Below are 55,853 nucleotides of genomic sequence, written 5' to 3' on the forward strand. Positions count from 1 at the left end.
CTGGCCGACCGGCCGCTCACGGACGACGTGACGGCCGCGACCGCACTGCTGGACCGGTTCACGGACATCTGGAGGGGCAGCGAGTCATGACCGCCGAGGGGAGTACGAGCGTGATCGACAGCCCGGCCGCACGGCTGCAGGCGCTTTTCGAGGGGCACCGGCTGACGCCGACCCAGCGGCGCATCGCGCACAGCATGGTGCGGCGGGCCGCCGAGGTGCCGTTCCTGTCCAGCGTGGAGCTGGCCGAGCTGGCCGGGGTCAGCCAGCCGTCGGTGACCCGCTTCGCGGTCGCCCTCGGCTTCGACGGCTACCCCGCGCTGCGCAAGCACCTGCGCGAGGTCGCGCCCGCCGAACAGACGGGGGCCTCGGCGTCGTACAACGAGTACCAGCAGGCCGTCGAGGCCGAGATCGAGAACCTGAAGCATCTCGCGGAGCTGCTGGCCGATCCGCGGCCGGTCGCGAGGGCAGGCAAGCTGCTGGCCGCGTCCCGGCCGCTGCCGGTGCTCGGGCTGCGGGCCGCGGCCTCCCAGGCGTACGGCTTCGCCTACTTCGCCGCCAAGGTCCATCCGGACGTCCGGCTGCTCAACGAGGGCGGCACGATGATCCACGACCGGATCGACGCGGCGGTCCGGGCCGGCGCGTCCGCCCTGCTGTGCTTCGCGCTGCCGAGGCATCCGCGCGAGGTCGTGGACACGCTGGGCTACGCGAAGGAGGCGGGGCTGACGGTGGTCACGGTCGCCGACTCCGCCTTCGCGCCGGTCGCCAAGGTGTCCGACCTGCTGCTGCCCGCCGCCGTCGGCACCGGGCTCGCCTTCGACACCGCCTGTGCGCCGATGCTGCTGGGCCGGGTGCTGCTGGAGGCGATGTGCGACGACCTGCCCGACGCCCAGGCCCGCCTGGAGGAGTTCGACGCGAAGGCGGCGGCGAAGGGGCTCTTCGTCGAGTGACGCGGTGAGTCGAGTGACGCGGTGAAGTGACGCGTCTCTCAGATTCGTCTCACGATGTGCCGCTAACCTCCCGCTCCAACGAGCACTGTGTGCGAACGCGACGAGGAGGCGGGAAGTGTCACGCGGAGGTCAGGGGCTGGCTCGGGTGGCCGTCGTCGTACGGGCCGGAGCGGCACCCATGTGGTGGCTGGGTGTGGTGGCGGCAGGCATCGGGATCCTGGTGCCGGGGCTGACGGGACGGCGGATCGGTGTGCTCGCCGGGGCCGCGCTGTTCATCGTGGGGACGGCCGTGGTGGCCTGGGGCCGGCGCAAGCGGTACGTCGCCCTCGCCCACTCGGCCGCCCGCGCCGGCAAGCACGACGTACTCCAGGACCGGCATGTGACGGTACGGAACTGGCGGCGCGGGCACCGGTGGTGGCTGCTGCTCGCCTTCCTCACCGCACTCGGCAGCGCGTTCGCCGTACCGGTCGCCGGCGGGCTGCTGCTGGCCGGGTGCGGGGTCGGGCTGTGGCTGAAGGCGGCGTGGCTCGGGCGGCGCGAGCGGGCGGGGGACGCGTTGTTGTGGGTGCGGGTGGATTGGCTGGGCGGCAATGGTGGGGGCCCGGTCGGCAAGACCGTGAAGGCCTACCGCAGCACGGGCATCGCTGCGGGCGACGCGGCCCCCGGAGGGGCGCGTCGCCGGGCTGCTGCGCTGGCCTGAACGGTCCTTCGGGGCGCTACACCTCCAGGTCCTGCTCGATCTTCCTCAGCTGGTGGCGGGCCATCGCCAGGTTGGAGCGTTTGGCGTCCAGGACCAGGTAGAGGAAGAGGCCGTTGCCGCTGCGGCCGGTGAGCAGGCGGATCAAGTGGTACTGGTCGGAGAGCGTGATCAGGATGTCCTCGAGCTGGCCCTTCAGCCCGAGGTGCTCCATCGTGCGCATCTTGGCGCGTACGACATCGGTGTTGCCGGCCGCGGCCACGCCGAGGTCGAAGTTCTTGCTGCCGCCCAGCGTGCCGAGCGCCATGCCGGACGTGTAGTCGACGAGCGCGACTCCGGTCGCGCCTTCGATGGACGTCAGGGCCTCTTTGAGTGCGGTCTCGGTGTTGGCCATGTCGGGGCTCCTCTCAACTTTCGGTGGTGGTGGGTGTGGTGCGGTTGGTGCGGGGAGTTCTGGTGCGGGTGGGCGGGGACTTGGGCACGGCGCCGGTCGCCGCCTTGGCCGGGGCCGCCCTCGTCTTGGGGCGGGCGTCGACGAGCTCTCCGACCCGGGTGGCCGCGCGGCGGCCCTCCAGGTGGAGGCGGCCGACGCTCACGTCGTCCCGGGCCAGCAGCGTCAGTACGGCGCTGCGGCCCGCCGCATACGTCGCCACGTAGCCCTGCACGCCGCGTACCAGCAGTTCGCGCAGCTCGCCCTGGCCGGTGACGTCCGTCATCCGTACGGCCACGCCCAGCGCGGCGGCGGTCAGGGCGGCGACGCTCTCGGGTTCGCAGCCGGGGGTGTCCGCGGCGATGACCAGGCCGTCGACACTGGCGGCGAGGGCGCCGGTGAGCTGGGGGACGCGGGTGCTGAGCCGGTGGAGTTCGTCGAGTATTGCCGGGTCGGCCGCCATCAGGGTTCTCCTCGGTCGGTCACAGGGCCTCCAGCGCGTCCCTGACTCTCCGCAGCAGGGCGATGTCGGGATCGGGCGGTGGCAGCGGTGGCGGCTCGGCGGGCGCGGAGGCCCGGGCGCCGTGTGCGGTGGCCGCCGTCACCAGCCCCGCCGCCGCCAACCGCCGTATGTCCACCAGCGTGTGGAACGCCGGGCGGCCCAGCTCCCGTGCGATGTCCGTCGCCGTCCGGACGCCGTCCACCCGGGTCAGGACCGCCCGCTGCCGGGGGGTGACGGATGGCGCGTCCGCGGGGTCGGCCCTGATGAGGGGGGCGGCGTCCGTGGTGGGGTCGGGCCAGATGGCGTGCAGGAGCTCGCGCCGGCGAAGCGTCTCGTGTTCCACGGCGGCCACCGGGACCGGGCGGCCGGGGCCGGGCGAGGGCGCGGCCTCGTAACGGAAGCGGCCCGGTGTGCTGCTGGGGGACAGGGCGAAGTACGCGGCGTCGTAGAGCGCGAGCAGATGGCAGATCTCCAGGGCGCCCTCGGCGATGTCGGCCTGGGTGAGCAGTGCGTCGAGGCCGGGGGACGACGGGCTCTCGGCGTGCACCACATGGCCCTCGGCGAGGTGGAGCGTGCCGCGTTCGCGCAGCAGGACGCCGGTGGCGCGCTCGTCGGCGAGACGGCTGAGCATCGGCGACACACCGCCCCACGCACGCCGGTCGGCCGCCGTCCGGTCCCGTACCGGCAGGCGGGGCGGCGGTGTGGCCGGGGAGGTCCGCACGGTCGTCATCCCAGCACCAGCCGTCCGGCCATCTCGCCGAGCCGGATCCGGGCCAGCGCGAGGTTGCCCTCCGCGCGGGCCAGCCACAGATGCAGGAACACGCTGCTGTCGAAGGACGTCCACACGAACCGCAGCACGTGATAGCTGTCCCGGTTGCTGATGATCAGGTCCTCGACCGGGAGATCCGCCTCATCGGCGTCGTCGCCCGGTGCGAACGCCCGGTGTTCGGCGGCCAGTCGGGCCAGCTCGGCCGTCTCCGCGGCGGTCGTGTCCGGGTCGCCGCCGGGAGACTCGCCGACCGTGCCAAGGGCCAGGCCGCTGGTCCAGTCGACCAGGGCGGCGCCCCGGGCACCGGGCAGTCGCATGGCTTCCTGTAAGCACTCGTCGATTCCGGGCACCGTGGCTCCCCTCCCGCCTGGTGTTCGGCTGAGTGACGCCGAAACTACGCTCCGTGTGAGCGGCGGGTGAGGGTTCTGGCATTTTCCAGTGGAACATGCGGCGAGTGGCTAACGTGGGTCAACTGACCCTGTTTCCCCGGCTGTTGAGCCGCTGCTGCGCCGGGGCGCGTCAAGGGCGCCCGGGTGCGCGAAGGGTAGTGAGAGCGGACGCGTGCGCCCCTCCCGATTCGGCCACGATCTCGTCGATGCTCTGCGGCTCCCGCACCGTCGCGAAGGCGACACCCCCGGAGCCGTCCGGCGCGAAGCCGTAAATTCCTGGCCGGGCGAGGGAGTTGTACGCGTAGTGGTGCGCGAAGTAGTACGCGCCCGTGTCCAGCGCCGCCGCATAGTCGCCCTGCTCCAGCAGGGGCAGCGCACGCCCCTCGGCGAGCAGATCACCCGCGAAGCACGCCGGACCGGCCACGTCCTGCACCACCTCGGGCCCCTCCTTGGGCCGCCCCTTCCCGTCGTACGCCGCGATCCTGAGCGGCCACGACCCCGGCACATACACCGTCCGCGCCGCCACCTGCACGCCCGCGTGCGTGACCGCCACCCGCCGCCCGCCCGCGCTCTTGGCGTACTCGACCCGCGCCACCACCGTCCCGTGCTTGGCCAGCAACGACCGCCCGAACTCGGTCACCAGCCCGTACCGCCCGTCGAACAGCCCCGGCACCTCCTCCCGCAGCACCCGCGCGTACTGCGCGTACGTCGGCGTCGTCGCGTCCGAGGCGAAGTTCACCGGCAGCCCGCCGCCGATGTCGATCGTGTCGATCTGCGGCCGCCCGATCCGCCGGTTGATCTCCTCGGCGAGCGCGAACGTCTCCGCGGTGCCCCGCGCCATCAGCGACAGCGGAATGCCCTGCGACCCGGTGTGCGCATGCAGCCGCGTCAGCCACGGGCGCACGGCATACGCCCGTACGACCCACTCCCGCGCGCCCTCGTCCCGCAGCGCCACCCCGAACTTCGAGGTCGCCGTGGCCGTGGAAGTCGCCTCGATGGAACCCCCGCCGACCTGCGGATTCACCCGGATCCCCAGGGGCGAGCGACTGATCGCGGACTTCATCAGCCCGTCGATACGGTCCAGCTCCTGCGGATTGTCCGCGTTGACGGCGATCCCCAGCGCCAGCGCCTCGCGCAGCTCGGCCGGGGTCTTCGCGGGCGAGTCCAGCACCGTCCGGTCCGGCGACAGCCCCGCCGCCCGCGCCAGGGCCAGCTCACCCGGGCTCGCGACTTCAGCGCCGATCCCCTCGTCCCGCAGCAGCCGCAGCACCGGCACCAGCGGGGTCGCCTTCACCGCGAAGGCGTGCAGCACCGGCGTCCCCGGCGCCACGACCGCGTCGAACGCCGCCCGCAGCTCGGCCGCCGACTCCCGGATGCCGGTGACGTCGAGAAGCCCGACGATGGGAGTGTCCGGGCCGAGCAGCCCCTGCTCCACGGCCGCGCGGACCGCCTCGTCGCGGCGGCCGGTCCGGTCGAGGCCGCTCTCGCGGTGGTCAGTGATGTTGTCCATGGCATCCCCCGTCATGTCGTTGCCCGCGTCCAGCCTGTGTATCCAGCCAAACACCGGTCACCTACCCATGCCGACGCGACAATGTATTGACTAGTTCTATTCATGAAGCCAGGATGTGAATAACGTCAGCAACAATCCGCTAGGAGGCAGACCATGTCAGGACCCCGCCCCGTACGAGCCCCGCGCGGTACGGAACTGAGTGCCCTGGGATGGCAGCAGGAAGCCGCCCTGCGGATGCTGCAGAACAACCTCGACCCCGAGGTCGCCGAGCACCCCGACAAGCTCGTCGTCTACGGCGGCACCGGCAAGGCCGCCCGCGACTGGCGCTCCTTCGACGCGATGGTGCGGACGCTCAAGACCCTCAAGCAGGACGAGACCATGCTCGTCCAGTCCGGCCGCCCCGTCGGCGTCATGCAGACCCACGAGTGGGCGCCGCGTGTCCTCATCGCCAACTCCAACCTCGTCGGCGACTGGGCCAACTGGGAGGAGTTCCGCCGCCTCGAGCAGCTCGGCCTGACCATGTACGGCCAGATGACCGCCGGCTCCTGGATCTACATCGGCACGCAGGGGATCCTCCAGGGCACCTACGAGACCTTCGCCGCGGTCGCCGCGAAGAAGTTCGGCGGGACCCTGGCGGGGACGATCACGCTCACCGCCGGACTCGGTGGCATGGGCGGCGCCCAGCCGCTCGCCGTGACCATGAACGACGGCGTCGCCATCTGCATCGACTGCGACCCGCGCGCCATCGAGCGGCGCATCGAGCACCGGTACCTCGATGTGCGCGCCGACTCCCTGGAGCACGCCCTCCAGCTCGCCGTCGAGGCCCGTGACGCCCGGCGTCCGCTCTCCATCGGCCTGCTCGGCAACGCGGCGGAGCTGTTGCCGCGCATGCTCGCCGAGAGCGCCCCCATCGACATCGTGACGGACCAGACGTCCGCTCACGACCCGCTGTCGTACCTGCCGCTCGGCGTCGACTTCGACGACATGGCGTCCTACGCCGCGAAGGACCCCGCCGGTTTCACGACCCGTGCGCGTGAGTCCATGGCCCGTCATGTCGAGGCCATGGTCGGTTTCATGGACGCCGGTGCGGAGGTCTTCGACTACGGCAACTCGATCCGTGGCGAGGCCCAACTCGCCGGGTACGACCGGTCGTTCGCCTTCCCCGGGTTCGTCCCCGCTTACATCCGCCCCCTCTTCTGCGAGGGCAAGGGACCCTTCCGCTGGGCCGCGCTGTCCGGTGAGGCGTCCGACATCGCCAAGACCGACAAGGCGATCCTCGACCTCTTCCCCGAGAACGAGTCCCTTCACCGCTGGATCAAGATGGCCGGTGAGCGCGTCCACTTCCAGGGGCTGCCCGCGCGTATCTGCTGGCTCGGGTACGGCGAGCGGGACAAGGCCGGTGAGCGGTTCAACGACATGGTGGCGAGCGGTGAGCTGGCCGCGCCGCTGGCGATCGGGCGGGATCACCTCGACAGCGGGTCCGTGGCGTCTCCGTACCGGGAGACCGAGGCCATGCTGGACGGCTCCGACGCGATTGCCGACTGGCCTCTGCTGAACGCGATGGTGAACGTGGCTTCCGGCGCGTCCTGGGTGTCCATTCACCATGGCGGTGGGGTCGGTATGGGGCGGTCGATTCACGCGGGTCAGGTCTCGGTCGCCGACGGTACGAAGCTTGCCGGCGAGAAGCTCCGGCGTGTGCTGACGAATGACCCCGGGATGGGTGTCATCCGGCATGTGGATGCCGGGTACGACATCGCGGAGTCGGCTGCGGATGAGCGGGGCGTGCGGGTGCCTATGCGCGAGGGTGACAACGCGTGACCCTGCCGGGAAGTGAGCGGGGCGGCAACCGTCCGGTGAGGGCTCAGCCTGGCGGGGCTGCCGTCTCCTTTCAGGAGATGTGGCGGGAGTTGCTCCCCATCGGTCGTCATCCCGAGTCCCGCGGGTACCGGCGTTTTGCCTGGACCGGTGCCGATGTCGAGTGCCGGGAGTGGTTCCGGGCGCAGGCTGAGGCACGTGGGCTGACGTATGAGCTCGACCGGAACGGTAACCAGTGGGCGTGGCTCGGGGACCCGGCCGAGGGGGACGCCGTCGTCACCGGGTCGCATCTTGATTCGGTGCCCGATGGTGGGGCCTTTGACGGGCCCCTCGGGGTCGTGTCCTCCTTCGCCGCGCTCGATGAACTGCGGCGGCGCGGCACCCGGTTCACCAAGCCCCTCGCCATCGTCAACTTCGGCGATGAGGAGGGCGCGCGGTTCGGGCTGGCCTGTGTCGGGTCACGGCTGGCCGCCGGGCAGCTCACCGTCGAGCAGGCGCATCGGCTGACCGATGGGGACGGGGTGACGCTGCCGCGGGCCATGGAGGCCGCCGGGTACGACCCGGAGGCCATCGGGCCGGACCCCGAACGGCTCGCTCGTATCGGCGCGTTCGTCGAGCTGCATGTCGAGCAGGGGCGGGCGCTGGACCTCAGCGGCGATCGGGTCGGCATCGCCAGTGCCATCTGGCCGCACGGGCGGTGGCGGTTCGACTTCCGGGGTGAGGCCAACCATGCCGGAACCACGCGGCTGGCGGACCGGCGTGACCCCATGCTGTCGTACGCCGAGACCGTGCTGGCCGCCCGCAGGGAGGCTCAACTCGCCGGTGCGGTCGCCACCTTCGGCAAGATCGTGGTCGAACCGAACGGGGTGAATGCGATTCCCTCGTTGGTGCGTGGCTGGCTCGACTCCCGTGCCGCCGACCAGGAGAGCCTGGACGCGGTGGTCGGCGGCGTCGAGAAGGCGGCCCGCGAGTACGCCGACGCGCACGGCATCGACCTCGACGTCGTACGGGAGTCCTTCACGCCCGTCGTCGAGTTCGACCACGCCCTGCGCGACGAACTCGGCCGCCTCCTCGGCAAGGACACCGACTTGAAGGTGCCCGTGCTGGGTACCGGGGCCGGACACGACGCCGGGATCCTCTCCGGGACCATCCCGACCGCCATGCTGTTCGTGCGCAACCCCACGGGCGTCTCGCACTCCCCGGCCGAGTTCGCGGCCGAGGACGACTGCGTGGCCGGGGTGACCGCACTCGCCGACGTACTGGAAGGGCTGGCCCGCAGGTGACACCGAAGACCTACTGGCTGGAGCACGCCTGGCTCGACACCCACGTCGAGCCGGGCGTCGCGATCGACATCAGCGAGGGTCGGATCACCGCCGTCCGCCAGGGCGTCGACACCCCGCCCCCCGGCGCCGACATCCTCCGCGGACTCACCCTCCCCGGGCTCGCCAACGCCCACAGTCACGCCTTCCACCGTGCCCTGCGCGGCACCGTCCAGGTCGGCTCCGGCACCTTCTGGACCTGGCGCGAGGTCATGTACTCGTTCGCCGACCGGCTGACCCCGGACAGTTACCACGCGCTGGCCCGTGCCGTGTACGCCGAGATGGCTCTCGCCGGCATCACGTCCGTCGGTGAGTTCCACTACGTGCACCACGCCCCCGGCGGCACCCCCTACGCCGACCCCAACGCCATGGGCGAAGCCCTCATCGCGGCAGCCGCCGACGCCGGTATCCGGATCACCCTCCTCGACACCGCCTACCTTTCCTCCGGCTTCGGACAGCCGCCCAACACCCACCAGCTCCGCTTCTCCGACGGCAGCGCGGACGCCTGGGCAGAACGCTGTTCAGTTCTCAAGGAACGGGATCACGCGCGGATCGGTGCGGCGATTCACTCCGTACGGGCCGTGCCCGCCGACCAGTTGGCGACCGTGGCGCGGTGGGCTCAGGAGCGGCGGGCCCCGCTCCATGTGCACCTGTCCGAGCAGACCGCCGAGAACGACGCCTGCCGTCAGGCCCACGGGTGCACGCCCACCCAGCTCCTCGCCGAGCACGGGGTCCTCGGGCCGCGCACCACCGGCGTGCACAACACCCACCTCACCGACGAGGACATCCGGCTCCTGGGCGCCGGCACCACCGGCACCTGTATGTGCCCGACCACCGAGCGGGACCTGGCCGACGGCATCGGGCCCGCCGTCGCCCTGCAGAAAGCCGGCTCCCCACTCTCCCTCGGCTCCGACAGCCATGCCGTCATCGACCTGCTCGAAGAGGCACGCGCGATGGAGCTGAACGAGCGGCTGCGCTCCCGCACCCGCGGTCACTGGACGGCCGCCGCCCTGCTGCGCGCCGCCTCCGCCGACGGCCACGCGGCCCTCGGCTGGGGCGACGCGGGCACCATCGAGACGGGCGCTCTCGCCGACCTCACGACGATCGCCCTCGACTCGGTCAGAACTGCGGGGCCGCTGCCCAGGCTCGGCGCCGAGACGGCCGTATTCGCCGCGACGGCAGCGGACGTACGGCACACGATCGTCGGCGGGCGGCATGTCGTACGAGACGGGGCGCACGTCCTCGTATCCGATGTGCCACAAGCTCTCGCGCGGGCAGTCGATGCCCTGCGCGCCTGACGGCCGCCGAACCCAGCACCCACGAGGACGCCATGAGCAGCAGCACCGCCATCACCAACATCGCCACGCTGGTCACCAACAACCCCTCCCTCGGTGACAGATCTCCCCTCGGTCTGATCCAGGACGCGGCCGTCGTCATCGACGGCGACCGCATCGCGTGGACCGGTGAATCAAGCAAAGCACCCGCCACTGACAATCGAGTCGACGCCGGCGGCCGGGCCGTCCTCCCCGGCTTCGTCGACTCCCACTCCCACCTCGTCTTCGCGGGCGACCGGACCGCCGAGTTCAACGCCCGGATGTCCGGCCGGTCCTACAGCGCGGGCGGCATCCGTACGACCGTCGCCGCGACGCGCGCGGCGAGCGACGTGGAACTGGAGCGCAATCTCACCCGTTACCTCGCCGAGGCCCTCAGCCAGGGCACCACGACCTTCGAGACCAAGTCCGGCTACGGCCTCACCGTCGAGGACGAGTCCCGCGCCCTGCGCCTCGCGTCCCGGCACACGGACGAGGTCACGTACATGGGCGCGCACATCGTGTCCCCCGACTACGCCGACGACCCCGCCGCGTACGTAGCCCTGGTCACCGGCGAGATGCTCGACGCCTGTTCCCCGTACGCCCGTTGGATCGACGTCTTCTGCGAGAAGGGTGCCTTCGACGGCGACCAGGCCCGCACGATCCTCACGGCCGGCAAGGCGAAGGGCCTGCACCCGCGCGTCCACGCCAACCAACTCTCCTACGGCCCCGGCGTCCAACTCGCGGTAGAACTCGACGCCGCCAGCGCCGACCACTGCACCCACCTCACGGACGCGGACGTCGACGCCCTCGCGAACAGCGCCACCGTCGCCACGCTCCTCCCCGGCGCCGAGTTCTCCACCCGCGCCGAGTGGCCGAACGCCCGCCGCCTCCTGGACGCGGGCGTCACCGTCGCCCTCTCCACCGACTGCAACCCGGGCTCGTCCTTCACCTCATCCGTCCCCTTCTGCATCGCCCTCGCGGTACGGGACATGGGGATGACACCGGACGAGGCGGTCTGGTCGGCCACGGCAGGCGGCGCGGCAGCCCTCCGCCGCGACGACATCGGCCACCTGACCCCGGGCGCCCGGGCCGACCTCACCCTCCTCGACGCCCCGAGCCACGTCCACCTGGCCTACCGGCCGGGCGTACCGCTGGTCTCCGGCGTCTGGCGCCGGGGCGAGCGGCTGGTCTGAGAACCGTTCACCGCGCCCCCGCCCGCCACCGCTGCTCCGCACCCCCGCTCACCGCCACCAGCCCCACACCCCCGCCGCCAACCGGCGTCACCGCCGTCTCGACAGCGATCGCCGGACGGATCACCCCGTCACCGCCCACCGCGAACTTCAGGTTCTGCCCGTTGCTCCCGTCCACGGACGCGCACTCCCAGATGCCCACGCCCTTGTCGGTGGCACCCCGGCTGTCCAGGCAGTAGTCGGGGTCGGCGGACGACTGGACGACACCCCGTCCCGCGTCCACCCGCCACCGCTGCGTAGAGGACTCACCGCACGGTGCCGTGATGACATCCTTGCCCTGCTCCATCTCCCCGTCGCGGATGTCCAGGCACAGCCCCGACGCCGAGTTCACCACTTGGGCATACGTCCCACCCGGCGGCTCATACGTCGGTGAGGGCGAAGGCGACTTCGGCGGCTTCGAACTCGGCGAGGCGGAGGGCGATGGGGACCGGGACGGTGACTTGGAGGTCGCCGAAGGGGAAGGAGACGGGCTCACCGGGACCGTCGCCGTGACCGTCACCGGCGGCGCACCCGGCGGTGTGGTGACCGAGCCCGCCGCGCCCACGGACGACGACCCGTCCGGCGACAACAGGTAGACCAACAGCGGCACCAGGGCCACGCCCAGCACGGCCGAGGCAAGCGCGAAGCGGCGGGACTGCGGCCAAGTACCCGTAGCCGTACGGCTGTTGCTCCTCGGCTCGCTCGTGTCGCTGAGGACGTACGCCGTCCCCGCCCACGGCAGCAGCCCCTCCGCCAGCGCCGTGCGCGGGGAGTCACGCAGCGCCGACAGTTCCTCGAACGCGGCCGTGCAGTGCGGACAGTGGGCCATGTGGGCATGCAGGTCGGCGCTGTCGCGTGGGCTGTCCGGCCGTACCGCCTCCTCGATGAGGCGGCGGAAGTCCGCGCAGCGCGGGTCCTCCGAGGCGGCGAGGCGGCTGCGCAGACAGGCCTGGGCGAGCTGCTGGAGGGCGGGGGCCGTGCCGTAGGTCACGTCGGCGCGGGTCAGGCCGAGCAGCGCGGCGGTGCGCTCGTCGGGTTCGCGCTCCACCACCGCGTACCAGATCAGGCCCTGCGTGCGGGAGGGGAGCGTCTGGAACGCCGGGAGCATCGAGGGGACCGGTGCTGCCGTGTTCAGCACCAGCAGCAGGCCCGCCTCCACTCCCGCCGCCCGCTCGTCCCTGGCCCACGACGCGGCGACCTGTCCGGCCAGCAGCAGGAGCCGGTGCCGCCAGGGCACGCTCGGGTCGGTGCCGCGTGCCGTCTCGCGGGCGGCGAGGGTGAAGGCCTGGGCGGCGAGTTGCCGTGCCGTCGACTCGCTGGTCGTGCAGAGGCGGGCGTAGGCGAGGACGGCAGGGCGGTGGCGTTCGCGCAGTTCCTGCAGCGCCGGGTACGCGGTCGGGGTGTCGGCGCGCAGCAGCTCGGTCAGCCGCGCGTCGGACGCCCCGGAGTGCACGCCGTTCCCTGTGTCGCCCTGCGCCATCGCCGGCCCCTCCTCGCCTCCCGTCCTGACGTACCGGCCAGTTTGGGGTGCCCATAGTGATGGAGGGAGACCTTTGGGGAAAGACGTATCTCCGGGTAACCGAAATCAGCAACCGATCAGCAACCGAAATGAGAAGCGGCCCGGGCCAGTTGGGCCGGACCGCGCTCTCACCTCTACGACTCGGTCACTCCTCGACCGTCAGCCCCTTCCGCAGCCGCACCAGCGTCCGCGACAGCAGCCGTGACACATGCATCTGCGAGATCCCCAGCTCTTCGCCGATCTCCGACTGGGTCATGCCCGCGACGAAGCGCAGCGACAGGATCTTCCGGTCCCGGGACGGCAGTTCGGCGATCAGCGGCTTCAACGACTCGACGTACTCGATGCCTTCGAGCCCGTGGTCCTCGTAGCCGATCCGGTCGGCGAGCGCGCCCTCGGCGTCGTCCTCCTCCGGCTGGGCGTCGAGCGAGCTGGCGGTGTAGGCGTTGGACGCCGCCATGCCCTCGACGACCTCGTCCTTCGACAGACCGAGCCGCTCCGCGAGTTCCCCGACCGTGGGGGCGCGGTCGAACTTCTGGGCCAGCTCGTCACCGGCCTTGGCCAGGTCGAGCCGGAGTTCCTGCAGTCGGCGCGGTACGCGCACGGACCAGGAGGTGTCGCGGAAGAAGCGCTTGATCTCGCCGACGATGGTCGGCATCGCGAAGGTGGGGAACTCCACACCGCGGCTCAGCTCGAAGCGGTCGATCGCCTTGATCAGGCCGATGGTGCCGACCTGGATGATGTCCTCCATCGGCTCGCTGCGGGAGCGAAAGCGGGAGGCGGCGAACTTGACCAGCGCGAGGTTGAGTTCGACGAGCGTGTTACGGACGTACGAGTATTCGTGCGTGCCTTCCTCCAGCGACTCCAGCCGCTCGAAGAGGGTCTTGGACAGGGCCCGCGCGTCCACCGGCCCCACCTCGTCGTACGGGGGGATGTCCGGAAGACCGGCGAGCAGGTCGTCCTGCTCTGGGGGTACGTCCGCGTCCGCGATGGGATCCAGATGTTCCGGGGGGGATGTCGACGTCGCTGTATGGGTATGCGATGCGTCGAGCCGGGGTGACATGATGTCCTCCATCGTTCTCGGCATATGGCTGCCGAAGCCTGTGCGTGCACTGCGGTGTGCGGCGCCTCCAAAGCCGGCCGTGTTTGATTTCGTGTCCCTACTAGCCCTACCCGGTTTACCGAGCCTCCCGCAAGTGCGTTCTGTGGGGAAATGTCCGATTCTGGGCGGATGTTCGGGTGTCGGAGGTCGTAGGGAAGGCGTAGTGTTCGAGGGCGTCAGTCAGCAGTCACGACGTCGGGAGAGAGAGACGGCATGGACCGCGGCACGGTCGGCAGCGCACAGTCTGGCCGGCTTTTGGTGGAGGTCAGGGAAGAGGGCCCCAGTGCCGTCGTGACCCCGGCGGGTGAGCTGGATCACCACACCGCCGATTTGTTGCGTGAGCCACTCGAAGAGTGTCTGGCCAAAGGATTCAGCAGGCTGGTCGTCGACTGCTCGCGTCTGGAGTTCTGCGACTCGACCGGGCTCAATGTGCTCCTCGGCGCTCGGCTCAAGGCGGAGGCCGCCGGAGGCGGCGTACATCTCGCCGGGATGCTGCCCGTGGTGGCGCGTGTGTTCGAAATCACGGGGGCCGAAGCGGTCTTCACCGTGCATGACTCGCTCGAGGCGGCTCTGGCCGACCCGACCGGCTGAATCGGCCGGTATGAGCGCCCCGCCCGCCCCTTCGGGACCGGCGGTTTCCGGGCGTCGCACCCTCCGTACCGCCGCTGTGGCTGAAGACGGGGGTGTTCCCCCGGTCCGGCAGGGCAGGAGAACCGCGTACTGCCCGTACAGCCGTACTGACCGTGTAGTGACTTTTGAATCGTGAACTGGTGAATCGGTGAGGTGAAGCGCTGATGAGCACCACCCGGCCCCACGCCTCCGGCGATTCCGGGGGGCCCGAGGACGGTGCGTCCGTGCCGTCTGCCGGGCGCCAGGTCCGTCGGCTGAGCTTCGGCGGGGAGAGTGGGGTTGTTCCGCTGGCGCGTGACTTCACTCGGCAGGCGTTGTATGCGTGGGGCTGGATGCCGGCCGCGACTGCCGACCAGCGGGCCGCCGCGGAGGACGTTCTGCTGGTCGTTTCCGAGTTGGTCACCAATGCGTGTCTGCACGCCGAAGGGCCGGACGAGTTGTGGATCGCCTGTGACAACAAGGTGATCCGGGTCGAGGTGTCGGATCGGGGGGCGGGGCAGCCGTCGCCTCGGACGCCGCATCGGGCCGGGCGGCCGGGTGGGCATGGGATGTTCATCGTGCAGCGGCTTTGTCTGGACTGGGGGGTCGTACGGACTCCGGGCGTCGCGGGTAAGACCGTCTGGGCCGAGTTGGGGGCGCCCGCCTAAGCGCCGTAGGGCTTCGGTTGTCTTGTGGCTGCGGGTTGTTCGTGGCTTGTCGCGCAGTTCCCCGCGCCCCTTCGGGGGCGCTCTTGCTTCGGCACATTTCCAACACCTCCTTTGTCTTCCCTCCTTTCATGGGCGGGCGTACCTTGACGGCTCGATCTGATGTGCCGTCAGGAACTTGAGAGGGAGCGGAATCGTGTCGTACCGGAAACGAACCGCCGCGCTCGCGTCCGTCGCGGCCCTGGCCGGCTCGGCGGTGCTGATGGCCGCCCCCGCAGCCCGGGCCGAGGTCGTGGACGTGAACTACCAGTGCAAGACGCCGATCGGGGACAAGAGTGCCGTCTCGCCGATCGACATCAAGGGCGTCGAGAGCGGCAGCGGCTACAAGATCACGATGTCGTGGCAGAAGGGTGTCTCGTCCAGCCCGGTCGAACTGGGCAAGGGCGCGATGAACCCGAGCGCCACCATCAAGCTGGGCGGTGCCGACAGCGGCACGATGAATGTCACCGGGCCCGCCAACCAGGAAGCCATCCCCGCCGACACCCCGATCAAAATCAGTGACTTGACGGGCACCTACACCCCGAAGAAGACCGGCAAGGTCACCTTCACGGCAGGCATCCTCACCATCAAGGCGCTCGGTACGACGACGACCTGCACGCCGTCCAACAGCCCCGGCCCCTCCCTGACCCTCGACGTCACGGCCGCCGCGGGCGCCTCCGGCTCCACCCAGTCCGGCTCCGGCTCGGACACGGGCTCCGAACTCCCGCAGACCGGCCCCGAGGACTCGGCCATCGCCCTCGGCACCCTCGGCGGCACAGTGCTGCTGGCCGGGGCGGCCGGTGTCCTGTGGCTGACACGGAGGAATCAGACGGCACGCTGAACCGCCGCCGTCTGTGTCGTACGACTGCTGGAGCCGCCGATGTCGTCCGCCTTCCGTGTCCTGATGCTGGCCCTGCTGGTGCTGTCGGGTGCCGCGCCCGCCGCGTCCGCTGCCTCCTCCGCCGATGACTGGTCCCTCGCGCCCTCCGGCGGTGGGCGGCCGTCCTTCTACGCCGAGGGCGCGCCCGGGGCGGTTCTGCAGGACACGGTGTCCGTGATCAACCGGAGCGGGGAGCCGGTCACCGTGCGGCTGCGGGGGACCGGGGTCGCGGTCGCTTTCGCCGAAGGGTCGGTGCGGGTGCCCGCTCGTACCCGCGCCGACGTTCCCTTCACGGTGAGCGTTCCCACGGGGGCCGCGCCCGGCGATCTCGCGGGCTCGATCGTCGCGCGGGACGGCGACGGGGGGTCCAGGACGGTGGCGCTGCGGCTGCGGGCCGTCGGGCCCAAGCTCTCCGCGCTGACCGTCGAGCACGTGGCGGTGGGCGCCGACGGCATCTCGTACGAGCTGGTCAATCGCGGTACGACCGTCCTCGTGCCGACGCTCGCCGTCCGCGCCGACGGCCTCTTCGGCCGCCGCGTCCTCGACCGCGCCCCGCGCACCCTCCCCGTCGAACTGGCCCCCGGCCGCCGCATCGAACTCACCGAGCCCTGGCCCGACCGCCCCGCCCTCGACTCGGTGGACGTGCGGCTGACGGTGACGGCGGCGGGCGGGGCGCGGGACGAGGCGGGGGCGTCGGTGTGGTGCGTGCCGTGGGGCGCGGTGGCAGGGGGATCGGCTGCTGGAGTGGCAGGCGCCGCGCTGGCAGTCGTACGACGTCGGCGGCGCCGTACGGCCGAAGACGGTGACGTGTCCGAATCGCCGCGTACGGAAGTCGAGTTGACGGGAGCGGTGACGTGAGGGGCAAGGTGCGGTTTCCGGTGCTGGTCGCGGTGCTGGTCGCGGTGCTCGCGCTGTTGCTGGCGCCCTTGGTGTCACCCGCGGCAGCGGCGGAGAAGCCCGCAGTCAAGCTGTCCAAGTCGCAGGCGGGGACCGGGGGTTCGATCACCGTCACCGGGAGCGGCTGGCGGGAGCGGGCGCTGCTGATGATTCTGATCTGCGGGCAGTCCGTGCCGTCCCGGGGCGTCGTCGGCGGGACCAACTCCTGTGCCAACGCGGACGGGAGGGCGGTGACGACGGACGGTGAGGGGCGGTTCGAGCGGAAGCTGCCGGTCGCGGAGCCGCCCGTGCCGTGCCCGTGCGTGGTGCATGTCGCCACCGTGACCGGGGCGAAGGCGGAGGCCGACGCCATCTTCCAGGTCGCCGGGCATGCGGTGGAGCCGTTGCCCGCGGAGGCGGCCGGAGGGCGGTTGTCGGTGCTGACGGATACGCGGCTCGACGGGTCCAGCGGGCTGCTCACCTGGTTCGGGGCGGCGCCCACGCGCACGCTCGTCTTCACCGTCGGCAACGTCGGCACGTCCACCATCAAGAACCCGGTCTTCCAAGTCGGCACCGCACACGGCGTGTTCGCGCCCGAGTGGCAGGACCAGCAGTGGCGCGGCACCGTCGAGCCCGGCCGGAAGGCCCGTATCGAGCTGCCGGTCGAGCTGTCCGGCGGCGCGCACGGCGACTACACCGTGTCGCTGAAGTACGGCGGGAAGGTCCTTGCCGAGCAGCCCTGGGGCGTGGGCCGCCCCTGGGGCGTGACCCTGTTCTGGGTCCTGGTCTGCCTGGTCGTACCGGCGGCGGTGTTCCGCGTCGGGATGGCGGTGGTGGACCGGGTACGGCCGCGTCGCAGCACCGGCCGCGCGAGGCTCCGTATGCCCGAACTGACCCTCCGCCTCCCGAAGTTGAACCCTTCGGAAGACGTACCCTCCCCTGCCACCTCGACCACCACCCTGCCGTGGTTCACCCCGGACTCCGATCCGGGCACGGCCGGTCCGCTCTCCGCACCGCACGACGACAGCCCGACGAGTCCTACGACTCCCACCAGGAAGGGACAGACGTGAGCAAGCCGAGGAGAGTCACACCGGCCCGTGGCCGCAGAACGGGTGCGGCGGGCGTCGCCATGATGCTGTGCGGCGCGGGCATCCTGATCGGCGTCGCCGCGACGCCCGCGCAGGCCGCCGAGGTGTCCTACGCGACCGAGTGCATCCCGCCGGCCATCTCGGGGCTGCCGCCGGTCCAGGGCACCACCAAGGTGGAGATCACCGCGCCCGCCGAGGCCAAGGTGGGTGACGAGGTCGAGATCACCTGGAAGTTCGTCCAGGCCGCCTCCAAGAACCCCGACATCCTCGACCTGGAGAAGGACACCGTCCAGCCGACCGGGACCCTCAAGGCGGCCGGCGCCCAGACCGGGGACATCGCGATGCAGGGTACGCGGACCAATCCGCCGATCCCCAAGAACAGCGACATGAAGCTGTCCGACATGAAGGGCAAGCTGAAGCTCACGGCGGCGGGTGACGTGACGCTGACGCCGGACGCGTACAACATCAACGTCAACAAGCCGATCTCCACGGACACCAAGTGCTCGCCCAAGGAGGCGGTGGAGAAGGCCGCGACCATCAAGGTGACGGACGGGGGCGGGAGTTCGGGCGGTACGACGGGTGGGTTGCCGACGGGGCTGCCGACGCTGCCGACCGGTCTGCCGACGGGAACCCCGTCGCCGAGTGAGAGTGAGACGGGCGGTGACGCCGGGGGTGGTTCGGCCGGCGGTTCCGACACCGGCGGCTCCAGCACGGGCGGAGGCGACAGCGGGGGAGGCGGCGGCCAGACCGAGTTCACCGGCAAGGAGGTCCAGGTCCCGTACCAGTGCAAGACGCCGATCGGGGACAAGGAAGCCACCTCGCCGGTCCAGATCAACGCCAAGAAGAACGGCGGCAGTTTCGACCTCACCGTGCAGTTCAAGAAGTCGGTGATGGACAGTCCCGCCGATATCCCGGCGGACTCGGTCAAGCCGTCGATGGAGGTGGCCCTGGGCGGCGCCGACAGTGGCACGGTCCACGTCGAGGGCCCCACCAACTCCGAGCCCATCAAGTCCGGCGACCCGATCGAGATCCCGGACCTCACCGGCACGTACAAGCCGGGCGCGAGCGGTGAGACGACGCTGTCACCGGGCGTCCTGACGGTCGAGGCCCTGGGCACGACGACGACCTGCACACCGACCAAGTCGGAGGTCTCCCTCACCCTGGACACGACCGAGCAGGCGAGCGGTGCCTCGGGCGGCGGCTCCGGCTCCGCCGGCGGTTCGGCCTCCGGCGGCGGTTCGTCGTCGACGGATGGTGGCCTGGCGGCCACCGGTTCCGACGACCACAGCACCCTCAAGGCGCTGGGCTTGGTGGCGGGGACGGCTGTACTGCTGGGCGGTGCGGTGTTCACGTTCATGCCGCGGAGGCGTCTGCGGTAAGGGACCACTCCGCTCCGCGAGGTGCCGGCAGGTCTCGCAGCCGGCCACGGGCAGAGGCGGGCGACTGATGTCGTACGACGGCCTGATCGCCGTGTGCGCGTCCGTCCGCCTCTCCCGGGCTTTCTGGCATATGCCGGTGGGCGCCGACGGTGGCCGCGCTCCTCGCACCTTCCGAGGGTGGACAGATTGGTACAATTGAGAACCTCGTCCGGCAGTTGACGCTGAGCGCCGGGGCCGTGTGCCCGGCTCGGCCGGCGTCGGAAAACTCTTCTCCGGGACCTCGTCTGTCCCGTCGGGTCGGAAGCTACGACCCGATTTCACGACCCTGCAACTGGCGTACGGAAGGAGCCGCCATGCGCAAGCAGACAACAGCCGCCGTCGTTTGGGAGCCGGGGGCCGACTTCGAGGTCGCGGATGTGCTGATCGACGACCCGCGCGCGGGCGAGGTGCTGGTGCGCGTCGAGGCGGTTGGCATCTGTCACGCCGACATCGCTGCTCGCGATGGTGACACCCCGTTCCCTCCTCCCGGTGTCCTGGGGCATGAGGGCGTCGGCGTGGTGGAGGCGGTCGGAGCGGGCGTCACCTCGCTCCACCACGGCGACCGGGTGGTCCTCACCTTCGCCTCATGCGGCGCCTGCGCTCGCTGCCGTATGGGTCTGCCCAGTCAGTGTGTCCATTTCCTGCCGCTCAACTTCGCTACCGGTGCCCGTCCGGACGGCAGCCCCACTCTGTGGCACCGGGATACGCCGCGGCATGGGCACTTCTTCGGTCAGTCGTCCTTCGCGACCCATGCCCTTGTCACAGAGCGCAACGCGATCAAGGTGCCCGATGACGTGCCGCTGGCTACGCTCGCCCCGCTCGGGTGCGGTATCCAAACCGGGGCCGGGGCGGTGCTGAATGTCCTGCGGCCGACACCGGGGGGTTCGGTCGTCGTCTTCGGCACTGGGGCGGTCGGCCTCGCTGCCGTCATGGCCGCGAGTCTCACTCAGGCCGAGCGGGTGATCGCCGTCGATGTGAACCCCGGCCGACTGGCGCTGGCCACCGAACTGGGTGCCACGGACACGATCGACGCCGGCGCCACCGACGATCCGGTGGCGGCCATCCGGGAACTCACCGGAGGCGGAGCGGGCTATGTGCTGGAGAGCAGCGGCAATGTGCTGGCCTTCCGCCAGGCCATCGACGCCGCCGCCATCGGCGCCGTCATCGCCGTAGTGGGTGCACCCTTCGGGCAGGAGGCGTCGGTCGATGTCGTCGACATCGTCAACAGCAGCAAGCGGATTGTCGGGATCGTCGAAGGAGCGTCCGTTCCCCACGTCTTGATCCCTGATCTCATCGGCCTCCACGCGGCCGGCCGCCTTCCGGTGGAGCGCCTGGTCACCGCGTTCCCCTTCAGCCGGATCAACGACGCCGCCGCAGTCGCCGCCTCAGGCGAGGCCGTCAAGCCGGTCCTCCATCTCTGACCGGCGCCTGAACTCCGCGGTTCATTCGCCCGCGGTGTCCTCGGCCTCCCAGCGAAGCAGGTCGCCCGGCTGGCACTTGAGCACCTCGCAGAGCGCGGCGAGCGTCGCGAAGCGCACCGCCTTGGCGCGGCCGTTCTTGAGTACCGCCAGGTTGGCGGGCGTGATCCCTACGCGGTCCGCGAGTTCGCCCACGGACATCTTCCGCCTGGCCAGCATCACGTCGATGTCGACGGCGATCGGCATCAGATCACCTCGTCCAACTCGGCCTGCATCTGCGCCGCTTCGACATCGCGCGCGACGGCCTGGGCGAGCAGCATCCGCAGCACGAGCACGATGAGCGCGACTCCCAGGACGGCCACGCCCACTCCGCCCATGATGACGGTGACGCCCGGATCCTCCCGCTGGCCCGGCGCATTGATGGCCGTGACCGCGAACCACACGAGAGCGGCCGCCACGATCGCGCCGATGATGATGTCCACGTACCGGAAGGCGGCGTGGGAGAACACGGTTCCGCGTCGCACCATCGTCACCAGTCGCCATACGCAGACCAGGGCGACCTGGGCCGTCCCGATGCCCAGGATCGTGATCACGCGCAGCGGGGTCAGCGGGAGCGACCCGTCCTCCGGGTCACTCCCGCTGACCAGCGCCCACACCATCAGTGCCTGTACGAACACGGTGCCGGTGAGCACCACCACGAGCACGGCGCGCAGCGCGCGCACGGTCAGCGTTCCCACGACCCCTCCTCCCATCGATCTACGATGGGAATCTATCGAATCTCGATAGGTGAAGCAAGGGGCCCTCGCCGTATGTATGGGGCCTGCGTCAGTGCACGTCGCCCATCAGGGTCTTGACCCTCCGGCGGTACATCCACACCGCGAATCCGGCGAGGACCGCGAGGGCTGCCTCGCCGAAGACGGCGCCCTTGCCGCTCAGGTCGACGCTGGCGATGGCCGGGTTGGAGAGGAGGCTGGTGATGGAGTCGCCCGCGGTGACCGCGAGGAACCAGACGCCCATCATCTGGCTGGCGTACTTGGCCGGGGCCATCTTCGTCGTCACCGACAGGCCGACCGGCGACAGGCACAGCTCACCGACGGTCTGGATGAAGTAGATGCCCACGAGCCACATCGGGCTGACCGCGGTGCCGTTCGCCGCCATGCCGAGCGGGATGAGGAAGAAGAAGAACGAGACGCCGATCAGGACCAGGCCCATCGCGAACTTCACGATGGTGCTGGGCTCCTTGCCGTTGCGGTTCAGCCACACCCAGACGAAGGCGAAGACCGGGGCCAGCGCCATGATGAACAGCGGGTTCAGCGACTGGTACCAGGAGGACGGGAAGTCGAAGCCCAGCATCGAGCCGGACGCCTTGCCCTCACCGAACGCCTGGACGGTGGACGCGCCCTGGTCGTAGATCATCCAGAACACGGCGGCGGCGACGAAGAACCAGATGTAGGCGGTCATCTTCGACTGCTCGTTCGTCGAGAGGTCCTTGTCCCGCTTGATGCGCAGCAGCACGCCCGCCGGGACGATGAGACCGATGATCGTGAGCGGGATCATCGCCCAGTTCAGGGTGAAGTGACCGGTGAAGCCGACCACGCCGTAGAACACGGCCGCGACGATCACCCAGATCAGACCCTTGCGCAGCCAGGCCGCGCGCTCCTCGGCCGCCAGCGGCTTCGGGACGACGCTGCTCTGCGGGCTCAGATTGCGCGTGCCGAGCAGGAACGCGGCCAGACCGATCGCCATGCCGACCGCGGCCATGCCGAAGCCGAGGTGCCAGTTGACCTCCTGGCCGACGGTGCCGATGGCCAGCGGGGCGAAGAAGGCACCGGCGTTGATGCCCATGTAGAAGATCGTGAAGCCGCCGTCGCGGCGCGGGTCCTCGGGGCCGTCGTACAGATGGCCCACCATCGTGGAGATGTTGGCCTTGAGCAGACCGGAACCGGCTGCCACCAGCGCGAGGCCCGCGAAGAACGGCGCCTGGCCGCCGGGCAGCGCCAGCACGAGGTGGCCGGACATGATGGTGACGGCCGCGATGGCCACGGTCTTGCGCGGACCCCAGACGCGGTCACCGAGCCAGCCGCCGGGCATGGCGAGGAGGTAGACCATCGCCGAGTAGACAGAGACGATCACCGTCGTGGTGGCCACGTCCATGGCGAGGCCGCCGCCCATGCTGTCCTTGCCGGCGTCGGGGCCGCCGGACAGCAGGTAGACGGTGAGCAGTGCCTTCATGCCGTAGTAGGAGAACCGCTCCCACATCTCGGTCATGAAGAGAGTGGCCAGTCCGCGGGGGTGGCCGAAGAAGGTCTTCTCGGAACCGGGGGTGCCCGGGGTGGCCGAGTCCTTCGTCAGGCTGGACGCCATGGTCGATCCTTGCTGGTCGGGACGCGCCTGGAGTGGGTGGGGGCACACACAAAAGAGACCTTCAGCGTCAAATGCTTGCCAAAGGTCCCTGCGGTGTTACAGGCGTTCACTCACCATAAGGCAGGACACCGGCGGATATGGAAGGACTTGAGACGCGGTTCACAGGCGCCGGTGGAACCGCGAGCATACTTTCGAAGGTCATTACGTGAATCGCACCCTACGGCCAGAGGTTCGTAGCGATGTGGCGGCGAGGTAAGAATCGCTCCATGGGGCGGTAAGAATCCGGGCTTCCGATCACACCCCGGCTCTTGTCATCCGCGGACTACCATCACCTCATGACCCGTGTACTGCTCGCCGAGGACGACGCGTCCATCTCGGAGCCGCTGGCCCGCGCCCTGCGCCGGGAAGGTTACGAGGTCGAGGTGCGCGAGGACGGCCCCACCGCGCTCGATGCCGGCATCCAGGGCGGCATCGACCTGTGCGTCCTGGACCTGGGCCTGCCCGGCATGGACGGCCTGGAGGTGGCCCGCCGGCTGCGTGCCGAAGGCCACACCGTCCCGATCCTCATCCTGACCGCGCGCGCCGACGAGGTGGACACCGTCGTCGGTCTCGACGCGGGCGCCGACGACTACGTCACCAAGCCGTTCCGGCTCGCCGAACTGCTCGCCCGGGTCCGGGCTCTGCTCCGGCGCGGCGCCGCCGAGCCGCAGCAGCCGCCCGCCACGCACGGCGTGCGCATCGACGTCGAGTCGCACCGCGCGTGGATGGGCGAGGAGGAACTCCAGCTCACCGCCAAGGAGTTCGACCTGCTGAGGGTCCTTGTGCGGGACGCCGGGCGGGTCGTCACCCGCGACCAGCTGATGCGCGAGGTCTGGGACACCACCTGGTGGTCGTCGACCAAGACCCTCGACATGCACATCTCCTGGCTGCGCAAGAAGCTCGGCGACGACGCGGCGAACCCGCGGTACATCGCCACCGTGCGCGGAGTGGGCTTCCGCTTCGAGAAGAGCTGAGTCCGGGAAGTGCTGAGCAATGATCAGCGAGAAGTGCTGAGCAATGACTAGTACGGGTCCATGCGCCGTCGACTGATCCAGTCCACGCTCGCCGTGGTGCTCGTCGTGATCGCCGTCTTCGGCCTCTCCCTCGTGATCGTCGAGACCCGGACGATCAGCAGCACCGCGCAGGAGCGGGTGGACTCCGAGGCAATCCGGCTGGCCAGCATCGTGGACAGCCGGTTGATCGCCACGGGGGCCGTCACGGCTGACGTGCTGCGCGAACAGGTGCCGGCGGAGCGCTACGCGCAGGTCCGGATCCCGGGTGAGAAGCCCATCGAGATCGGCACCAAGCCGTCCGGTGACACCATCAGCGCCACGCGCAAGGGCGAGCAGGGGGAGACGGTCACCGTCCAGGAGCCCCGTTCCGTGGTGACCCGTGAGGTCTGGCGGACGCTGCTGATCATCGCGGCCGTGGCGTTGCTGGCGGTGATCGCCGCGGTGCTGCTCGCCGTACGGCAGGCCAATCGGCTCGCCTCACCGCTGACCGACCTCGCCGAGACCGCCGAACGGCTCGGATCCGGGGATCCGCGGCCCCGGCACAAGCGGTACGGCGTCCCGGAGCTGGACCGGGTCGCCGACGTGCTGGACGGATCCGCCGAGCGGATCGCCCGCATGCTGACCGCGGAACGGCGACTGGCCGCCGACGCCTCGCATCAGCTCCGTACGCCGCTGACCGCGCTGTCCATGCGGCTGGAGGAGATCACCCTTACCGATGATCCGGACACGGTGAAGGAGGAGGCGACGATCGCGATCGCGCAGGTGGAGCGGCTTACGGATGTCGTCGAGCGGCTGCTGACGAACGCCCGTGACCCGCGTACCGGCTCCGCCGTCACCTTCGATCTGGACGAGGTCATTCAGCAGCAGCTCGCGGAGTGGCGGCCCGCGTACCGGAGTGCGGGGCGGGCGATCGTCAGCTCGGGCAAGCGGCATCTGCATGCGGTGGGTACGCCGGGGGCGGTGGCGCAGGTGCTGGCCGCGTTGATCGAGAACTCGCTGATGCATGGGGGCGGTACGGTCGCGCTGCGGACGCGGGTCACCGGGAATCAGGCGGTCGTCGAGGTGACGGACGAAGGGCCGGGGGTGCCTGCCGATCTTGGGGCGCGGATCTTTGAGCGGGCGATCAGTGGGCGGAACTCGACCGGGATCGGGTTGGCCGTGGCGCGGGATCTGGCGGAGGCGGATGGGGGGCGGCTGGAGATGCTGCAGGCTTTGCCGCCGGTGTTCGGGTTGTTTCTGTCTCGTACGGCTACGGAGAAGCGGGTGGGGGATTCGGAGCCGACGGTTCGGTAGCCGGGGGGTGGTCGGGCGCGGTGCCCTGGGTTTGCTGGGTGCCCGGAGTTTGTGCCGGCCGGGGGTGGGTCGCGCAGCCCGGCGCTGACGGGGTGCCGCCTGCGCCCACCCGTGCCGCCCCAGGCGGCACGCATGCCCGCAGCTTGGCAGCTGGTCTACGTGGTGTGGCGGCCTGCTCCCGCCGGTGCTGGGTGTTCCTCCGTCGGCGGACCCGTGCGCTGTTCTGCCAGGAACGATTCCGCGTCGGAGACGGCCTCACGGGCCGGGAGGGTCTTGAAGACCCAGGTGCGGTAGGACCAGAAGCGGAAGAGGGTGGCTATGCCGATGCCGAGGAACTTGAAGATGTTGGACTGGAGGGGGCTGTCCCAGTCGAAGCCGTACGTGGCGGCGTAGAGGACGCCGTTCTCGATGACCAGGCCGACCGCGCTGAACAGCAGGAACAGGGTCAGTTCCTTGGTGCGGCCGCTCTTGTCGCGGTCGCGGTACGTGAAGTAGCGGAACCCGACGTAGTTGAAGGCGATGGCCACCACCGTCGCGATGACGCTCGCCCGGACCACCTGGAGGTCGGTGACATGCCGTACCAGGTTGAACACGAGGAGGTTGACCAGGAGCCCCGCGCCGCCCACCGCACCGAACTTGGCGATCTCACGTACCAGCAGGTCGATGCGCTGCCGTAGCGCTTGGGGGGCCGAATGAAGCCCCGAGGAACCATGTCCCATGGTCGTGCAGGCCCCCATCAGTCGAATGCGTCAACTCAGCCATGCTAACCAGCCGCCTGCCCAAACGCCTGTGCGGCCGCATACATGCATGGGAAAGGCAGAGGAAAGCTCTGGGAAAGGCGCGGAAACCGGCCGCGGTGGCGTGACCGATACCCTGGGGTCGTGACGTTCCCGGTAGTCGGCATGGTCGGCGGGGGCCAGCTCGCTCGTATGACACACGAGGCAGGCATCCCGCTCGGCATCAGGTTCAAGCTCCTCAGTGACACCCCTCAGGATTCCGCGGCGCAGGTCGTCAGCGATGTCGTCATCGGCGACTATCGCGACCTGGACACGCTGCGCGCCTTCGCACGCGGCTGTGACGTGATCACCTTCGATCACGAGCACGTCCCGACGGAGCATCTGCGGGCCCTCGAAGCGGACGGCATCCCCGTCCGCCCGGGCCCCGACGCGCTCCAGCACGCCCAGGACAAGGGCGTGATGCGTGCGCACTTGGATGCGATCGGCGTGCCCTGTCCGCGGCACCGCATCGTCGGCGATCCGCAGGACGTGGCCGCGTTCGCGGCGGAGGGGGACGGCTTTCCCGTCGTCCTCAAGACCGTCCGCGGCGGCTACGACGGCAAGGGCGTGTGGGTCGTACGGACCGTCGAGGAGGCCGCGGAACCGTTCCGCGCCGGCGTTCCCGTGCTCGCCGAGGAGAAGGTCGACTTCGTACGGGAGCTGGCCGCCAACGTCGTACGGTCGCCGCACGGCCAGGCCGTCGCGTACCCCGTCGTGGAGTCCCGTCAGGTCGACGGCGTCTGCGACACGGTCATCGCGCCCGCCCCCGACCTCGACCCGGCGCTCGCCCTGCGCGCCGAGGAGATGGCCCTGCGCATCGCCAAGGAACTGGACGTCGTCGGCCACCTGGCCGTCGAGCTGTTCCAGACCCGCGACGGCCGCATACTCGTCAACGAACTCGCGATGCGCCCGCACAACTCCGGTCACTGGACCCAGGACGGCGCGATCACCTCGCAGTTCGCCAATCACGTACGCGCCGTTCTCGACCTCCCGCTCGGCGACCCGCGTCCGCGCGCCAAGTGGACGGTCATGGTCAACGTGCTCGGCGGCGACTACCCCGACATGTACCCCGCGTACCTGCACTGCATGGCCCGCGACCCCCAGCTCAAGATCCATATGTATGGCAAGGACGTGAAGCCCGGCCGCAAGGTGGGCCACGTCAACACTTACGGCGACGACCTGGACGACGTGCTGGAGCGCGCGCGTCACGCTGCCGGCTATCTGAGAGGCACGATCACAGAATGAGCCCCGTAGTTGGCATCGTCATGGGGTCGGACTCCGACTGGCCCGTCATGGAGGCCGCCGCGCAGGCCCTCGACGAGTTCGAGATCGAGTTCGAGGTCGACGTCGTCTCGGCGCACCGGATGCCGCGCGAGATGGTCACGTACGGGGAGCAGGCCGCCGAGCGCGGGTTGAAGGTGATCATCGCGGGGGCGGGTGGCGCCGCCCACCTCCCCGGCATGCTCGCCTCCGTCACGCCCCTCCCGGTCATCGGCGTCCCGGTGCCGCTGAAGTACCTGGACGGGATGGACAGCCTGCTCTCCATCGTGCAGATGCCCGCCGGTGTCCCCGTCGCGACCGTCTCCGTCGCCGGTGCGCGCAACGCCGGTCTCCTCGCGGCTCGTATCCTCGCCGCCCACGACGAGGAACTCCTCGGCAAGATGCGGGCGTTCCAGCAGGAGCTGAACGACCAGGCCACCGAGAAGGGCAGGCGCCTGCGCGGCAAGGTCGAGGGCACGAACGGCTTCGGTTTCGGGACGTGACGGCCGTGAGCTCTCTGGAAGCAGCCCGGGATCTCCTGCGCGAGTTCCCCGTCGTCGACGGGCACAACGACCTGCCCTGGGCGCTGCGCGAACAGGTCCGCTACGACCTCGACGCCCGCGACATCGCCACCCACCAGAACGCCCATCTGCACACCGACATCCCGCGCCTGCGCGAGGGCGGCGTCGGTGCGCAGTACTGGTCGGTGTACGTCCGCGCGGACCAGCCCGAACCGGTCGCGGCGACGCTGGAACAGATCGACTGCGTACGGCAGTTGCTGGCCCGTTACCCGAAGGACCTGCGGCCCGCGACGACGGCCGCCGACATGGAGGCGGCGCGCGCGGAGGGCCGTATCGCATCCCTGATGGGCGCCGAAGGCGGCCACTCCATCGCCAACTCCCTTGCCACGCTAAGGGCGTTGTCCGCGCTCGGCGTGCGCTACATGACCCTCACCCACAACGACAACGTGGACTGGGCGGACTCGGCGACGGACGAGCCCGGCGTCGGCGGACTGTCCGCCTTCGGCCGTGCGGTGGTGCGGGAGATGAACCGCGAGGGCATGCTCGTCGACCTCTCGCACGTGGCGGCGACGACCATGCGGGACGCGATGGACGCGACCCTGGCGCCGGTCATCTTCTCCCACTCGTCCGCGCGTGCCGTCTGCGACCACCCGCGCAACATCCCGGACGACGTCCTGGGGCGTCTGTCGGGCAACGGCGGCATGGCGATGGTGACCTTCGTGCCGAAGTTCGTGCTCCAGGCGGCCGTGGACTGGACGGCCGCCGCCGACGAGAACATGCGCGCGCACGGCTTCCACCACCTCGCCACCACGCCCGAGGCGATGAAGGTCCACCGTGCCTTCGAGGAACGGCACCCGCGCCCGGTCGCCACCGCGTCCACGGTCGCCGACCACCTCGACCACATGCGCGAGGTCGCCGGCATCGACCACCTCGGCATCGGCGGCGACTACGACGGCACGGCCTTCACCCCCGACGGCCTGAACGACGTCTCCGGCTACCCGAACCTGATCGCGGAACTACTCGACCGCGGCTGGTCCCGCCCCGACCTCGCCAAGCTGACCTGGCAGAACGCGGTACGAGTCCTCAGCGCCGCGGAGGACGTGTCCCGCGACCTTCAGGCGACACGGGGGCCGTCCAACGCGACCATCGGGGAACTGGACGGCTGATCGGTGCCCGGCTTCGGAGCGGGGCTCGCCCGTAACGTTGAACCATGAGGATCCGGAGGCCGCTGTCGACCGGGTCATCCGGATCCAGGAACTGTTCGCGGCCGGGCTGCACGGCAGCAGGATCGCGCAGCTGCTGCCGTGCATGCGGGACGCCGACGGAGGGCCGTCGGCCATCGCCACGCCCGAGCTGGTCGCCGTACCCCCGAACGCCCCGTCCACCAGGAAGTGCCCTGGACCCCGTGCGACGGTGACCGTACCCCCCGGGACGATCACGACGTACGGAGCCCGCCATGGCAGACCTCCAGGACGAAGTGCACACGACGGCCGACGTCGACGGGCTGGACGAGCCGTTCGCGGGCGAGGGCGGGGATTCGGTGGGGTCCGGCTCCGAGGAGTCCTTTCCGGCTGTCTCCGGGCCGGGCACCGACCCCCTGGAGCGCGCCCACGCCATTCTCGCCGCACATCCTGTTGCCGACGGGTACAGCGGGCTGCCGTGGGCGCTGCGGCATCTGTCCTCCTACGACCTGGAGACCGGCGAGGCCGCTGTCGACACGGACGTGCCCCGGCTGCGGGAGGGGCATGTGGGGGCGTTGTTCTGGTCGCTGCATCTGCCGGAGGGGCTGGACGGTGACCGGGCTGTGGGCGCGACGCTGGAGCAGCTGGATCTGGTGCGGACGGTGGTCCGTACGCATCCCGAGGGGCTGCGGCTGGCCTGTACCGCCGGGCAGGCCACGGATGTGCTCCGATGCGGTCGGGTCGCTGTGCTGCTCGGCCCGGCCGGAGCCGCCGCGATCGGCGACTCGCTGGGCATCCTGCGTTCCCTGTGCGCCCTCGGCCTGCGTGTCCTCACGCTGTCCGGGGTGTCCTGGGCGAGCGAGGCCGGGCTGACCCGGTTCGGCGAGGAGGTCCTGCGGGAGATGAACCGGCTCGGCGTCCTCGCCGACCTCTCCGGCGCGTCCGAGGAGACCGTCCGCCGTGCCATCGTGATCTCCAAGTCCCCCGTCCTGTGCACCCGTTCGGCCGCCGGCGCTCTGCGCCCGCACCCGGCCAACCTCCCCGACGACCTGCTCGCCGGGCTGGGCGAGGCCAAGGGCCTGTGCATGGTGCCGCTGACCGCCAAGCAGACCGGCCCGACCGTCCGCGACGTCGCCGACCACCTCGATCATGTGCGCGCGCTCGCGGGCCCCGACTGCGTCGGACTCTCCGGCACCTACGACGTCGGCACCGCCCACCCACGCGAACTGGCCGACGCCTCCTGCTACCCCCGCCTCATCGCCGAGCTTCTCCACCGAGGCTGGACCGAGGCCGATATCACCCTGCTGACCTGGGGAAACGTCCAGCGAGTGCTCCGCGGCGCCGACTTCACGGCCCGCGCCGCACAGCTGCGCCGCGAGCCCTCGGCAGCGAAGATCGCCGAACTGGACGGGTGATCACCCCTCCGGGATCATGCACAGGCAGAACGGATGCCCCGCCGGGTCGGCGAACACCCGGAAGTCCTTCTTGCCGCCCTGGTCGTCCAGGTCGAGCGGCCGCGCCCCCAGCGCCAGCACCTTCTCCTGCGCCGCGTCGACGTCCGCCCAGCTGGAGCCCGCGTCGAAGTCCAGATGGAACTGCTGCCCGTTCCGGTCCGCCTGCGGCCACTCCGGCGGCGTGTAGCCGGGCGACGGCTGGAAGGCCAGCCGGGGACCGCCGGGCACCTGGAGTACGACCCACTCCGGGTCCTCCTCCTGCGGGGTGCCGCCCGCGATCGCGGCGTAGAAACGGGCCAGTGCCACGGGATCGGGGCAGTCGAGGACGACGTTACGGATGCGGGCCACGGGTGCCATGACGAACTCCTCCTCGGTCAGCAGGCGCACAGACAGAACGGGTGCCCCGCCGGATCCGCGTACACACGCCAGCCCCGCGAGCGATCCTCGGCGTCCAGCGGCTGCGCGCCGAGCGCCAGCACGCCCTGCTCGGCGGCGTCCAGATCGTCGACGGTCAGGTCCAGGTGGAACTGCTGCGAGTGATCGGCCGCCGGCCACTTCGGCGGTTCGTATCCGGGGGCGGCCTGGAAGGAGAGCGACTGGCCGCCGGGCACGGCCAGGTCCACCCAGTCGCCCTCGCCCTCCACGGTGCCGCCCAGCACCTCGGCGTAGAAACCGGCCAGTGCGCGCGGGTCGGGACAGTCCAGGACGACGACGCCCAGTTTGGCGAGAGCCATGACTTCCTCCTGTCGGGAGTTACCTGTATATGCCGCTCGACTGGTAACGCGGTTACTCCATGCTCCCCCATAGGGGGTAACGTCGCAACCATGAATGACAGAACGGCCGCACCCGGCGGGCTCGCCCTCGTGGAGGCGCTGGTCAACACCCTCGACCTGGAATCGGGCATCGACGGGCTGGAGACCGTCGAGGTACGGGACCGGTTCGGCATCACGGAACGGGACCTGACGGACGTACGAGAGCTCCGCGAGTCCCTGCGCGCCGCCTGTCTCGCGCACGCCGGGCACCCGCCGCACCGCGAGGTGACACCGCTGGGCGAGCTGCTGTCACGTGCGCCGCTGTACGTCGCCGTCGACGAGCGCGACGGCTCCGCGACCCTCGCGCCCGCCGACGACGGCCCGCTGCTCTCCCGGGTCACGGCGGCCGTGGCCCAGGGGCTGACGGAGGGCACCTGGCTGCGCCTCAAGGCCTGTGAACTGCCCGAATGCCACTGGGCGTACTACGACCGCAGCCCGGGCGGGCGCCGCCGCTGGTGCTCGATGCAGGTGTGCGGGGCGCGCGTGAAGATGCGGCGGTACCGGGCGAAGTAGCCGTGGTGCGCGTCGTCACTGAGGCCTGCCGGCGGTCCGCCTTGGTGCGGTGTCGAGGGACTTCGGCGCCCGGGACGGCTAGGTCTCGTCCCTCCCGCGCGGAGCGGCCGCCCGGGAGCCCACCAACAGGAGGCACAGTACGGCGACCCCGGCGACGATCCCGGTCAGGAGGAGCAGCGGGTCCAGTGGTCGGGCCGAGGCGGCGGGCTGCGTCTGGGGAGCGGCCGCGGCCACCGAGGGCGAGGCGGCCGGCACGGCTGCCGCGGTGGTCGTGGGCATGGCCGTGGACGGGGTTGAGGAGGGCGATTGCGGCGCCTTGCTGCTCGCTGTCGGCCTGACCGTGGCCGTCTCGGCATGCTCGGAGTGGTCCTCCTGCTGCCCGCCCGTGCTCGTCTCCTGGTGAGTGTGGGTCCGCGTGGGCGCCGCGGAGGTGGCGGGTGCCGCCGCCCGGACCGTGATCCCGGCCGTCATGTCCGGGTGCACGGTGCAGTAGTAGCCGTACGAACCCGCCGTGCCGAACGTGAAGCTCCAGCTCTCGCCCTTGTCCAGCATGGGGGAGTGGATCGAGACCGGGCCCGAGGTGGTCTTCACGTCGTGCGGTGCCGTGTCCTGGTTGGTCCAGGTCACCGTGGATCCGGCGGGGACGGCCAGGTGCGCTGGCACGAAGGCGTACCTCTTCATCGTCACCCGGTATGTGGCCGCCGACGCCTCGCCGGGGACAGCCACCAGGAGGGCGACGAGGGCGAGTACGGCGGACAGGGCCGTCCACCGTGCCGTTTTCATGCGAACTCCGCGGCGACCAGCAGCCGCAGCCGCGTGGCCGGGCGCAGCAGGCCCAGGCGGAACCCGGTCGCCCGGCGCAGCAGCCGGTACGGCAGCCGGGCGGTGCCCACGACGAGCAGCCGGTCGTCGGCGCGTTCCACGACGCGCAGACGCAGCAGGGCGGGGAAGAGGATCCCGCGCAGCTCCAGGTCGGCGGTCAGCTGCAGCCGTCGTCCGCCGTCGAGGGGTTCGATGTCCTCGGAGGTGAGCGCGACCAGGGCGTCGGCCCGGTCGATGCCCTCGAACTCGAAGCGCAGGGCGGGGCGTTCGGAATCGTCGGGCACGGTCAACGCGGCCGAGGCGAGGGTGATGCGCCGACGCCGGGTGGGCAACGGGCCGTACCAGGCGGTGAGTTCGACGAGCGAGCGGCCGGGGGCCACGGTGTACCGGCCGGGCAGCGGCAGGATGGACGCGGTGTCACGCGACTCCGGCGGGGGCGGGACGGTGGGCAGGGTGACGGTCGTCATCCCGGATCTCCTTGAAAGCGGTTCCCGAGGTATGGCGGAGTTGTGGAGAATGGGGCGGGCGCCGGTCCGGCCGACTGAGCCTCGGCCGGACCGGCGTCCGTCTTCGGGGGAGGGTCAGCAGTTGGCGGTGAGGAAGTCCGTCGTGGGCGTGAGCATGTGCTCGGCCCAGACGGTGTGCATCTTCACGTAGCTGTCGACGTCGAGCAGATCGGTGACCTGCTGGCCGAGCGACTCCTCCAGGTGGGCGGAGTTGACGTGTGCGAGGAGCACACTGAGCGTGCTGTCGAGCACTGTGCCGCCGCCCTCGATGGCCGGCTTGAGGATGCTCTCGACCCAGACCGTGTGCATCTTGATGTACGAGTCGAGCGCCAGCGCGTCCTGGACCTGCTGGCCCGGGGACCGCTCCAGGTGCGCCGAGTAGAGGTGCTGGAGGATCGGCAGCAGCACGTTCTGGACGCTGGCGCACTGCTCGTCGCCGCCGTCACCGGTGCCGCCCGTGGCCGTCGGGGTGGCCGTCGGCCCGGTGGTCGGGGTGGCGGTCGGCGTCGCCGTGGGGGTGGCGGTGGGGGTCGATGTCGGCGTGGCCGTGGGCGTGGGCGTAGAGCCGCCGCCGTCGGAGGCCGCGACCACCTTCACCGACGCCACCATGTCCGGGTGCACGGCGCAGTAGTACTCGTAGGTCCCCACCTTGGTGAAGGTGTACGACCACGACTCGCCCTGCTCCAGCGTCCCCGAGTCGAAGGAAACCGGGGCCTTCGTCGTGGTGACCGTGTGCGGCGCGCTGTCGTGGTTGGTCCACTGGACGGTCTGGCCGACCTCGACGACGAGTTGCTTCCCGTCGCCGTACTTGTAACTCATGATGTCGACCTGGTGGTCGGCAGCGGCAGCGGCGGGCTGGGCCTCGGCGGCGGCAACGGGCGCCTGAGCCGCGCCCGCTGCCTCCTGGGAGGCTGCCGTCGTGGAACCCGAGGCCGCGCTCAGCAGCCCGAGGCTGAGGACGGCGGCCACGGCCGCACCGAGTCCCGCGACGAGCAGGGACCGGTTCCCGAGCGGCGACCTGCGCCGCCGGTCACCGGTCTCATCATTACTTTTCACTTCAACTCCTATGGTTTCCAGGGAAGTTCAGCGGCCGGGATCGGCCGTGACCAGCAGACTCGTCACGGCGAGTACGACGAGGACGAGCCCCGTCTCCGCCGCGACCGAGACACCGAAGGGCCGCACGGTGGCGGCGTCGCCGCGCAGCAGCACGGCGAGATCGAGGCGGGTGCGCACCCACTGGCGGCTGCACTGGGCGGCCGCCAGGACGGCGCCGAGCACGGCTGTCTTGACCAGCAGCAACTGTCCGTACGAGGTGTGCAGCAGGGCGTCGTACGACCCCACGACCTGCCAGGCGAGCACCAGCCCGGCGGCGGCGATCGCGGCGACGGAGACAGCCGCGAGCCGTGAGTAGCCGGGCACCACCGCCGCGAGTTCGCCGGGCTCGCGGCGCGGCAGTACGGCCAGCGTGAGCATCGCCAGGCCGCCGATCCACAGGGCGGCGCCGAGGAGGTGGACGAGACCGGCGATCGCGCCCCAAGTCGGCTCGCTGCCCTCGGAGTTGTGGCCCCGCATCCCGGTCGTGCGGAGCAGGCCCAGGGTCACGGCGAGAGCGCCCACGCGCCAGCCCGGTGAGCGGGACGTGTCCGCACCGCCCTGGAGCAGCGCGCTCAGCACCACAGCCGCGAGCACCCACAGCAGTCCGCGCGCGGCGAGTGCGATGCCGGGCTCGGTGGTGAGGACGTCCGCGTACGTCGCCGGGCGCAGTACGTCTCCCAGGCCGCCGAAAGCGGCGTACGCGCCCTGGAGTCCGATCGCCGCGACCGTCGACAGCAGCCCGCCCGCCCAGGCCAGCGTGAGCAGCGCCCGCGCCCGGGGTTCGTCCGCGCCGCGCGGCCACAGCAGCGCGACGAAGGCGAGCCCTCCGATGAACAGGGCCAGCGAGAGATAGCCGGCCCAGCGAGCGGCGACGAGGCTCTTCCGCACCGGGGACGAGGGGGAAGGTGCGGTGGCCTCGTCGCCGCGGTCCTGGGCGGTCGCCGCCGTCCCCGCCGGCCCTGCGGTGCTCTCCGCGCTCTCCGCGCCGACGGTGAAGGTGAGCCGACCGGAGGAGGCGTGGCCGTCCTCCTCGTCGACGACGGACCAGACGACGGCGAGTTCGCCGTCCGCGTGACGGCCGAGGGACACCCGCACGGTGTCGTTGCCGCCCTGCGCCGCACGGGCCACGGGGAGCCGGTCGCCGTCGAGCGTCATGGCGCGGACGTCGGCGAGGTCGACGGGTTCGTCGAAGACGAGGGTGAGGTGGTCGGGGGCCCTGGTGAGTTCCGCGCCGTCCTTGGGGGTCGAGCGGACCAGCTCGGTGTGGGCGGCGGCGGGAGCGGAGCCGAACAGGCCGTAGAGGAGCGGCGTGAGGAGGAGCAGGAGGAGGGCGCGTCGACGGGTCGTGCGGGTCATGGGGTGGCCTCCGGCAGCGGGGAGGCGCTGGTGATGCCGAACAGTCCGGTGGAGGTGCCCGAGGTGCCGAGCAGTCCGGTGGGGGCGACGAGTCCGACACAGGGGGACGTGGAGGGCTCGGGGGTCTGGTCGTCCGTCTCGTTGCCCGTGCCTTCGTCCGTGCCGTTGAGGAGGCCGAACAGCGGCTCGGTGAGGCCGGTGAGGAGGGGTGTCACGAGGCGCACCTCGCCGTCCTGGCAGGTGTCGTCACCCTGCGGCGGCTCCGTGGACGCGGAGCCCGACGGGGACGGGGAGGGGGAGGGCGTGGTGCCGGGGTCGGGCGAAGTGGTGTGGTCGTGTCCGGAGCCGTCGCCGGTGTGCCCCGCGCCGCTGTCGTGCCCGGTGTGCGCGCTGCTTCCGCCGGTCACCGGCACCACCCCGCCGCCCACCGGAACCCCGGCGCCCGGAACCCCGGGCACGGGGTCTCCGGGAGCCGGCGCCGTGCCGCCCGGCGGAGCCGTGGCCGCGGGCGGCGACGATGGGGGAGCGGCGGCCTCGACAGCGCCGGGGGCGGAGGAGGAGCCAATGCCCGACGCATACCCGAGCACGATCACCACCGCCCCGACGAGGGCCCCCGCGACGAATTCGTCCCGGTGGTCTCTCGGCCACTGCGCCTTGCGGAACAAGGGCATGATCACCCACTCCTGGCATGGTCCGGTCATTCCCGTCAGCGAATGGGGACCATTGGGGGGTGGCGTGGATTCCGCATGACTACGCGGCAGTTAAGCGCTTGTTGCCTGCCTCTCTTTCAGGTGGGGGTGCGCTGTGAGATGGGGCGACACCGATGTCAATACGCGCAATTCGGCCGTGAAGAATTCGGGTTGAAGGTATGGCAATACCCTCACATTGCTCGAATTGAATTCGAACCCCGTTTGAGGGTTTCAGGGAGGGCGAAATCCGCCCCGGAAGCCGACATGAATTCCTTGGTCAGGCGGTCGGACGCCCCATCGCGCGGTACGACCATCCCGCCCGGCGCCACAGCTCCGGGTCGAGGGCGTTGCGCCCGTCGAGCAGGACACGGGCCTTGGCGACCTCGCCGAGCACGGCCGGGTCCAGCTCGCGGAACTCGCGCCACTCGGTGAGATGGAGTACGACATCGGCGCCCTGGACGGCCTCGACGGCGGTGTCGGCGTAGCCGAGCGTCGGGAAGAGCCTGCGGGCGTTCGCCATGCCCTTCGGGTCGTACACCGTGACCTGGCCGCCCTGGAGGTGGATCTGCCCGGCGACGTTCAGCGCGGGCGAGTCACGGACGTCGTCCGAGTCGGGCTTGAAGCTGGCGCCGAGCACGGCGACCCGCTTGCCGAGGAAGGAGCCGCCGCCGAGTGCCTCCCGCGTCATCTCGACCATCTGGCCGCGGCGCCGCATGTTGATGGAGTCGATCTCACGCAGGAAGGTCAGCGCCTGGTCGGCGCCCAGCTCACCGGCGCGCGCCATGAACGCCCGGATGTCCTTGGGCAGACAGCCGCCGCCGAACCCGATCCCGGCCCGCAGGAACTTCTTGCCGATCCGGTCGTCGTACCCGATCGCCTCGGCGAGCTTGGCGACATCGCCGCCCGCGGCCTCACACACCTCGGCCATGGCGTTGATGAACGAGATCTTGGTCGCCAGGAAGGAGTTCGCGGAGGTCTTCACCAGCTCGGCGGTCGGGAAGTCGGTGACGACGAAGGGCGTGCCCTCGGCGACCGGGGTGGCGTACACCTCGCGCAGCAGCTTCTCCGCCCGCTCGCTGCGTACGCCGACGACGAGCCGGTCGGGGTGCAGGGTGTCCTGGACGGCGAAGCCCTCGCGCAGGAACTCCGGGTTCCAGGCCAGCTCGGCGTCCGCGCCGGCCGGCGCGTGCGTGGCGAGGTAGGCGGCGAGGCGCTCGGCGGAGCCGACGGGGACGGTGGACTTGCCGACGACGAGGGCGGGGCCGGTGAGATGCGGGGCGAGCAGCTCGAAGGCGCTGTCGACGTAGCTCATGTCGGCCGCGTAATCGCCATGGCGCTGCGGGGTGTTCACACACACGAAGTGGACGTCGCCGAACGCGGCCACCTCGGCCCAGTCCATCGTGAAGCGCAGCCGGCCGGAGGACCCCTCTATGCCCGCTACATGCTTGCGCAGCAGCTCTTCGAGGCCCGGCTCGAACATCGGGACCTGGCCCCGCTGGAGCATCTCGATCTTCTCGGGCACCACGTCGAGGCCCAGCACCTCGAACCCGAGCTCCGCCATGGCCGCGGCATGCGTGGCGCCGAGATAGCCGGTGCCGATCACGGTGATCTTGAGGGCCATGGGGTGCTCCAGGAGTCTTCGTCGGCAGTGCGGGGCCGAGCATAGTCGGAGGGTCCGACGGGCAGTTTTCCCGCTGTCGCCAAGCTCACGTACCCCTCCCGTGGGCCTGCCCCTAAAATTTGAGTTACTTAACGGTAATTAGCGCCAGCATCACAGCTTTGGAGCGTGAGACACCTTGGCCGGATCGGCTGACTTCGACCTGTACCGCCCGTCCGAGGAGCACGACATGCTCCGTGACGCCATCCGCTCGCTGGCCGAGGCGAAGATCGCGCCGTACGCCGCAGCGGTGGACGAGGAGGCCCGTTTCCCGCAGGAGGCGCTGGAGGCGCTCGTCGCCAATGACCTGCACGCCGTTCACGTACCGGAGTCGTACGGCGGCGCGGGCGCCGACGCCCTGGCCACGGTGATCGTGATCGAGGAGGTGGCGCGTGTCTGTGCGTCCTCCTCCCTCATCCCCGCCGTGAACAAGCTGGGCTCGCTTCCCGTGATCCTCTCCGGCTCCGAGGACCTGAAGAAGAAGTACATGACGCCGCTCGCCAAGGGCGACGGAATGTTCTCGTACTGCCTCTCCGAGCCCGACGCGGGCTCGGACGCGGCCGGCATGAAGACCAAGGCGGTCCGCGACGGCGACCACTACGTGCTGAACGGCGTGAAGCGCTGGATCACCAACGCGGGCGTGTCCGAGTACTACACGGTCATGGCGGTGACCGACCCGACGAAGCGCTCCAAGGGCATCTCGGCCTTCGTCGTCGAGAAGTCCGACGAGGGCGTCTCCTTCGGTGCCCCCGAGAAGAAGCTCGGCATCAAGGGTTCCCCGACCCGCGAGGTCTACCTCGACAACGTCCGCATCCCCGCGGACCGCATGATCGGCGAGGAGGGCACCGGCTTCGCCACGGCGATGAAGACCCTCGACCACACCCGCATCACCATCGCCGCCCAGGCCCTCGGCATCGCCCAGGGCGCCCTCGACTACGCCAAGGGCTACGTCCAGGAGCGCAAGCAGTTCGGCAAGGCGATCGCCGAGTTTCAGGGCATCCAGTTCATGCTGGCCGACATGGCCATGAAGCTGGAGGCGGCCCGCCAGCTGACGTACTCGGCGGCAGCCAAGTCGGAACGGGGCGACGGCGACTTGACGTTCTTCGGGGCCGCCGCCAAGTGCTTCGCCTCGGATGTGGCGATGGAGGTCACTACGGACGCGGTCCAGCTCCTGGGTGGTTACGGCTACACGCGCGACTACCCCGTCGAGCGCATGATGCGTGACGCCAAGATCACGCAGGTGTACGAGGGGACGAATCAGATCCAGCGGATCGTCATGGCCCGCAATCTGCCGTAAGGAGTCGTGTTCAGGGGTGGAGCCCGTCGGGGCGCCACCCCTGTTTCATGTAGGGAACCACCCGGCACCTGGTGGCTGCTGAGTGTCGCGCTACGTTCGACGCGTGACTGATGAACGTGGAGATGTCGAACTGCCCGAGGGATGGCGGGTGGATGGGGAGCGACTCATCCATGAGGCCGAGTTGCACGGCTGGAGGCTGACTGTGGTGAGCGTTCTGGGCGCACCATGGGACGGCCCGTCCAGTCTTCGTATCGACCCCCCGCCGATCTCGATGAGGTGGCCGGGACGGACGGCATCACAGCGGAACTCATGCGGTCCATCTCCATGGCGGAGATCCGCAGGACGACGAAGGAGCTTCGCGCGCGACTCGGCTATGCGATCGACGGGGCTCAGACAGGCGCCGTGCTCGACAGAGCTGAGACGGACCTTGACTACGCGATGATGTCCCTCGCGTACGTCCGTCTGGTGGAGCAGGGATACCGGAGCCCGGTCACGCGGCTGTCAACAGCGTGGGGGATGAGCCGGAACACCATCAGCGGCCGTATTCGGCGAGCGCGTGCGATGGGTTTCCTCGACGGGCCACCAGGCAAGCCCGCTGACCGCCTGACCCGTAAGGCCAGGCGGTGCCTGGAGGGGGAAGAACATGAGCCCGACCAAGACCGTCCCGACCGGGAGTGAGCCACTCATCGTGGTTTTCGAACGGTGGGCGACCACGCGTGGACTGGAGAACAGCAGTGTCAAGCAGTACCGGACGATGCTGAGCCGAAGCGTGGCTCCCTTCTTCGGGACACGAGCCATCAGGACAGTCGGTCCGTCGGATGTCGAGGATTGGGTCGCATGGATGACCCATGAGTGCAGGTACAAATCATCCACGACGAGGTTCCGTTTCAACATCCTCATGTCGGTGTTCGCGTGGGCGATGGAACAGGGGGATGACGGTCGACCGGCAGGTCGCCTGCGATGGGGATACGGGGTCGGGGAAGTACGGCCGCATGCGTCTGCGGCACATCAAGTGGCGTGAGGAAGGAGACCGAGGGAGGCAGGTCCCACTTCCCGAGGTGGTCGCCCTGGCCGTGCGCAGGCACCTCAAGGAGTACGAGACGTGAGGGCCTGAGGAGTTGCTGTTCAGCAACGTGACTGGCACCGGCCTGCTGTACCCGTACTACTGGTATTCCAGGATCTGGAAGCCCGCCTTGGCCGGAGCGGGCGTCGACTACTTCAAGTCGCACAGTTTCCGGCACTTCTACCAGGCTTGCCATCGACGGTGCCCTCGGGCTTGTGCGCCCAGCGGACAGCGGGACCCCGATGGCAAGGCTCTTTGGTGTGGCTTGACGACAGTGTGGGCCGTGAACCGGCCTCGGCTTCCCCATGCATGTGACCCGGGGTTCACCTGGTGATGTCGAACGGCCCGTACAGCGCCACCGCCTCCCCGCTCGCCAAAGCCCAGTACCGGTCCCCGAAGGACCAATGCCACCACTCCGTGGGGTAGTTCACCAGCCCCGCAGCCGTGAGTACGGAACCCAGCGTCTCCCGGTTGGCCCTGGCCTCCTCGCTGATGTTGGTGGCGTCGGTGTAACAGGCGCCCTCGCTGTCCTCGGGGCTCGCGTTCAGTCGCGTGCCCAAGTCCAGCTCGCGGCCGGAGAGTTCGGCCAGGGTGACGTCGACGGCGGCGCCGGCACTGTGGGGGGCGATCTCGGGTGGGGAGACGTAGCGGCTTGCCGCCGAGTGGATCCGGTCGGCGGGCCAGTCGGGGTGGGCGGCGCGGAGTTCGGCGGCGTACTCCTCGAAGTACGTCCGCTGGAGGGAGGGCGGGCGGTAGCCCTCGACGAAGAGCAGACGCAGGCCGTGCGGGAGCAGCGACTGGGCCTTGAGGAGCCGTTGCAGGACGCCTTCCCGCAGGTGGGCGAAGGCGGCGGACGGGTCCTGTTTGCGGGTGTCCACCAGCAGCGAGCCTTCGCGGCGGGCGTCGACGAGGGGTTCGCCGCACTCCGTGACGGGTATGGCGGCGACCTTCGGGTCCGACATCAGGACGATCTCGTTCATGACCCGATCATCTCCAATCGCACCAAACCTCGGGAGGCGCCCCCATGGGTGCGTTTTCGGCCTTAACTTGGTCGCATGATTGGCTCCTCTCGATTCCGCACCGATGTGTCGCACTCGGCGCGGATCTGGAACTACTGGCTCGGCGGCATGGGCCACTACCCGGTGGACGCCGAGGTCGGCGACCGGATCCTTTCGCTCGTGCCGGCGCTGCCCCGGTCGGCCGTCGCGGACCGGCGGTTTCTGACGCGTGCGGTGCGGTATCTCGCCGAGGAGGCGGGAATCCGGCAGTTCCTGGACATCGGGACCGGGCTGCCCACCACCGACAACACCCATGAGATCGCCCAGCGGGTGGATCCGTCGTGCCGGATCGTCTGTGTGGACAACGACCCGCTCGTCTTCGCCCACGCCCACGCACTGCTCAACAGCACGCCGGAGGGTGCCGCCGTCTTCATCGAGGGCGATGTTCACGACCCCGAGGCCATCCTGCGGGACGCGGCCGAGACGCTGGACTTCAGCCGCCCCGTCGCGATCACCATGCTCGGCATCCTGAACTTCGTGATGCGCACCGACGAGGCCGTCTCCGTCGTGCGCCGGCTGCTGGACGCCGTACCGTCCGGCAGCTACCTGGCCGTCTCCCACCCCACCACCGAGGTCGACGGCGAGGCGATGACCAAGGCGGTGGACTACTGGAACGGGGAGGGGACGGCACCGATGACGCTGCGCAGCCGCGCCGAACTCGTCCGGTTCTTCGAGGGCCTCGAGATCCTGGAGCCCGGCATCGTCACCTGCTCCCGCTGGCGCCCGGACGCCGCGGACGGCGAGAGCGCCGACGTCACCCACTTCGGCGGCGTGGGCAGGAAACCGTAAGCGGCATGGGCGGGATGCCCGCAATCGGCACGCATGGCGGAATACTCGCGTCCGTCCCGTGGCGGACTGGCGGGTAGGGGCGTACCACGGAAGGGCGAGGGGGCCACCCCAGCGGGGTCCACGCGGACCCCGCCACCCCGAGGAGGAACCATGCAGCAGCAGTCCACCACCATGACCGCGATGAGCAAGCAGATGCAGGACTGCGTCGAGGCGTGCATGACGTGCCACAGCGTGTGCGAGGAGACCATGAGCTCCTGCATGCAGATGGGCGGCCAGGCTCAGATGCAGATCATGCGCGCGCTCATGGACTGCGCCGAGACGACCCGTATGTGCGCGGACATGATGATGCGCCGCTCGCCCATGTCGGCCGAGATGTGCGCGATGTGCGCCAAGGCCTGCGACATGTGCGCCGAGGCGTGTATGTCCATGCCGGACGACCCGCAGATGATGCGCTGCGCGGAGGCGTGTCGCCGCTGCGCCGAGACCTGCCGCACGATGGCCGGCGCCACGATGTGACGCCCGCCTGAACGCGCTCAAGGGCACCCCGAGGGGTGCCCTTGATGCTGCTTGCCGTGCCCGTCAGTTGCTTGAGACGGTGACCTTCTCGTCGTTCTTCAGCTGGCTGACCAGCGTCTTGACCTTGGCCTCGTCCCAGACGAGGTTGCCGCCGGAGGAGCCGGAGATCGGCATGTTCATGGACTTGCCTTCGCCGCCGCCGGTGACGCCCTTCATCGCCCAGAACATGTCGGCCAGGTCGAACAGGCTCATGTCCTTGTCGACGACGAGGGTGTCGAGGCCCGCGCCCATCGTCGGGTAGAGCTTGAAGGGGTTGAGGATGGTGCTCGGCGTCGCGGTCTGGTTGGCCAGGGCCGCGAGGAACTTCTGCTGGTTCTTCGTACGGTCCAGGTCGCTGCCCGCGAGCGCGTACCGGGTGCGGACGAAGGCCAGGGCCTGCTCGCCGTTCAGGGTCTGCTTGCCCGCCTCGAAGTTCGCGCCGGACTTGGTGTCCTTCATCCCGCCCTTGGGGATCTCGATCTCCACGCCGCCCACCGAGTCCACGATGTTGGCGAAGCCCGCGAAGCCGATCTCGACGTAGTGGTCGATGTGCAGGCCCGTGTTGAACTCCACGGTCCGTACGAGCAGTTCGGGACCGTCCTCGGCGTAGGCCGCGTTCAGCTTCACATGCCGGCCCGTGCCCTGGAACGTCTTGCCGGACTCGGAGCCGACGAAGGTCGGGATCTCCACGTCCGAGTCACGCGGCAGGGAGATCAGCGTCGGGCCGTTGTCGCCGGTGTGCAGGATCATCATCGAGTCCGTGCGCTTGCCCTCGGCGGACCCGGTGCGCAGCTTCTTCTTCTCCTCGTCGGACAGGCCCTCACGGCTGTCGGAGCCGACGATCAGATAGTTCGTGCCCGCGCCCGCCTCCGGCCGGTCGATCACCTTCGACAGGTCGACGTCGCGGTTGAGCTTGGAGTCGGCCCAGAAGTACGTGCCGATCGACACCACGATCAGCAGCGTCACCAGCGTGAGTGCCGTCCACTTGATGCGGCGGCGCCAGTTCGGCCGGGGCCGCGGGTCGTACGGGTCGTCAGGGCCGCCCGGCCCTCCGCCGCCGGGGGAGCCGTAGACCTGGCCTGTGTTGTAGCCGCTGTCGTAGGCGTCGTCGTAGCCGCCATTGACGTACGACTGCTGCTGCGGGACCCCGCCGCCGTACGCGCTCTGCCCGGGCGGTGGCGCCGCCGGGCCGCGGCGGACCTGCCGCATCACGCGCGCGCCCTCGGGCTGTGCGTTCGCGCTGCCGCGTCCGTACCGGCCGCCGCGGTTGTCGTCGGACCATGCCTCGGGCCAATCGTTCATGGGCCCCAGTGTGCAGGGTTGTGCTATGTCCCTTACAAGGTTCGTCGGAAAATCAGGGCGCTGCTGTTGCGAATCTGACACAAAGTCCGCGCATGTCGACTCGGCATAAGGTGGGGGTCATGACAGACCAGGCCAGCGCCACGGAATCCGACACCGCGGCCATACCGGGCGCGGCCGAGGGCTTCGAGGACTGACCCCGGCTCTCACCCGCACTTCACCTCGTCCCCCCGTACCACCCCGGACTCCGTCTGCTCCGGATCGTCGGCCCGCACCTTGCGCACGTCCCGGAAGTCCGGCCCGACGATCACCTTCAGCATCGGCCCCTGCCCCTTGACCGCGCGCAGCTCGCTCCCCGGCAGCGCGGCGGCCAGCGTCTTCGCGGAGCGGTCCCAGCGGGGGTCGAAGATGACGACCGTCCGCTTCACGGCTTCCCGCGCCGTCACCGGTTGCCGGGTGGTCAGGAACCCGGTCGCCGCCAGCTGCTTGTCCGCGCGCTTGCCGAGCCCTGCGGTGGGCGACCCGTTCTCCACCTGGACGCGGATCTGCTGCGGAGCCACCTCCACGCTGACGGCCGTGCTCTTCGGGCGTTGCAGGGCCAGCGGCTTGTCCTTGCGCAGGGCCTGGAAGATCCGGTCCGCCTTCACGGGGTCCCATTTCAGCGTGGAACCGACGTCCTTGACGGCGTATCCCATCTCGCCGATCGGCACGGTCGTGAACTCGGACGAGGAGGGGGAGAAGTTCCGCATCGCCCGCCCGAGGTCCAGCAGCTCGTCCGTGCCGAAGCCCTTGTCGGCCCGCACGGACCCGAGCACCGCCCGCGTCACGTCCCGGAACTTGATCGGGTTCAGCAGCACCCCGGACGACGTGGCCTGGTCGATCAGTGCGGCCATGAACCGCTGCTGCCGCTCCATCCGGCCGAGGTCGGAGGCCCCGTCGACATGCCGGGAGCGGACGAACTGCAGCGCCTCACCGCCCCTCAGCTGATGCGTGCCGGCCGGCAGGTCGAGCCCGGTGTACATGTCCTTCATGGGCTCGGCGAGGCAGATCTTCACGCCGCCGACGACGTCCACGGTCTTCATGAAGCTGGTGAAGTCGACCTCCAGATAGTGGTCGATCTTCACATGCGTCATGTGCTCGACGGTCCGCACGGTCAGCTGGGGCCCGCCCTCCGCGTAGGCCGCGTTGATCTTGAGGGGATGGCCGTGGTGCCGCTTGCCGGTGGTCTGGTCGACATGCGGGGGCGTCTCGGCGTACGAGTCGCGCGGCAGGCTCACCACGCTCGCCCGCTCCCGGTCCTCCGAGATGTGCACGATCATGATCGTGTCGGTGCAGTGGCAGGGCTCGCCGCCCAGCCGGTACTTGCGCCGCTCCGCCTCGCCGATCTTGTCGCGGCTGTCGGTGCCGACCAGCAGCACGTTCATGCCGTCGCCGGCCTGCGGACGGTTCTTCATGTCCTTGAAGGGGTCGACCCGGGCGATGTCGGAGTCGAGGCTGGTGATCACCGAGTGCCCGATGCCGGCGGAGGCGAGGATCACCACGGACAGCGTGGTCACCACCCGCATGGCCCAGCGCGGCTTGTTCCGCCGTACGGGCGGCCGCGGCGCACGGGACGTCGGCTGCTGGGGGCGGCGCGGCGTCTGGGCTCTGGACCGAGGCGGCGTGGGCGGCGTGGGCAAGGAAGGACACCTCCGCGAGGGCCGTACGGTGGGCTGCGTGTGGGATTTGTGAGCACCGTAGGCCCATACGATCTGTGGCCCGGGGCACCGCCACCGGCGGGGCGCATCGCTGTCCCCCATTCGCGGTAACGTGAGCCTCCTATGAACGCCAAGCCCGACGTGCAGCTCCCCGCCGTGTCCGTGATCATGCCCGTCCTCAACGAGGAGCGGCATCTGCGCGGAGCCGTCCAAGCGATCCTCGCGCAGGAGTACGCCGGCGAGATGGAGGTCGTGATCGCCCTCGGTCCGTCCACGGACCGCACGGACGAGATCGCCGCCGAACTGGTCGCCGAGGACGCTCGTGTCCACACCGTCCCCAACCCGACCGGCCGCACGCCCGCCGCGCTGAACGCCGCGATCAAGGCCTCCCGCCACCCGATCGTCGTCCGCGTCGACGGGCACGGCATGCTCTCGCCGAACTACATCGCGACCGCCGTACGGCTCCTGGAGGAGACCGGCGCGCAGAACGTCGGCGGCATCATGCACGCCGAGGGCGAGAACGACTGGGAGCACGCGGTCGCCGCCGCGATGACGTCGAAGATCGGCGTGGGCAACGCGGCCTTCCACACGGGCGGCGAGGCGCAGCAGGCCGAGACCGTGTACCTCGGGGTCTTCCGGCGTGAGGCGCTTGAGCAACAGGGCGGCTACAACGAGGAGTTCATCCGCGCCCAGGACTGGGAGCTCAACTTCCGGATCCGCGAGGCGGGCGGGCTGATCTGGTTCTCGCCCGAGCTGAAGGTGTCGTACCGGCCGCGCCCGAGCATGCGCGAACTCGCCAAGCAGTACCGGAACTACGGCCGTTGGCGCCACGTCGTCGCCCGCTACCACGAGGGCTCCATCAACCTGCGCTACCTCGCCCCGCCGACCGCCGTGTGCGCCATCGCGGCGGGCGTGGTCCTGGGCGCGCTGGTGACACCGTGGGGCTTCGTGGTCCCCGGCGGCTATCTCGCGGCGATCGTCCTCGGCTCCGTCCCCGCGGGCAAGGGGCTGCCGCTGAAGGCCCGGCTGCAGATCCCCGTCGCGCTCGCCACCATGCACATGTCGTGGGGCTGGGGCTTCCTGACCAGCCCCCGCTCGCTGGCCCGCAAGGTGATCGCGAGCCGGCGCCCCGCGGTGCGGGTGGACGCCGACGCGCGCTGATCGGCCGACGTCACCATGTGAACCCCGGATTCACATGCATACACGCCTCGTCGTCCGCCCCGTTGAGGGCCTCCGCCGAGTCCGGGGTGGTGTCGTCGGTCTTCGGCGCCTTGTAGGTCGTACCCTCGCGCCAGTCCGCGCCCACGACGAGCGTGACACCGGAGACGTCGGTCGACTGTTTGACCGAACTCGCCGGAATGCCGAGGGACTTGGCGACGGCGCGGGCGTCGCCCTCCAGGTCGGCGCTGGGGTAGCGGACGAGGGTCGTGGCTTCGCTTCCGGCGGCGGCCGGGTCGGCGAGCGCCTCGTCGAAGCCCTTGCCGACGAGCAGGTTGACCACGTCGCTCGCGCGTCCGTTCTGCGGGGCGAGGGTGTCGGACCCGGTGCTGTTCTGGACCAGGACCGCGATCTCGGCGTTGGGGGCCGCGGGGTCGTCGGCCGCCTTCTCAGCGGCTTTCCCCGGCCTCTTCTTCGCGTCCTTGCCGTCCAGCGCGATGTCCTCGCGCACCAGCCGGAAGAGCTGCTCGGCGTCCTCCGTGGGCTCGACGCGCGCGCCGACGTACCGGTTCGGCATCGTGGTCATGGTGATGCGCTTCGGCTCGACCTTCCGCAGCTCGTTGCTGAGGTCGTAGAGCGCCTTGACGGTGCCGAGGCCCGGGTCGACGGTGATGGCCGCGGTGGCGCGCTCGGCCAGGCGGCGCAGCTTGTTCGGGTTGCTCAGGGTGGCGTTCTCCCGCAGCACGCGGACCATCGAGTTCATGTACATGTGCTGGGCCTTGGCGCGGGCGAGGTCGCTGCCGTCCTCGAAGCCGTAGCGGGTGCGCAGCCACTGGAGGGCCTGCTCGCCCTGCACCGGGTGCGTGCCCTTCTCCAGCTTCAGTCCTGAGCCATGGCCCTGGCTGTCCTTCGAGTAGATGTTGGCGTCCACGCAGACCGGGACGCCGCCTATGGCGTCCGCCATCGACACCACGCCCGCGAAGTCGACCATCATGAAGTGGTCGATGTGGATGCCGGTGAGCTCCTGCCAGGTGGCCACCGTGCAGCCGGGACCGCCGTGGCCGAGGCTCTGGTTGGTCATCATCCGGCCGTCGCTCGCCTCGTACACCTCGCCGTCGTCGGGGTCGGTGCACTTGGGGATCTGGACGAGGGTGTCGCGCGGCATGCTGACGACCGACATGTTGGTGCGGTCGGCGGACAGGTGCACCAGCATCTGCACATCGGCCAGCGGGGTCGCGCCGAAGGTCTCCTTGGCGCCGCCGAGCTTCTGGTTCTCCTCGGTGTCCCGTGCGTCGGAACCGATGAGCAGGATGTTCAGCGGGGTCTGGCCCGCGGAGTTCGGCGTGGGCTCGGCGACCTTGTTGTCGCCCAGGTTGAGCTCGTCCTGCTTGATGTTGCCGTTCAGGTGGCGGTAGTAGAGGTAGCCGGCGCCGGAAACGCCGAGTATGAGGACCGCCAGAGTCATCGCCGACCAGCGAAGAACCCGCCGCCCCTGCCCAGGCCGGCGTGTGCCGTGCCGGCCGTGACCCATCGCGTCGTCCCGCTCGCCGGCCCCCTCGGCGACCGGCACGGCCTCCCGCACACCGTTCTGCGTCAACTCGCCCGTCCTCCCCACCCCTTGCGCCCACCGGCGTCACACAGAGGCCCGCCGTCTGTCCCTGGAGACAGACGGCGGGCCCCTGAGGTTGCCCCTAAGGCCTCAACTGGCGCACTGGACCTTGTCGGCGGTGGACTTCTCCACGTCCGGCGTCGCTGCCGAGGCGGAGTTGAGCTTGACGCCCGCGCCCTTGAAGTCCTTGCCGAGGATCAGTGTCATCGTCGGCAGACCCTGGGCGTTGTCCACGCTCTGGCCCGGCTTCATCGCCGAACCGGACAGGCCCATGATGTCGGCGAGCCGACGTGCCTGGTCCGCCTGGTCGGGAGCGTACTCCAGAGTGGTTTTCGCCTGCGTTGCCTCGGCGTTGCCCGCGTTTTCCGACTTGGTAACGCCCGCCTCGGTCTGCAGGTAGGCCAGCTCCGCCTGCGCGCTGCCGGCGGCGGCGCCACCGTTGAGGACCCGCACCCGCACCTCGGAGGCGTCGGCCTTGGTGCCCTTCAGCCGGGCGGCGACCGCGGCCTTCTCCTTCTTCTCCTGCGCCTTGACCTCGGTGAACGAGATGTCGTTCTGGATCATGTCGAAGACCTGGGGGCCCTTCGCCTCGTCGACGACGACCGTCGCCTTGACCAGCTCGGCGGGGTTGTCCTTCACCGGGATCGTGGTGAAGGTGATGTTCTTCGTCGGCACCTTCTTCAGCTCCAGGGCGATGTCCTTGAGCGTGTTGACGTTGCCGATCGGCTCGTCCACGGTCAGCGCCTTGGTGGCGGCCTCGGCCAGTTTCAGCAGCTTGGCGGGGTTGGTGAGGGTGTTGCCGGAGGACATCTTGCGCATCAGCGAGCCCAGGAACTGCTGCTGCACCTTGATGCGGTCCAGGTCGCCGCTGTTGCCGAAGCTCTTGCGGGTGCGGAGGAAGGCGAGGGCCTGCTCGCCCTCGACCTTCGACTCGCCGGCGGGCAGCACCAGCTTCGACTGTTTGTCGTTGACGGCGTCCTCCACACAGACCTCGACGCCGTCCACGGCCGTGGTCAGCGTCTTCACCGCGTTGAAGTCGGCCATCATGAAGTGGTCCGGCTGGATGCCGGTGGCCGCCTTCACGGTGCGCATGGTGCAGCCCGGGTCCCGGCCGTTCTCGCCGAGACTCCGGTTGAAGCGGGCGCCCTCAAGGCCCGCGACGACCGTCTCGGTGCCGTCCTCCTTCTTCGTCGGACAGTCCGGGATGTCGACGATCAGGTCACGGGGGATGCTGAGCGCGGTCGCGTTCGAGCGGTCCTTGGCGACGTGCAGCAGGATCGTGGTGTCGGCGTGTCCGACGCTGCCGGCGTCGCCGTAGCTCTCGTTGCCCTCACCGGTCCGCTTGTCGGTGCCGATGATGAGGATGTTGAAGGCCTCGTCCTTGCTGAAGTTGCTCGCGCCCGCGTCGCCGACGTCCGTCGTCGCGACGTTGCCTTCCAGGTGCTTGAGATAGAGGTATCCGCCACCGGCCAGGGCGACCAGCACGAACGCCATGGTGCCGCCGGTCCACAGCACCGCCTTCTTCGCCTTCGACTGCTGCTTCGCCGGCCGGCGTCCACGCCGCCCGGGCAGCGGCTCCTCGGGCGGGACCCCGCGGCGCTTGCGCTGCGGCGGGATGTCGCGGCCGGGGGCCTTGGGGGACGTACGGCTTCGGGGAGCGCCCGTGCCCGTTTCGGCCGCTGGTCTGCGGGGCCGGGGAACCGCCGACTGCGGAGCGGAAGGGCTCAGTCGCAGTTCGTATTCACCGGTGTTCGGATTGAGTACCCACTGGTCTGCGGGATCGATGTCGTCCCCCCGCCCACGGCCTTGCGCGTCCACGGTTGTCCGAAACCTCCGTCAGGGCCACGCGGCGCTCTCCCCCCGGAAAGCGCACGGGTGTTGGTCAACACAGTGCTCGACCCCAGGACAGACTTCGTGGCCGGGGATCACTGAATCGCTCACACTATCCGCCCAGTTGGGCATCGAGCGCCGCAGTGACAAACTCCACGACCCTACAACCGGTCATTCCACCCCATTTCCCTGAAAGCGAGTTCCCTGTCCTGGTGTGCGAGTCCCCCCTGAGCCTTCAGTACGTACGTGGGGCGCGCCGCGTTCGAATCACCAGCGGTAGGGCGCGTACACGTCCATGCACTGCTTGGTGTCCGAGCCGTTGATCTCGTCGGAGTTGCCCGGCAGGTCCCCCGCCTTGGGCGCCGACTGCTTCGGATACGCCGTGCCCGTGCGCCAGTCGCCGCCCACGACGACCGTGACACCGGAGACATCGGTCGACTTCTTCACCGAACTCATGGGAATCCCCAGGGACTTGGCGACAGCCTGGGCATCCCCCTCCAACTCGGCGCTCGGGTAGCGCACGACCGTCCGGTCCTCGGAGAGTGTCGCCGAGGTGTCCGCCGTGGCCTTGGTGAAGCCCTTGGACGCCAAGGCCTGGGCGACCGCGCCCGCGCGACCGGAGACCGGGGCGGCGGTGGCGGACTGCGTGGCGTTCTGCACCAGGACGCCGACCGCGGCCTTGTCCACGGCGGTGGCGGTCTGCTCCTTGCTCGCCGGCTTCTTCTCCTGTGCCTTCGGGCCCTTGTCGTCGAAGGGCACGTCGTCGCGGAGCATCGACCAGATCTTCTCGGCGGCGGCGCCGTCCGGTACCAGGTGGTCGCTGTTCTGGGCGTCCGGGACCGTGGGCAGGGTCGTCATGGTGATGCGGTCGGTGGGCACCGTCTTGAGCTGCGTGCCCAGGTCGTAGAGCTGCTTGACGGTGCCGATCTCCTGGGAGACCTTCAGGGACTTCGTGGCCGCCTCGGCCAGGTTCATCAGCCGGCCGGTGTCGCTGAAGACGTTCTGCTGCTTGAGGGTGCGGAGCATCGAGTTCAGGTACATGTGCTGGGCCCGCGCCCGCAGCGGGTCGCTGCCCCAGGCGTGCCGGGTGCGCAGCCACTGGAGCGCCTGCTTGCCCTCGACCTTCTTGCGGCCGGCCGTCAGCTTCAGACCGGAGCCGCCGGGCACATTCGGCAGCGGACGGTCCCACACGTTCTGCTTCACGCACACCTCGACGCCGCCGATGGCGTCCGCCATGCTCACCACGCCCGCGAAGTCGATGGTCATCCAGTGGTCGATGTAGACCCCGGTGAGGTTCTGCCAGGTGGCCAGCGTGCAGCCGGCACCGCCACGGGCCAGCGACTCGTTGATGATCGTGTTGGTGGGCGGATACGTCTTCTTGGTGTCGGGGTCCTTGCACTCGGGGATGTCGACCCGGGTGTCCCGGGGAATGCTCACCACGGCCGCGCTCTTTCGGTCCGCGGACAGGTGGATGAGCATCTGCACATCGCCAAGCGGCGGATTGCCGCGGTTGTCCCGGCTGCCGCCCAGTGCCACGTTCTCGTCGGAGTTACGGCTGTCGGAGCCGATCAGCAGGATGTTCAGCGGGGTCTGCCCGGCGGCGTTCGGCGCGGCCTTGCCCACCTTGGAGTCGCCGCTGGCGCGCTCGCCCTTCACGATGTTGTCGTTCAGGTGCTGGTAGTAGAGGTATCCGGCGCCGGCCGTCCCCAGTATCAGAACCGACAGCGTCGTCGCGGACCATCTCAGCACCCGGTGCTTGCGCTGGGGCCGCCGGCGGTGTCCGAGTGGCGTCCCCTCCTTCTCCTCAACGCTGAGCGTCATCCGCTGTCTCCCACCCTCGCGCCAATGAAACGGGCCTGCTCTGCGTCCTGTGAGACGTAAAGCAGGCCCGTCAGGTCACCTCATTTGGCGCATTCGACCTTGTCGGCCGTGGATTTCTGCACGCCCTCCGGCGTCGACCCCGAGGAGGAGTTGAGTTTCACCCCGGCTCCCTTGAAGTCCTTGCCGAGGGTGAGCGTCATCGTGGGCAGGCCCTGGGAGTTCTCCACGCTCTCGCCCGGCTTCAGCGCGGAACCGGACAGTCCCATGATGTCGGCGAGCCTGCGGGCCTGGTCGGCCTGGTCGGGGGAGTACTCGAGCGTCGTCTTCGCCAGGTCGGCATCGGCGTTTCCGGCGTTCTCCGACTTCAGTACGCCCGCCTCGTTCTGCAGATACTCCAGCTCCGCCTGCGCGCTGCCGGCCTCGGCACCGCCGTTGAGGATCCGCACGCGCACCTCGGAGGCGTCGGCCTTGGTGCCCTTCAGCCGGGCGGCGACGGCGGCGGCTTCCTTCTTCTTCTGCGCCTTGACCTCGGTGAACGACACATCGTTCTTGATCATGTCGAAGACCTCGGGCGCCGTCGTGTCGTTGACGACGACCGTCGCCTTCACCTTCTCGGCCGGGTTGTCGATCACCGGCACCGTGGTGAAGGTCAGGTTCTTGGTGTTGAGCTTGCCCAGCTCCAGACCGAGGTCCTTCAGCTTGCCGATGCTGTTCAGCTGGGAGTCGACGGTCAGCGCCTTGGTGCCCGCCTCCGCCAGCTTGATCATCTTCGACGGGTTGGTGAGCGTGTCGTTGGACTTCAGCTTGCGCATCAGCGAGCTGAGGAACTGCTGCTGCAGCCCGATCCGGCTCAGGTCACCGCCGAAGCCCACCGAGTGCCGGGTGCGCACGAAGGCGAGCGCCTCCTCGCCCTCGATCGTGTGCGTGCCCTCGGACAACTGCAGCTTCGAGTCCGGGTCGTCGATGTCCTTGGCCAGGCACACCTCGACGCCGCCGACCGCGGAGGTCAGGGTCTTCACCGCGTTGAAGTCGGCGACCATGAAGTTGTCGGGCGTGATCCCGGTCAGCTCGGTGACGGTCCGCGAAGTGCAGCTGGGCGTACGGCCGTCCTGGCCGAGGCTGGTGTTGAAGCGGACGCCGTCGGTGCCCGGGATCGTCTTCGTGGTGCCGTCCTCCTGCGTCGTCGGGCAGTCCGGAACGTCGACGATCAGGTCACGGGGGATGCTCAGCGCGGTCGCGTTCGTCCGGTCCTTGGAGACATGCAGCAGGATCGTGGTGTCGGCGTGCCCGACGCTGCCGGAGTCGCCGTAGCTCTCGTTGCCCGCCCCGGTGCGCTTGTCGGTGCCGATCAGCAGGATGTTGATCGCCTTGTCCTTGCTGAAGCCGCCGGTGCTCGCGCCGTCGTCGGAGACGGACGTGATGTTGTCGTTGAGGTGCTGGATGTAGAGATACCCGGCACCCGCGGCGGCCAGCACCACGAACGCCATGGTGCCGCCGGTCCACAGCAGGACCTTCTTCGCCTTCTTCTGCTTCGCCGGCCGTCGTCCGCGCCGACCGGGCAGCGGTTCCTCGGGCGGCGCCCCACGGCGCCGGCGCTGCGGCGGAACCGCGCGTCCGGGGGCCTCGGGAGACGCCGTACGGCTTCGGGGAACACGCGCTCCGGCGCCGGGGGCAGGTCTGCGGGGACGGGGGACCGTCGACTGCGGTGCGGAAGGGGTCAGTCGCAGTTCGTATTCGCCAGTGTTCGGATTGAGTACCCACTGGTCCGCGGGATCGATGTCGTCCCGCCGCCCTCGTCCTTGCGCGTCCACGGTCGTCCGAATCCTCCGTCGGGGCGCGGCGCCCTTCCCCCAATAGGCGCTCGGGTCTCGTACAAGCAGTGCGCCGACCGGGACTGCAAACCCCAGGTCGAGCGCACCGAAGCGCTCACCCTAACCGCCCAGATCGGCGTGGAGCGACGCCGGTGACGCATTCCACGCCCCTACAACTGGGCAATCCGCCCATTTCTTTGAAAGCTGTTGGCCTGCTTTGCGTTCGCTTTATTCGCAGGTGTCCTCGTCGGCGGTGGTCCCGCTGAACGTGGGCGCGGGCGAATCGGCGGCGACGGGCTCATCGGGCCGCCGCGCGGCGGACTTTCCGTCGTCCGGCACATACAAGGAGTAATCGTCGTACGTGCCGTCGCGGCCTTTTGCGGTGGAATCCCGCGGAACTTCCGCGGCGACCGCCACCGGCGCGTCCGTGCGCAGCCGCTCGAACAGTTTCTCCGCCTCGGGCTCCACCAACTGGTCGCGATTGGCGTTGTAGACATACGACTCCCGCGGAACGGTCAGGAATTGCACGCGTTCGGTGGGGATGTCGCGTACTCCGCGCGCGAGATCGTACAAACTACGCAGACTGGCCAGTCCCGGGTCGGTGGTGAGCGACGAAGTGGCTGCGTCCAGCACGGGATACAGCTTCACCGGATTCAGCAGGACGTCATTGCTGCGCACCTTGCTCACCAGCGCACCGAGAAAGCGCTGTTGGCGGTCCATGCGGTCGGTGTCGCTGCCGTCGCCGAGCGACTTGCGGACGCGGACGTACCCGAGGGCCTGCTCGCCGTCGAGCGTCACCCTGCCGACGGGCAGTCGCAGTTTGGCGTCCTTGTCGCGGATGGGTTCCTTCAGGCAGATCTCCACGCCGTCGACGGCGTCGACCATTTCCTTGAACCCGTTGAAGTCGACGACCATGTGGTGGTCGATCCGAATGCCCGTGAGTTTCTCGACGGTTCGGATGGTGCACGCCGAACCACCGGCCTGGAAGGCGTAGTTGAACATCGCGAACATGGGCTCGGTCCGGCTGCCGTCCCGGCGCAGACAGGCGGGTACGTCGACCATCAGATCGCGGGGGAGCGAGACGGCGGTGGCGCTGCGCCGCCCGGCGGACAGATGCAGCAGGATGGTCGTGTCGGACCGCTCGGTCCCGGAGTCCTGCCCGTACCGCCGGTTCCCTTCCCCGGCCCGGGTGTCGGACCCGATGAGCAGCAGGTTCATCGCGCCCTTCACCAGGGCGGTGGGCCGCTCCTTCTCGTACCGCGCGAGCTCGGCCGCGGCCGCCTCGTCCGGCGTGATGTTCGCGTCGAGCTTCACATAGACGGCCCATACGCCCCCACCGGCGGCCAGCGTCAACACCCCGAGCGCGAGGGCGGTGCCGCGTATCCAACGCCGCCGGCGCCGCCGTATCAGCCCACTCCCGGTGGCCGACGCCCCCACTGCGGTGTCGCTCACGTCTGTTCCACCCCTCATGGCGTACGAACGCGTACGAACGTGTCGTGCGGCTGCTGTTACGACCATGACCCGGGTGGGGGCCGGGGGGTGAGTGGTGCTGGGCCGAATGGGGGACAGGGGGTGCCTGTCGCCCACGTCGGCAGCTGGTACGTCTGTAGCTCGTACGTCGGTGGTTCGCTACCTCGCCGTCGCCGTGACCCGCTCGCTCTCGATCCGCTTGGCCAGCGCTTCCTCGCCCAGCTCGTCCAGATGGCGGCACAGCACCACGGAGCCGCCGGTGGCCAGCGGCCCGTACAGCCCGGCGTTGAGCCCCTCCCAGGTGTCGTACGGCAACCCGGACAGGATCCGCGACGTCGGCCCCGTCAGTCCCAGCTCCGTCGCCTCGTCCCGGGCCCGCTCGACGACCTCGGCCCCGCTGAACTCCCGCCCGGCCACGATCAACGCGGGCTCCTCCGGATCGACCGGCGCGAACGGCACGAAGCGGTCGCCCTGACCCGGCACCTCGACGGCGTAGTCGACGAAGCCCTCCGGC

The 55,853-nt window shown here is 70.0% G+C and carries 54 protein-coding genes and 1 pseudogene (2 of these 55 only partly in view); 27 read left to right on the forward strand and 28 right to left on the reverse strand.

The features are described from left to right. The 3 genes from ACTWQO_RS28070 to ACTWQO_RS28080 form a co-directional block, all read left to right on the forward strand. A protein-coding gene (locus ACTWQO_RS28070; protein WP_443240140.1) for an aromatic amino acid ammonia-lyase crosses the window boundary here: on the forward strand, nt 1–90 show its 3' end. 1,419 nt of this gene lie to the left of the window's left edge; the window shows 90 of its 1,509 coding nt (coding positions 1,420–1,509); the start codon falls outside the window, past its left edge; it ends in the stop codon at nt 88–90. Beyond that, the gene (locus ACTWQO_RS28075; RefSeq protein WP_443240141.1) at nt 87–947 is read left to right on the forward strand and encodes a MurR/RpiR family transcriptional regulator; all 861 of its coding nucleotides are present in this window, start codon (nt 87–89) and stop codon (nt 945–947) included. Before ACTWQO_RS28070 ends, ACTWQO_RS28075 begins: the two co-directional genes overlap by 4 nt. Nucleotides 948–1,062: 115 nt before the next feature. Continuing rightward, complete coding sequence (locus ACTWQO_RS28080) at nt 1,063–1,647, forward strand: hypothetical protein (RefSeq protein WP_443240142.1); 585 nt, start codon at nt 1,063–1,065, stop codon at nt 1,645–1,647. Nucleotides 1,648–1,663: 16 nt separating this feature from the next. Here the strand turns inward: ACTWQO_RS28080 and ACTWQO_RS28085 are convergent, their stop codons facing one another. The 5 genes from ACTWQO_RS28085 to ACTWQO_RS28105 form a co-directional block, all read right to left on the reverse strand. Continuing rightward, the gene (locus ACTWQO_RS28085) at nt 1,664–2,038 is read right to left on the reverse strand and encodes a hypothetical protein (protein WP_362944582.1); all 375 of its coding nucleotides are present in this window, start codon (nt 2,036–2,038) and stop codon (nt 1,664–1,666) included. 13 nt (nt 2,039–2,051) lie between these two features. After that, nucleotides 2,052–2,537 (reverse strand): roadblock/LC7 domain-containing protein, encoded by a 486-nt coding sequence (locus ACTWQO_RS28090; protein WP_443240143.1) that lies wholly within the window; start codon nt 2,535–2,537, stop codon nt 2,052–2,054. A 19-nt stretch (nt 2,538–2,556) separates the two neighbouring features. After that, entirely contained in the window at nt 2,557–3,306 is a 750-nt protein-coding gene (locus tag ACTWQO_RS28095) for a transcriptional regulator (RefSeq protein ID WP_443240144.1), read from the reverse strand. Further along, nucleotides 3,303–3,695 carry a hypothetical protein gene (locus tag ACTWQO_RS28100; RefSeq protein WP_443240145.1) on the reverse strand — a complete coding sequence of 131 codons (393 nt, stop codon included), beginning with the start codon at nt 3,693–3,695 and terminating at the stop codon, nt 3,303–3,305. The genes ACTWQO_RS28095 and ACTWQO_RS28100 overlap by 4 nt, the downstream gene beginning before the upstream one ends. Before the next feature lie 169 nt (nt 3,696–3,864). Beyond that, a complete protein-coding gene (locus tag ACTWQO_RS28105) occupies nt 3,865–5,244 on the reverse strand; it encodes a diaminopimelate decarboxylase (protein ID WP_443240146.1) in 1,380 nt (459 codons plus the stop codon). A gap of 153 nt (nt 5,245–5,397) precedes the next feature. Here ACTWQO_RS28105 and hutU point away from each other — a divergent pair, with 153 nt between their 5' ends. From hutU to hutI, 4 genes are read left to right on the forward strand one after another with little or no spacing between them, the layout of a single operon-like run. Next, nucleotides 5,398–7,062: a urocanate hydratase gene (gene hutU, locus ACTWQO_RS28110; protein ID WP_443240147.1), complete on the forward strand. Its 1,665-nt coding sequence runs from the start codon at nt 5,398–5,400 to the stop codon at nt 7,060–7,062. A 35-nt stretch (nt 7,063–7,097) separates the two neighbouring features. Further along, a complete protein-coding gene (locus ACTWQO_RS28115) occupies nt 7,098–8,342 on the forward strand; it encodes an allantoate amidohydrolase (protein WP_443240190.1) in 1,245 nt (414 codons plus the stop codon). Beyond that, nucleotides 8,339–9,676: a formimidoylglutamate deiminase gene (locus tag ACTWQO_RS28120; protein WP_443240148.1), complete on the forward strand. Its 1,338-nt coding sequence runs from the start codon at nt 8,339–8,341 to the stop codon at nt 9,674–9,676. Before ACTWQO_RS28115 ends, ACTWQO_RS28120 begins: the two co-directional genes overlap by 4 nt. A gap of 32 nt (nt 9,677–9,708) precedes the next feature. Then, a complete protein-coding gene (gene hutI / locus ACTWQO_RS28125) occupies nt 9,709–10,884 on the forward strand; it encodes an imidazolonepropionase (protein ID WP_443240149.1) in 1,176 nt (391 codons plus the stop codon). Nucleotides 10,885–10,891: 7 nt separating this feature from the next. Here hutI and ACTWQO_RS28130 read toward each other — a convergent pair whose 3' ends face one another. Continuing rightward, nucleotides 10,892–12,400 (reverse strand): ricin-type beta-trefoil lectin domain protein, encoded by a 1,509-nt coding sequence (locus ACTWQO_RS28130; protein ID WP_443240150.1) that lies wholly within the window; start codon nt 12,398–12,400, stop codon nt 10,892–10,894. Nucleotides 12,401–12,584: 184 nt separating this feature from the next. Continuing rightward, nucleotides 12,585–13,499 (reverse strand): RNA polymerase sigma factor SigF, encoded by a 915-nt coding sequence (locus tag ACTWQO_RS28135; RefSeq protein ID WP_443240151.1) that lies wholly within the window; start codon nt 13,497–13,499, stop codon nt 12,585–12,587. A gap of 252 nt (nt 13,500–13,751) precedes the next feature. Between ACTWQO_RS28135 and ACTWQO_RS28140 the strand changes: the two genes are divergently transcribed. The 7 genes from ACTWQO_RS28140 (at nt 13,752) to ACTWQO_RS28170 (ending at nt 20,534) form a co-directional block, all read left to right on the forward strand. Further along, nucleotides 13,752–14,129 carry an STAS domain-containing protein gene (locus tag ACTWQO_RS28140; RefSeq protein ID WP_210588210.1) on the forward strand — a complete coding sequence of 126 codons (378 nt, stop codon included), beginning with the start codon at nt 13,752–13,754 and terminating at the stop codon, nt 14,127–14,129. Nucleotides 14,130–14,332: 203 nt separating this feature from the next. After that, nucleotides 14,333–14,815: an ATP-binding protein gene (locus ACTWQO_RS28145; protein WP_362944601.1), complete on the forward strand. Its 483-nt coding sequence runs from the start codon at nt 14,333–14,335 to the stop codon at nt 14,813–14,815. A 193-nt stretch (nt 14,816–15,008) separates the two neighbouring features. Beyond that, entirely contained in the window at nt 15,009–15,692 is a 684-nt protein-coding gene (locus tag ACTWQO_RS28150; RefSeq protein WP_443240152.1) for an LPXTG cell wall anchor domain-containing protein, read from the forward strand. A 39-nt stretch (nt 15,693–15,731) separates the two neighbouring features. Next, complete coding sequence (locus ACTWQO_RS28155; RefSeq protein WP_443240153.1) at nt 15,732–16,589, forward strand: COG1470 family protein; 858 nt, start codon at nt 15,732–15,734, stop codon at nt 16,587–16,589. Next, a complete protein-coding gene (locus ACTWQO_RS28160; RefSeq protein ID WP_443240154.1) occupies nt 16,586–17,677 on the forward strand; it encodes a hypothetical protein in 1,092 nt (363 codons plus the stop codon). The genes ACTWQO_RS28155 and ACTWQO_RS28160 overlap by 4 nt, the downstream gene beginning before the upstream one ends. A 62-nt stretch (nt 17,678–17,739) precedes the next feature. Further along, the gene (locus ACTWQO_RS28165; RefSeq protein ID WP_443240191.1) at nt 17,740–19,074 is read left to right on the forward strand and encodes a hypothetical protein; all 1,335 of its coding nucleotides are present in this window, start codon (nt 17,740–17,742) and stop codon (nt 19,072–19,074) included. A gap of 353 nt (nt 19,075–19,427) precedes the next feature. Then, on the forward strand, nt 19,428–20,534 hold the full coding sequence (locus ACTWQO_RS28170) for an NAD(P)-dependent alcohol dehydrogenase (RefSeq protein ID WP_443240155.1): 1,107 nt from the start codon (nt 19,428–19,430) through the stop codon (nt 20,532–20,534). Between the two features lie 21 nt (nt 20,535–20,555). Here the strand turns inward: ACTWQO_RS28170 and ACTWQO_RS28175 are convergent, their stop codons facing one another. The 3 genes from ACTWQO_RS28175 to ACTWQO_RS28185 form a co-directional block, all read right to left on the reverse strand. Continuing rightward, a complete protein-coding gene (locus tag ACTWQO_RS28175; protein ID WP_054237256.1) occupies nt 20,556–20,777 on the reverse strand; it encodes a helix-turn-helix domain-containing protein in 222 nt (73 codons plus the stop codon). Further along, a complete protein-coding gene (locus ACTWQO_RS28180) occupies nt 20,777–21,268 on the reverse strand; it encodes a DUF2975 domain-containing protein (protein WP_443240156.1) in 492 nt (163 codons plus the stop codon). Before ACTWQO_RS28180 ends, ACTWQO_RS28175 begins: the two co-directional genes overlap by 1 nt. An 88-nt stretch (nt 21,269–21,356) precedes the next feature. Then, complete coding sequence (locus tag ACTWQO_RS28185) at nt 21,357–22,895, reverse strand: peptide MFS transporter (protein ID WP_443240157.1); 1,539 nt, start codon at nt 22,893–22,895, stop codon at nt 21,357–21,359. A 335-nt stretch (nt 22,896–23,230) separates the two neighbouring features. Here ACTWQO_RS28185 and ACTWQO_RS28190 point away from each other — a divergent pair, with 335 nt between their 5' ends. Both ACTWQO_RS28190 and ACTWQO_RS28195 read left to right on the forward strand, forming a co-directional pair. Then, entirely contained in the window at nt 23,231–23,908 is a 678-nt protein-coding gene (locus ACTWQO_RS28190; RefSeq protein ID WP_055614806.1) for a response regulator transcription factor, read from the forward strand. A 60-nt stretch (nt 23,909–23,968) separates the two neighbouring features. Then, on the forward strand, nt 23,969–25,240 hold the full coding sequence (locus ACTWQO_RS28195) for an ATP-binding protein (RefSeq protein ID WP_443240158.1): 1,272 nt from the start codon (nt 23,969–23,971) through the stop codon (nt 25,238–25,240). 155 nt (nt 25,241–25,395) lie between these two features. Here ACTWQO_RS28195 and ACTWQO_RS28200 read toward each other — a convergent pair whose 3' ends face one another. Continuing rightward, nucleotides 25,396–25,959, reverse strand: a complete 564-nt coding sequence (locus ACTWQO_RS28200) for a GtrA family protein (RefSeq protein ID WP_443240159.1) — start codon at nt 25,957–25,959, stop codon at nt 25,396–25,398. 162 nt (nt 25,960–26,121) lie between these two features. Here ACTWQO_RS28200 and ACTWQO_RS28205 point away from each other — a divergent pair, with 162 nt between their 5' ends. From ACTWQO_RS28205 to ACTWQO_RS28225, 5 genes and pseudogenes are all read left to right on the forward strand, one after another. Further along, entirely contained in the window at nt 26,122–27,261 is a 1,140-nt protein-coding gene (locus ACTWQO_RS28205) for a 5-(carboxyamino)imidazole ribonucleotide synthase (RefSeq protein WP_443240160.1), read from the forward strand. 20 nt (nt 27,262–27,281) lie between these two features. After that, a complete protein-coding gene (purE, locus tag ACTWQO_RS28210; protein ID WP_443240192.1) occupies nt 27,282–27,779 on the forward strand; it encodes a 5-(carboxyamino)imidazole ribonucleotide mutase in 498 nt (165 codons plus the stop codon). Next, nucleotides 27,776–28,963, forward strand: a complete 1,188-nt coding sequence (locus ACTWQO_RS28215) for a dipeptidase (RefSeq protein ID WP_443240161.1) — start codon at nt 27,776–27,778, stop codon at nt 28,961–28,963. The genes purE and ACTWQO_RS28215 overlap by 4 nt, the downstream gene beginning before the upstream one ends. Then, a pseudogene (locus ACTWQO_RS28220) lies at nt 28,959–29,156 on the forward strand (hypothetical protein); the annotation flags it as partial. The gene ACTWQO_RS28215 and the pseudogene ACTWQO_RS28220, both read left to right, overlap by 5 nt. 97 nt (nt 29,157–29,253) lie before the next feature. Continuing rightward, nucleotides 29,254–30,393, forward strand: a complete 1,140-nt coding sequence (locus ACTWQO_RS28225) for a dipeptidase (RefSeq protein WP_443240162.1) — start codon at nt 29,254–29,256, stop codon at nt 30,391–30,393. On the opposite strand, the gene ACTWQO_RS28230 is transcribed toward ACTWQO_RS28225, so the two are convergent. Together ACTWQO_RS28230 and ACTWQO_RS28235 are read right to left on the reverse strand one after the other, a co-directional pair. Further along, nucleotides 30,394–30,789, reverse strand: a complete 396-nt coding sequence (locus ACTWQO_RS28230) for a VOC family protein (RefSeq protein ID WP_443240163.1) — start codon at nt 30,787–30,789, stop codon at nt 30,394–30,396. Nucleotides 30,790–30,806: 17 nt separating this feature from the next. Beyond that, nucleotides 30,807–31,166 (reverse strand): VOC family protein, encoded by a 360-nt coding sequence (locus ACTWQO_RS28235; protein WP_443240164.1) that lies wholly within the window; start codon nt 31,164–31,166, stop codon nt 30,807–30,809. A 90-nt stretch (nt 31,167–31,256) separates the two neighbouring features. Between ACTWQO_RS28235 and ACTWQO_RS28240 the strand changes: the two genes are divergently transcribed. Beyond that, entirely contained in the window at nt 31,257–31,757 is a 501-nt protein-coding gene (locus tag ACTWQO_RS28240; RefSeq protein WP_443240165.1) for a CGNR zinc finger domain-containing protein, read from the forward strand. Between the two features lie 78 nt (nt 31,758–31,835). Here the strand turns inward: ACTWQO_RS28240 and ACTWQO_RS28245 are convergent, their stop codons facing one another. From ACTWQO_RS28245 to ACTWQO_RS28270, 6 genes are all read right to left on the reverse strand, one after another. After that, complete coding sequence (locus tag ACTWQO_RS28245) at nt 31,836–32,540, reverse strand: cupredoxin domain-containing protein (RefSeq protein ID WP_443240166.1); 705 nt, start codon at nt 32,538–32,540, stop codon at nt 31,836–31,838. Further along, the gene (locus ACTWQO_RS28250; RefSeq protein ID WP_443240167.1) at nt 32,537–33,046 is read right to left on the reverse strand and encodes a hypothetical protein; all 510 of its coding nucleotides are present in this window, start codon (nt 33,044–33,046) and stop codon (nt 32,537–32,539) included. Before ACTWQO_RS28250 ends, ACTWQO_RS28245 begins: the two co-directional genes overlap by 4 nt. Nucleotides 33,047–33,160: 114 nt before the next feature. Further along, nucleotides 33,161–34,141, reverse strand: a complete 981-nt coding sequence (locus ACTWQO_RS28255) for a cupredoxin domain-containing protein (protein WP_443240168.1) — start codon at nt 34,139–34,141, stop codon at nt 33,161–33,163. A gap of 27 nt (nt 34,142–34,168) precedes the next feature. Then, on the reverse strand, nt 34,169–35,536 hold the full coding sequence (locus tag ACTWQO_RS28260) for a copper resistance CopC/CopD family protein (RefSeq protein ID WP_443240169.1): 1,368 nt from the start codon (nt 35,534–35,536) through the stop codon (nt 34,169–34,171). Next, the gene (locus ACTWQO_RS28265) at nt 35,533–36,207 is read right to left on the reverse strand and encodes a hypothetical protein (RefSeq protein ID WP_443240170.1); all 675 of its coding nucleotides are present in this window, start codon (nt 36,205–36,207) and stop codon (nt 35,533–35,535) included. Before ACTWQO_RS28265 ends, ACTWQO_RS28260 begins: the two co-directional genes overlap by 4 nt. Before the next feature lie 295 nt (nt 36,208–36,502). Then, a complete protein-coding gene (locus ACTWQO_RS28270) occupies nt 36,503–37,846 on the reverse strand; it encodes a UDP-glucose dehydrogenase family protein (RefSeq protein ID WP_443240171.1) in 1,344 nt (447 codons plus the stop codon). Between the two features lie 175 nt (nt 37,847–38,021). On the opposite strand from ACTWQO_RS28270, the gene ACTWQO_RS28275 reads away from it, so the two are divergent. Together ACTWQO_RS28275 and ACTWQO_RS28280 are read left to right on the forward strand one after the other, a co-directional pair. Then, entirely contained in the window at nt 38,022–39,179 is a 1,158-nt protein-coding gene (locus tag ACTWQO_RS28275) for an acyl-CoA dehydrogenase family protein (RefSeq protein ID WP_301981549.1), read from the forward strand. Between the two features lie 932 nt (nt 39,180–40,111). Beyond that, nucleotides 40,112–40,285: a hypothetical protein gene (locus tag ACTWQO_RS28280; protein ID WP_443240172.1), complete on the forward strand. Its 174-nt coding sequence runs from the start codon at nt 40,112–40,114 to the stop codon at nt 40,283–40,285. Between the two features lie 280 nt (nt 40,286–40,565). Here ACTWQO_RS28280 and ACTWQO_RS28285 read toward each other — a convergent pair whose 3' ends face one another. Further along, the gene (locus tag ACTWQO_RS28285; RefSeq protein ID WP_443240173.1) at nt 40,566–41,222 is read right to left on the reverse strand and encodes a M15 family metallopeptidase; all 657 of its coding nucleotides are present in this window, start codon (nt 41,220–41,222) and stop codon (nt 40,566–40,568) included. A gap of 75 nt (nt 41,223–41,297) precedes the next feature. Between ACTWQO_RS28285 and ACTWQO_RS28290 the strand changes: the two genes are divergently transcribed. Further along, nucleotides 41,298–42,089 (forward strand): SAM-dependent methyltransferase, encoded by a 792-nt coding sequence (locus ACTWQO_RS28290; protein WP_443240174.1) that lies wholly within the window; start codon nt 41,298–41,300, stop codon nt 42,087–42,089. 150 nt (nt 42,090–42,239) lie between these two features. Continuing rightward, nucleotides 42,240–42,605 (forward strand): four-helix bundle copper-binding protein, encoded by a 366-nt coding sequence (locus ACTWQO_RS28295; protein WP_210576357.1) that lies wholly within the window; start codon nt 42,240–42,242, stop codon nt 42,603–42,605. A 63-nt stretch (nt 42,606–42,668) separates the two neighbouring features. Here the strand turns inward: ACTWQO_RS28295 and ACTWQO_RS28300 are convergent, their stop codons facing one another. Both ACTWQO_RS28300 and ACTWQO_RS28305 read right to left on the reverse strand, forming a co-directional pair. After that, nucleotides 42,669–43,946: an LCP family protein gene (locus tag ACTWQO_RS28300; protein ID WP_443240175.1), complete on the reverse strand. Its 1,278-nt coding sequence runs from the start codon at nt 43,944–43,946 to the stop codon at nt 42,669–42,671. Between the two features lie 203 nt (nt 43,947–44,149). Continuing rightward, the gene (locus tag ACTWQO_RS28305; protein WP_443240176.1) at nt 44,150–45,622 is read right to left on the reverse strand and encodes an LCP family protein; all 1,473 of its coding nucleotides are present in this window, start codon (nt 45,620–45,622) and stop codon (nt 44,150–44,152) included. A 141-nt stretch (nt 45,623–45,763) separates the two neighbouring features. On the opposite strand from ACTWQO_RS28305, the gene ACTWQO_RS28310 reads away from it, so the two are divergent. Next, nucleotides 45,764–46,801 (forward strand): glycosyltransferase family 2 protein, encoded by a 1,038-nt coding sequence (locus tag ACTWQO_RS28310; RefSeq protein ID WP_443240177.1) that lies wholly within the window; start codon nt 45,764–45,766, stop codon nt 46,799–46,801. Between the two features lie 10 nt (nt 46,802–46,811). Here the strand turns inward: ACTWQO_RS28310 and ACTWQO_RS28315 are convergent, their stop codons facing one another. The 6 genes from ACTWQO_RS28315 to ACTWQO_RS28340 all read right to left on the reverse strand — a co-directional run. Next, nucleotides 46,812–48,395 carry an LCP family protein gene (locus ACTWQO_RS28315; RefSeq protein WP_443240178.1) on the reverse strand — a complete coding sequence of 528 codons (1,584 nt, stop codon included), beginning with the start codon at nt 48,393–48,395 and terminating at the stop codon, nt 46,812–46,814. Between the two features lie 102 nt (nt 48,396–48,497). Further along, nucleotides 48,498–50,225, reverse strand: a complete 1,728-nt coding sequence (locus ACTWQO_RS28320; protein ID WP_443240179.1) for an LCP family glycopolymer transferase — start codon at nt 50,223–50,225, stop codon at nt 48,498–48,500. Between the two features lie 279 nt (nt 50,226–50,504). Further along, nucleotides 50,505–52,058 carry an LCP family protein gene (locus ACTWQO_RS28325; protein ID WP_443240180.1) on the reverse strand — a complete coding sequence of 518 codons (1,554 nt, stop codon included), beginning with the start codon at nt 52,056–52,058 and terminating at the stop codon, nt 50,505–50,507. A gap of 80 nt (nt 52,059–52,138) precedes the next feature. Continuing rightward, nucleotides 52,139–53,869 (reverse strand): LCP family glycopolymer transferase, encoded by a 1,731-nt coding sequence (locus ACTWQO_RS28330; RefSeq protein WP_443240181.1) that lies wholly within the window; start codon nt 53,867–53,869, stop codon nt 52,139–52,141. A 228-nt stretch (nt 53,870–54,097) separates the two neighbouring features. Further along, the gene (locus tag ACTWQO_RS28335; RefSeq protein ID WP_443240182.1) at nt 54,098–55,321 is read right to left on the reverse strand and encodes an LCP family protein; all 1,224 of its coding nucleotides are present in this window, start codon (nt 55,319–55,321) and stop codon (nt 54,098–54,100) included. 177 nt (nt 55,322–55,498) lie between these two features. After that, a protein-coding gene (locus ACTWQO_RS28340) for a TIGR03089 family protein (RefSeq protein ID WP_443240183.1) crosses the window boundary here: on the reverse strand, nt 55,499–55,853 show its final stretch. 401 nt of this gene lie beyond the right edge of the window; the window shows 355 of its 756 coding nt (coding positions 402–756); the start codon falls outside the window, past its right edge; it ends in the stop codon at nt 55,499–55,501.

The organism is Streptomyces sp. 4N124, assembly GCF_052245395.1.
GTDB lineage: Bacteria > Actinomycetota > Actinomycetes > Streptomycetales > Streptomycetaceae > Streptomyces.

What these genes read in the sequence shown, in the direction of transcription:
- ACTWQO_RS28225 (WP_443240162.1), top strand. Translation starts at nt 29,254, where the DNA reads ATGGCAGACCTCCAGGACGAAGTGCACACGACGGCCGACGTCGACGGG.
- ACTWQO_RS28195 (WP_443240158.1), top strand. Translation starts at nt 23,969, where the DNA reads ATGCGCCGTCGACTGATCCAGTCCACGCTCGCCGTGGTGCTCGTCGTG.
- ACTWQO_RS28105 (WP_443240146.1), bottom strand. Translation starts at nt 5,244, where the DNA reads ATGGACAACATCACTGACCACCGCGAGAGCGGCCTCGACCGGACCGGC.
- ACTWQO_RS28175 (WP_054237256.1), bottom strand. Translation starts at nt 20,777, where the DNA reads ATGCCGATCGCCGTCGACATCGACGTGATGCTGGCCAGGCGGAAGATG.
- ACTWQO_RS28095 (WP_443240144.1), bottom strand. Translation starts at nt 3,306, where the DNA reads ATGACGACCGTGCGGACCTCCCCGGCCACACCGCCGCCCCGCCTGCCG.
- ACTWQO_RS28165 (WP_443240191.1), top strand. Translation starts at nt 17,740, where the DNA reads ATGCTGTGCGGCGCGGGCATCCTGATCGGCGTCGCCGCGACGCCCGCG.
- ACTWQO_RS28245 (WP_443240166.1), bottom strand. Translation starts at nt 32,540, where the DNA reads ATGAAAACGGCACGGTGGACGGCCCTGTCCGCCGTACTCGCCCTCGTC.
- hutI (WP_443240149.1), top strand. Translation starts at nt 9,709, where the DNA reads ATGAGCAGCAGCACCGCCATCACCAACATCGCCACGCTGGTCACCAAC.
- ACTWQO_RS28325 (WP_443240180.1), bottom strand. Translation starts at nt 52,058, where the DNA reads ATGACGCTCAGCGTTGAGGAGAAGGAGGGGACGCCACTCGGACACCGC.
- ACTWQO_RS28085 (WP_362944582.1), bottom strand. Translation starts at nt 2,038, where the DNA reads ATGGCCAACACCGAGACCGCACTCAAAGAGGCCCTGACGTCCATCGAA.
- ACTWQO_RS28235 (WP_443240164.1), bottom strand. Translation starts at nt 31,166, where the DNA reads ATGGCTCTCGCCAAACTGGGCGTCGTCGTCCTGGACTGTCCCGACCCG.
- ACTWQO_RS28140 (WP_210588210.1), top strand. Translation starts at nt 13,752, where the DNA reads ATGGACCGCGGCACGGTCGGCAGCGCACAGTCTGGCCGGCTTTTGGTG.
- ACTWQO_RS28130 (WP_443240150.1), bottom strand. Translation starts at nt 12,400, where the DNA reads ATGGCGCAGGGCGACACAGGGAACGGCGTGCACTCCGGGGCGTCCGAC.
- ACTWQO_RS28135 (WP_443240151.1), bottom strand. Translation starts at nt 13,499, where the DNA reads ATGTCACCCCGGCTCGACGCATCGCATACCCATACAGCGACGTCGACA.
- ACTWQO_RS28240 (WP_443240165.1), top strand. Translation starts at nt 31,257, where the DNA reads ATGAATGACAGAACGGCCGCACCCGGCGGGCTCGCCCTCGTGGAGGCG.
- ACTWQO_RS28075 (WP_443240141.1), top strand. Translation starts at nt 87, where the DNA reads ATGACCGCCGAGGGGAGTACGAGCGTGATCGACAGCCCGGCCGCACGG.
- ACTWQO_RS28270 (WP_443240171.1), bottom strand. Translation starts at nt 37,846, where the DNA reads ATGGCCCTCAAGATCACCGTGATCGGCACCGGCTATCTCGGCGCCACG.
- ACTWQO_RS28145 (WP_362944601.1), top strand. Translation starts at nt 14,333, where the DNA reads ATGAGCACCACCCGGCCCCACGCCTCCGGCGATTCCGGGGGGCCCGAG.
- ACTWQO_RS28190 (WP_055614806.1), top strand. Translation starts at nt 23,231, where the DNA reads ATGACCCGTGTACTGCTCGCCGAGGACGACGCGTCCATCTCGGAGCCG.
- ACTWQO_RS28290 (WP_443240174.1), top strand. Translation starts at nt 41,298, where the DNA reads ATGATTGGCTCCTCTCGATTCCGCACCGATGTGTCGCACTCGGCGCGG.
- ACTWQO_RS28200 (WP_443240159.1), bottom strand. Translation starts at nt 25,959, where the DNA reads ATGGGACATGGTTCCTCGGGGCTTCATTCGGCCCCCCAAGCGCTACGG.
- ACTWQO_RS28295 (WP_210576357.1), top strand. Translation starts at nt 42,240, where the DNA reads ATGCAGCAGCAGTCCACCACCATGACCGCGATGAGCAAGCAGATGCAG.
- ACTWQO_RS28170 (WP_443240155.1), top strand. Translation starts at nt 19,428, where the DNA reads ATGCGCAAGCAGACAACAGCCGCCGTCGTTTGGGAGCCGGGGGCCGAC.
- ACTWQO_RS28285 (WP_443240173.1), bottom strand. Translation starts at nt 41,222, where the DNA reads ATGAACGAGATCGTCCTGATGTCGGACCCGAAGGTCGCCGCCATACCC.
- ACTWQO_RS28230 (WP_443240163.1), bottom strand. Translation starts at nt 30,789, where the DNA reads ATGGCACCCGTGGCCCGCATCCGTAACGTCGTCCTCGACTGCCCCGAT.
- ACTWQO_RS28280 (WP_443240172.1), top strand. Translation starts at nt 40,112, where the DNA reads ATGACGGTCGACCGGCAGGTCGCCTGCGATGGGGATACGGGGTCGGGG.
- ACTWQO_RS28265 (WP_443240170.1), bottom strand. Translation starts at nt 36,207, where the DNA reads ATGCCCTTGTTCCGCAAGGCGCAGTGGCCGAGAGACCACCGGGACGAA.
- ACTWQO_RS28300 (WP_443240175.1), bottom strand. Translation starts at nt 43,946, where the DNA reads ATGAACGATTGGCCCGAGGCATGGTCCGACGACAACCGCGGCGGCCGG.
- ACTWQO_RS28260 (WP_443240169.1), bottom strand. Translation starts at nt 35,536, where the DNA reads ATGACCCGCACGACCCGTCGACGCGCCCTCCTCCTGCTCCTCCTCACG.
- ACTWQO_RS28155 (WP_443240153.1), top strand. Translation starts at nt 15,732, where the DNA reads ATGTCGTCCGCCTTCCGTGTCCTGATGCTGGCCCTGCTGGTGCTGTCG.
- ACTWQO_RS28310 (WP_443240177.1), top strand. Translation starts at nt 45,764, where the DNA reads ATGAACGCCAAGCCCGACGTGCAGCTCCCCGCCGTGTCCGTGATCATG.
- purE (WP_443240192.1), top strand. Translation starts at nt 27,282, where the DNA reads ATGGGGTCGGACTCCGACTGGCCCGTCATGGAGGCCGCCGCGCAGGCC.
- hutU (WP_443240147.1), top strand. Translation starts at nt 5,398, where the DNA reads ATGTCAGGACCCCGCCCCGTACGAGCCCCGCGCGGTACGGAACTGAGT.
- ACTWQO_RS28090 (WP_443240143.1), bottom strand. Translation starts at nt 2,537, where the DNA reads ATGGCGGCCGACCCGGCAATACTCGACGAACTCCACCGGCTCAGCACC.
- ACTWQO_RS28250 (WP_443240167.1), bottom strand. Translation starts at nt 33,046, where the DNA reads ATGACGACCGTCACCCTGCCCACCGTCCCGCCCCCGCCGGAGTCGCGT.
- ACTWQO_RS28185 (WP_443240157.1), bottom strand. Translation starts at nt 22,895, where the DNA reads ATGGCGTCCAGCCTGACGAAGGACTCGGCCACCCCGGGCACCCCCGGT.